The 41,534-nt window shown below is 65.9% G+C and carries 33 protein-coding genes and 1 pseudogene (1 of these 34 only partly in view); 9 read left to right on the forward strand and 25 right to left on the reverse strand.

Translation table 11 applies throughout. From position 1 onward, the window contains the following. Together FK256_RS06820 and FK256_RS06825 are read right to left on the reverse strand one after the other, a co-directional pair. Window positions 1-861 carry the beginning of a glycosyltransferase gene (locus FK256_RS06820; protein WP_141424209.1) on the reverse strand. It extends 3,273 nt beyond the left edge of the window, so only the first 861 of its 4,134 coding nucleotides appear in the window; it begins with the start codon at window positions 859-861; its stop codon lies beyond the left edge, outside the window. Next, window positions 858-1,178 carry a WhiB family transcriptional regulator gene (locus FK256_RS06825; RefSeq protein ID WP_003787027.1) on the reverse strand — a complete coding sequence of 107 codons (321 nt, stop codon included), beginning with the start codon at window positions 1,176-1,178 and terminating at the stop codon, window positions 858-860. Before FK256_RS06825 ends, FK256_RS06820 begins: the two co-directional genes overlap by 4 nt. A gap of 328 nt (window positions 1,179-1,506) precedes the next feature. Here FK256_RS06825 and FK256_RS06830 point away from each other — a divergent pair, with 328 nt between their 5' ends. Then, complete coding sequence (locus FK256_RS06830) at window positions 1,507-2,262, forward strand: TIGR03089 family protein (RefSeq protein WP_141424210.1); 756 nt, start codon at window positions 1,507-1,509, stop codon at window positions 2,260-2,262. 9 nt (window positions 2,263-2,271) lie between these two features. On the opposite strand, the gene manA is transcribed toward FK256_RS06830, so the two are convergent. The 3 genes from manA to FK256_RS06845 all read right to left on the reverse strand — a co-directional run bounded on the left by manA (window position 2,272) and on the right by FK256_RS06845 (window position 5,930). After that, on the reverse strand, window positions 2,272-3,462 hold the full coding sequence (gene manA, locus FK256_RS06835) for a mannose-6-phosphate isomerase, class I (protein WP_021606303.1): 1,191 nt from the start codon (window positions 3,460-3,462) through the stop codon (window positions 2,272-2,274). A 220-nt stretch (window positions 3,463-3,682) separates the two neighbouring features. After that, window positions 3,683-4,912, reverse strand: a complete 1,230-nt coding sequence (locus FK256_RS06840) for a glycosyltransferase 87 family protein (protein ID WP_170197924.1) — start codon at window positions 4,910-4,912, stop codon at window positions 3,683-3,685. A 436-nt stretch (window positions 4,913-5,348) separates the two neighbouring features. Then, window positions 5,349-5,930, reverse strand: a complete 582-nt coding sequence (locus tag FK256_RS06845) for a dTDP-4-dehydrorhamnose 3,5-epimerase family protein (RefSeq protein WP_021607322.1) — start codon at window positions 5,928-5,930, stop codon at window positions 5,349-5,351. Window positions 5,931-6,132: 202 nt separating this feature from the next. Here FK256_RS06845 and rfbA point away from each other — a divergent pair, with 202 nt between their 5' ends. The 3 genes from rfbA to FK256_RS06860 all read left to right on the forward strand — a co-directional run bounded on the left by rfbA (window position 6,133) and on the right by FK256_RS06860 (window position 10,041). Further along, complete coding sequence (rfbA, locus tag FK256_RS06850) at window positions 6,133-7,005, forward strand: glucose-1-phosphate thymidylyltransferase RfbA (protein WP_141424212.1); 873 nt, start codon at window positions 6,133-6,135, stop codon at window positions 7,003-7,005. A gap of 197 nt (window positions 7,006-7,202) precedes the next feature. Next, the gene (locus tag FK256_RS06855) at window positions 7,203-9,020 is read left to right on the forward strand and encodes a phosphotransferase (RefSeq protein WP_231681201.1); all 1,818 of its coding nucleotides are present in this window, start codon (window positions 7,203-7,205) and stop codon (window positions 9,018-9,020) included. A gap of 139 nt (window positions 9,021-9,159) precedes the next feature. Further along, window positions 9,160-10,041: a glycosyltransferase family 2 protein gene (locus FK256_RS06860; RefSeq protein WP_141424213.1), complete on the forward strand. Its 882-nt coding sequence runs from the start codon at window positions 9,160-9,162 to the stop codon at window positions 10,039-10,041. A gap of 28 nt (window positions 10,042-10,069) precedes the next feature. Here the strand turns inward: FK256_RS06860 and FK256_RS06865 are convergent, their stop codons facing one another. The 11 genes from FK256_RS06865 to FK256_RS06915 all read right to left on the reverse strand — a co-directional run bounded on the left by FK256_RS06865 (window position 10,070) and on the right by FK256_RS06915 (window position 22,456). Next, complete coding sequence (locus FK256_RS06865; protein WP_141424214.1) at window positions 10,070-11,167, reverse strand: acyltransferase family protein; 1,098 nt, start codon at window positions 11,165-11,167, stop codon at window positions 10,070-10,072. Window positions 11,168-11,208: 41 nt separating this feature from the next. Then, entirely contained in the window at window positions 11,209-12,474 is a 1,266-nt protein-coding gene (locus FK256_RS06870) for a lipopolysaccharide biosynthesis protein (RefSeq protein WP_039894725.1), read from the reverse strand. 12 nt (window positions 12,475-12,486) lie between these two features. Then, window positions 12,487-13,404 carry a LicD family protein gene (locus tag FK256_RS06875; protein WP_244936248.1) on the reverse strand — a complete coding sequence of 306 codons (918 nt, stop codon included), beginning with the start codon at window positions 13,402-13,404 and terminating at the stop codon, window positions 12,487-12,489. An 87-nt stretch (window positions 13,405-13,491) separates the two neighbouring features. Then, window positions 13,492-15,375: a DUF2142 domain-containing protein gene (locus tag FK256_RS06880; protein ID WP_141424215.1), complete on the reverse strand. Its 1,884-nt coding sequence runs from the start codon at window positions 15,373-15,375 to the stop codon at window positions 13,492-13,494. Between the two features lie 4 nt (window positions 15,376-15,379). Continuing rightward, window positions 15,380-16,261, reverse strand: a complete 882-nt coding sequence (locus FK256_RS06885; RefSeq protein WP_141424216.1) for a glycosyltransferase family 2 protein — start codon at window positions 16,259-16,261, stop codon at window positions 15,380-15,382. 126 nt (window positions 16,262-16,387) lie between these two features. Further along, window positions 16,388-17,548: a UDP-galactopyranose mutase gene (gene glf, locus FK256_RS06890; protein WP_141424217.1), complete on the reverse strand. Its 1,161-nt coding sequence runs from the start codon at window positions 17,546-17,548 to the stop codon at window positions 16,388-16,390. Window positions 17,549-17,558: 10 nt separating this feature from the next. Then, entirely contained in the window at window positions 17,559-17,948 is a 390-nt protein-coding gene (locus tag FK256_RS06895; RefSeq protein ID WP_141424218.1) for a DUF2304 domain-containing protein, read from the reverse strand. Next, window positions 17,945-18,700: a glycosyltransferase family 2 protein gene (locus FK256_RS06900; protein WP_021607333.1), complete on the reverse strand. Its 756-nt coding sequence runs from the start codon at window positions 18,698-18,700 to the stop codon at window positions 17,945-17,947. The genes FK256_RS06895 and FK256_RS06900 overlap by 4 nt, the downstream gene beginning before the upstream one ends. Window positions 18,701-18,789: 89 nt before the next feature. Beyond that, window positions 18,790-19,722 (reverse strand): SDR family oxidoreductase, encoded by a 933-nt coding sequence (locus FK256_RS06905; protein ID WP_141424219.1) that lies wholly within the window; start codon window positions 19,720-19,722, stop codon window positions 18,790-18,792. Window positions 19,723-19,810: 88 nt separating this feature from the next. Beyond that, window positions 19,811-21,199: a glycosyltransferase family 39 protein gene (locus FK256_RS06910; RefSeq protein WP_244936250.1), complete on the reverse strand. Its 1,389-nt coding sequence runs from the start codon at window positions 21,197-21,199 to the stop codon at window positions 19,811-19,813. Window positions 21,200-21,334: 135 nt separating this feature from the next. Then, complete coding sequence (locus tag FK256_RS06915; RefSeq protein ID WP_141424221.1) at window positions 21,335-22,456, reverse strand: glycosyltransferase family 4 protein; 1,122 nt, start codon at window positions 22,454-22,456, stop codon at window positions 21,335-21,337. A 167-nt stretch (window positions 22,457-22,623) separates the two neighbouring features. Here FK256_RS06915 and FK256_RS06920 point away from each other — a divergent pair, with 167 nt between their 5' ends. From FK256_RS06920 to FK256_RS06930, 3 genes are all read left to right on the forward strand, one after another. Then, the gene (locus FK256_RS06920) at window positions 22,624-23,736 is read left to right on the forward strand and encodes a glycosyltransferase family 4 protein (protein ID WP_141424237.1); all 1,113 of its coding nucleotides are present in this window, start codon (window positions 22,624-22,626) and stop codon (window positions 23,734-23,736) included. A gap of 77 nt (window positions 23,737-23,813) precedes the next feature. Continuing rightward, window positions 23,814-24,857, forward strand: coding sequence for a glycosyltransferase family 2 protein (locus tag FK256_RS06925; RefSeq protein WP_141424238.1), 1,044 nt, complete (start codon window positions 23,814-23,816; stop codon window positions 24,855-24,857). A gap of 136 nt (window positions 24,858-24,993) precedes the next feature. Beyond that, window positions 24,994-26,103, forward strand: coding sequence for a glycosyltransferase family 2 protein (locus FK256_RS06930; protein ID WP_141424222.1), 1,110 nt, complete (start codon window positions 24,994-24,996; stop codon window positions 26,101-26,103). Between the two features lie 23 nt (window positions 26,104-26,126). Here the strand turns inward: FK256_RS06930 and FK256_RS06935 are convergent, their stop codons facing one another. From FK256_RS06935 to FK256_RS06970, 9 genes are all read right to left on the reverse strand, one after another. Continuing rightward, window positions 26,127-27,428: an ABC transporter ATP-binding protein gene (locus FK256_RS06935; protein ID WP_141424223.1), complete on the reverse strand. Its 1,302-nt coding sequence runs from the start codon at window positions 27,426-27,428 to the stop codon at window positions 26,127-26,129. A gap of 8 nt (window positions 27,429-27,436) precedes the next feature. Further along, window positions 27,437-28,303, reverse strand: a complete 867-nt coding sequence (locus tag FK256_RS06940) for an ABC transporter permease (RefSeq protein WP_021607341.1) — start codon at window positions 28,301-28,303, stop codon at window positions 27,437-27,439. A 4-nt stretch (window positions 28,304-28,307) separates the two neighbouring features. Beyond that, on the reverse strand, window positions 28,308-29,414 hold the full coding sequence (locus FK256_RS06945) for an NAD-dependent epimerase/dehydratase family protein (RefSeq protein WP_141424224.1): 1,107 nt from the start codon (window positions 29,412-29,414) through the stop codon (window positions 28,308-28,310). Window positions 29,415-29,579: 165 nt separating this feature from the next. Beyond that, entirely contained in the window at window positions 29,580-30,689 is a 1,110-nt protein-coding gene (locus FK256_RS06950) for an acyltransferase family protein (protein WP_141424225.1), read from the reverse strand. After that, the gene (locus FK256_RS06955) at window positions 30,686-32,596 is read right to left on the reverse strand and encodes a rhamnan synthesis F family protein (RefSeq protein WP_141424226.1); all 1,911 of its coding nucleotides are present in this window, start codon (window positions 32,594-32,596) and stop codon (window positions 30,686-30,688) included. The genes FK256_RS06950 and FK256_RS06955 overlap by 4 nt, the downstream gene beginning before the upstream one ends. 80 nt (window positions 32,597-32,676) lie before the next feature. Continuing rightward, a complete protein-coding gene (locus tag FK256_RS06960; protein WP_141424227.1) occupies window positions 32,677-33,519 on the reverse strand; it encodes an NAD-dependent epimerase/dehydratase family protein in 843 nt (280 codons plus the stop codon). Between the two features lie 11 nt (window positions 33,520-33,530). After that, window positions 33,531-33,677, reverse strand: a complete 147-nt coding sequence (locus tag FK256_RS14265) for a hypothetical protein (RefSeq protein WP_170197925.1) — start codon at window positions 33,675-33,677, stop codon at window positions 33,531-33,533. Between the two features lie 169 nt (window positions 33,678-33,846). Then, window positions 33,847-35,889, reverse strand: coding sequence for a rhamnan synthesis F family protein (locus FK256_RS06965; RefSeq protein WP_141424228.1), 2,043 nt, complete (start codon window positions 35,887-35,889; stop codon window positions 33,847-33,849). 255 nt (window positions 35,890-36,144) lie between these two features. Then, window positions 36,145-39,120: an N-acetylmuramoyl-L-alanine amidase gene (locus FK256_RS06970; RefSeq protein ID WP_141424229.1), complete on the reverse strand. Its 2,976-nt coding sequence runs from the start codon at window positions 39,118-39,120 to the stop codon at window positions 36,145-36,147. 420 nt (window positions 39,121-39,540) lie between these two features. Between FK256_RS06970 and rfbB the strand changes: the two genes are divergently transcribed. Together rfbB and FK256_RS06980 are read left to right on the forward strand one after the other, a co-directional pair. Beyond that, on the forward strand, window positions 39,541-40,536 hold the full coding sequence (gene rfbB / locus FK256_RS06975) for a dTDP-glucose 4,6-dehydratase (protein ID WP_141424230.1): 996 nt from the start codon (window positions 39,541-39,543) through the stop codon (window positions 40,534-40,536). A 132-nt stretch (window positions 40,537-40,668) separates the two neighbouring features. Next, window positions 40,669-41,534 (forward strand): annotated as a pseudogene (locus tag FK256_RS06980) (NlpC/P60 family protein); the annotation flags it as partial.

Here is a 41,534-nt window from a genome sequence, read left to right on the forward strand (position 1 = left end):
GGGCCCGAGCCACGGGGCGATGCCGCCGATCTCCTCCCACACGGCGCGGTCGACGAGGGCGCCGGCTGTTCCTACGGCCAGGACGTCGCTGCGGTCGTCGTGCTGGCCCTGGTCGACCTCACCGGGGACGATGTCGTTGGCGCGCCGGGCCGAGGCCGTGGCCCGCAGTCCGACCTCCAGAAGCAGCTCCGGATTGTCCCACCCCACCTGCTTGGGGCCAACGATCCCCACGGAGCGGGCGTTAGTCGCAGCGGTGAGAAGCTGCTCGAGACAGCCCTCCTGGGGCGCGGAGTCGTCATGGAGCAGCCAGAGCCACACCTGATGCTCTGGTGCATCCTGGGGGGCATCGGCCGGAGCCACGAGCCGCTGCTCGTAGGAGGTGATCGGCGAGAGCGCGCCTGTGGGACCGGTGATGGGACCGGAGCCGGTCAGCAGCAGGTCGCGCACAGAGGTTCGCGAACCGCCCGAGGTAGCAGAGGCACCGTCGGTTTCCGAGCCTTCCGCGCCGTCGACGGCTCCCGTGCCGCGGCGCCAGCGGTTGCCGGCGGCGACCAGTTCGGCGTAGGCGGCCAGTCCCCGGGAGACCGCGTCCCCGAAGCTCTTGGCTTCCTTGACCCGTACGACGCGTACCGCCGTGACGGTGCCGAGTCCCGAGCTCTCGACGAGCTCCTCGATAGGGGTCCCATCCCCCAGCCCGTTTGCTCGCGAGGCGACGTCGACGACGAGGACGACGTCGGGCGCGCAGGTCTGGGAGGCGATTGCGGTCAGTGTCTGCGCCAGGAACGGGCTCGCCCCGGCCGACACGACGACGGCCAGGGCTCCTACCCGACTGGCTCCCTGTGCGGAGCCGGTGCGGGTCATACTGCGCGACGCTTGAGCTTGCGCCGTTCGCGCTCCGACATACCGCCCCAGATACCGAAGCGCTCGTCGTTGGCGAGGGCGTACTCGAGGCACTCCTCACGAACCTCGCAAGTCGCACAGACTCGCTTGGCCTCGCGTGTGGAACCGCCCTTCTCGGGGAAGAACGCCTCAGGGTCCGTCTGGGCGCACAGTGCGCGCTCCTGCCACGCCAGAGGACCTTCATCGACGTCGTCACCGCCACCGAAGAGGAGCGACAGGACCTCTGCGTCAGGCTCCTCCGGGTGCTTCAGTGGGCCGTCGCCGAGGATGTTCCACATGCCGGCCTCCCTTCAATCCGAGCTTCTTGCCAGTAAGAATTACATGCGTGTGAGACAAGGCCAGTCAAGCCAGGGAGGGAAACTTCACCCTCTCGTTACCGTCGACACCATTCCTTGATATCTCAAGGAATAACCCCATCTGGCTAACACCATATGTTGACTTCCTACAAATCTCCTGAGAGGTGCCCGCGGCCTGCCTGACAGGAGAAAATACACGATTTTCCTGGAGGTTCAGCGGACGGCATCCCTCGTGCACACACTCGTCCAACCGGCTGGACATTACCGTAAAGGAACCTGAATGTCAGTAGATCTGCTTCAATCTGGAGGCATGCAAGACCCTCTGCTGACACTGCTCCCCGGCCCCCATGACGCCGACAAACCGTGGCTGAATTGTTATGGAAACGACGAGCGCGTCGAGTTGACCGGACGAGTGCTGTCCATGTGGCTGGCCAAGATCGCGGGATTGATCACAGCGGAATCCGCACCGGGCGACGGGGTTCACCTGGGGCTCCCACCGCACTGGCGGACAGCGGCCTGGGCCTGCGGAGCGTGGCTGGCGGGACGGGCCGTGCTCCTGGGGAGCGGCGAGGAGATCGATGCCGCCGGTCTCGTCCCCGAGCTGAGCGTGGCATTCGCACCGGAGGACCTGTGCACTGGGGCGGAGGTGCAGGTTTTGGTCCCCGTCGCCTCCCTGGCGCTGCGCTGGTCGGGCGAGCTGCCCGCCCTCGTACTCGACGGCGCCGCCGACCTCATGTCCTACCCCGATCACTTCGCGCCGGTCGATGTCAGCACCGATCATCCCTGTCTCACCGACCTCGCTGCGGCCGGCTGCCGAGACGGGGCGCAACCCGTCACCCTGACGCGCGCCGACTTGGTCGCCCGGGTCGAAGCCGCCGGCAGTACCGGCCCGGGCAGTTCACGCGCCGCCCTGGTCCGCTCCCCCGGAACCGCCCAGGCGCTCCAGGAGGTCCTGGCCGCCTGGTACACCGGGCGCACAGCGGTTGTCCTCACCCCCGAGGCGGGCGACGACGTCGTTGCGGCTGCAATCCGTCAGGAGGGCATCGCCGGGGCGCAGGTCGACTGAGCCATGCCGTCAGGGGACATCGGCCTGAACGAGCGTCCCCTCTCCCTCGACGGACAGGCGGTGTTCGTCGGCGCCGACGAACACGGCCTCACCCTGGGCAAGTGTCTGCGTGTCGGCCTGAGTCACCAGCGTCATGGCCCCTTCGACGGCCAGCAGGATGCGCGGTCCCCGCCCGGGAACTGGCAGACGGCCGTCGGCGGCCACCACGGTGGTAACCATGAGCTCGAAATCGTCCACCGGCGCGTAGTAAGCGCGGGTGGCGCGCGAGAGGTATTCGGGGGCCGGACGCACCGGGGGCGCCGCCACGTAATCGACGCAGGCCAGCATCTCGGGGACGTCGATGTGCTTGGCCGTCAGTCCGGCGCGCAGCACGTTGTCCGAGGAGGCCATGACCTCGACCCCGAGACCGGAGATATAGGCGTGGACGCTGCCCGCGGGCACGAACAGCGCCTCCCCGGGCTGGAGGGTGACGGGGTTGAGCAGGAGTGCGGCGGCGATGCCGGGGTCGCCGGGGAAGGTGACCGCCATCTTCAGGACATTGGAGTCCACGCGCAGGGAGGGGGAGGTCCCGGCCTCGAAGCGGGCCGCGATCTCGGCGACCAGATCACTGATCTCCTCGGGAGTCGGGCGGGTGGAGGCAGAGACGACATCGGAGAAAACCTGCCGGATACCGTACCGGGTGGGATTCAGGCGCAGGGTGCGGCGCATCCGCCGGGCCAGGACGCTGTCCAGGCCGGCGAGGACCTCGACGGCCCGACGCGGAGCGCGGAATCCGGCGACCGCCTGGAAACGGGTAAGGGCCAGGACCATCTCCGGCTTGTGGTTGGTGTCCTTGTAGTTGCGGGAGGGGTGGTCCAGGGCGATGCCCGCCTCTTCCTCCAGGGCGTAGCCCTCGGCCGCCTGGGCCTGGCTGGGGTGAACCTGGAGGGACAGCGGCTGCTCGGGGGCGATGAGCTTGAGGAGGAACGGTAACCGGCGCCCGAAGCGCCAGATGATGTCCTCGCCCAGGAGGCGCTCTGGCTCGGCCTCGATGAGGGTGGACAGGACATCTCCGCCGGCGACCCGGGCCGGTCCGGCCGGGTGGGATCCGTACCAGGCCTCGGCCCAGGGGGCGCCGTCATCGGCCACACCCAGGAGCGCGGGAATGGCAGCGGTCGACCCCCAGGCGTACTGCTGGCGGGCGGGCTCAAGTCGTTTCATAGCGCCTCACCGTACCGGCACTGGAACTCGCCTGCGTACGCAGCGGCATACCCGGGGACTTCTCCTTGACTGAGGACCAACGCAGCCCACCTCTGCGCAGTGACGCCAAGCGCGTCTAACAGCAGCAGCTGCGGACCGGCGGACGGGCGACTGTTCCGGCCGGGGCGAACAGCTCGAAACCAGCTGCGATGATCCACCATTGTCGGTGGCAGATCGCTCCTCACCCGGTTGCGAGTGGCCCCCTGTTGCTCTGACTGCCGCGCAGGCGGGCTGTCACGACCAAGAGGCCGACGGCCCAGTAGACGTAGGCTCCGGAGGCCAGGACCGCGAGCAGATTCCACCGGGGCGAATCATAGCGCACAAGGTCGTCGGAGAAGTGCGTGGGGGCAATGAGCATAACGACGACACTGCCCACTGCCGCCAGACACTCGAGGTCCCAGCCCGACCTGCGCATACCAGATGCGAGCCCGGTGGCCGCCCGCCACACGAGGGTCATGATGAGCGGGAGGGCGAAGACCCAGTGGTGCACCCATGCCACAGGCGAAACGATGGGGGCGATGAGGCCGACGAGTCCGAAGGCGAGCAGATCGTCGCCGCCACGCGTCAGGCGCGCGGCCTGCCCGGCAATGACGATGACAACGCCGACGGCCAGCACCAGCCAGGCGACTGAGGACAGGGGCGCCGGCAGTACCCGGGATAGCAGTCCGCGCAATGACTGGTTCTCGGTGTCCCACCAGCTGGAGGCCACCCGGGTGGAGTCCCACACGGCCGAGCCCCAGAATGTCAGGGACTCTCTGGGAGCGGTGAGGAATCCGATGCCGGTGCAGGCAGCGGCGCTCGCCAGGGAGGCGAGCAGGGCCCGCCGGTCCCTCCGGAGCAGCGGCAGCAGCAGGAAGACGGCGGGGGTGAGCTTGATGGCAATGGCAATGCCGGTGAGTATCCCGCGCGGCCAGAGGGTCCGGCGGGGAAGCCAGTCTGCGGCCAGCAGGACGATGAGGAAGAGCCCGACCTGTCCCCAGGTCAGGTGCGAGACCACGGGCATAAGCAGACTCATGGCGTTGGCTCCAGCCAGAGCGGCCCAGGCCCCGCCACCGCAGCGTGAGACGACGATCCACGACAGGCCGAGGAGCGCCGTCAGGGAGGCCACGGTATGGCCGGCGGCGGCCAGGGCCGGAGTGCCGATGGCGGAGCCGGAGAGTAGGAGCGCCCCGAAGGGCGGGTAGGTGAAGTACATGAGAAAACCGGGAACCCCAGGGTCGAGAGCCTCGGCGTAGAGAGGCCGACCGGTAAGGAGATGCTGGGCGCCGGTTCGATAGACAAGGAAGTCGATGTGCAGCTCCGGTTGGAGGGCGGCGTCGAAGAGCGCACCCACCACCGTCACCACCGACCATAGGACGATGAGCGCACGGGCAGCCCGGGCCGTGCTCCAGCGCAATCGTGCAGTGTCCATGTGAAGGGAGTTCCTTCCAACCGCAGAGAAGGCGTCGGCCAAACGACCGGAGCCCGAACGGGCACCGGGGAGGGCGCACAGAGGGCCACCGCACACACCGGACCAGAACTTGAGCGGACCCCGGAGAAGGACTCGACGAATCCAGGTTCCAGGCAGGATGGCAGTGATTATTCCATCGATCATGGCCACTTATTGACCGCAACGCCGCATCGTTATTCATTCGCAGTCCTTTACTCGTCGGATAATCGTCGAAGTTACGGCTTCGGCACGTTCTCCTGGAGAGCAACGCGGCTGACCGCCCCAGACCACAGGATGTCCAATGAGGCGGAGTCGGGTCGGCCCCGCCGCTGGGGACGACGGCAGACGACGGCGCCGCGAGCCTCGTGGGGCTCGCGGCGCCGTCGGGATCAGTACTCGGGCTTATCTCGGACCTGTCCTAGCTGCCCGCCGTAGGAGACGGGAAGGGGGTGACGTCGGCCAGGCGCGGGTGGGCCCGGTCCTTGTCGGACAGGATCGCCTCGGTCAACGGGATCGGCCAGGGGACGTTCGCCGTCTCATCGGCCAAGTTGAGGAAGGTGTACCGGGCCTCAGCGGACCAGTGGTCGTTGACCAGGTAGGTGTAGGCGGTGCCCGGCTCCAGTGTCTGGTAGGCGTTGCCCACGCCCCGGGGCACGAACACGGCCACCGACGGGTCGATCTCGCAGGTGTACACGGCCCCAAAGGACGGCCCCTCGCGCAGGTCCACCCAGGCGCCGAAGACGCGGCCGGTGGCCACCGAGACAAACTTGTCCCAGGGCTCGGCGTGGATACCACGGGTCACTCCCACCTCGTTGTTGAAGGAGATGTTGTTCTGGACCGGCCCGAAGTCGGGCAGCCCCAGGGCCAGCATCTTCTCGCGCTGCCAGTTCTCCTTGAACCAGCCGCGGTTGTCCCCGTGAACGGTCAGGTCGATGCGCAAGAACCCCGGAATCGGCGTGGCCTCGACGGCGAGCGGCTTACCCAGCTCGATCTGCCCCATGGATAGCTCCTTCTGCGTACGTAATCGTCGATCTCGGCGTCGCCTCACCGGCGACGCTCCGCCGGGAAGTCTATCGGCGCCGCCCTGCAGGCACCTCGGAGACGGAACCTCACGAGCCGAAAGTGCCGCGCACCACGCACGAGCACCCCCGAATCACCCGCTCCAGACGCCATTCGGGGCTCGCATAGGTCATGCTTGGAGCATGCGAGGAATCATTCTGGCCGGAGGCTCCGGCACGCGACTCAATCCGATCACCCTGGGAACCTCCAAGCAGCTGGTGCCCGTCTACGACAAGCCGATGATCTACTACCCGCTGAGCACCCTCATGCTCGCCGGGATCCGGGACGTTCTCATCATCACCACCCCCCACGACGCCCCCGCCTTCCACCGCCTCCTGGGCGACGGCAGCCGGCTCGGCGTCAACCTGTCCTACACCGTCCAGCAGGAGCCCAACGGCCTTGCCCAGGCCTTCGTCCTGGGCGCCGACTTCATCGGCGACGACAGCGCCGCCCTGGTCCTGGGCGACAACATCTTCTACGGTCCCGGCATGGGCACCCAGCTGCGCCGTCACACCAGCCCCGACGGCGGCGTCGTCTACGCCTACCAGGTCGCCGACCCCACGGCCTACGGCGTCGTCGAGTTCGACGAGGACTTCAAGGCCATCTCCATCGAGGAGAAGCCCACCCGTCCCCGCTCCACCTACGCCGTGCCCGGCCTGTACTTCTATGACAACGACGTCGTCGAGATCGCGAAGAACCTCAAGCCCTCCGCCCGCGGCGAGTACGAGATCACCGACGTCAACCGCACCTACTTGGAGGCCGGCAGGCTCACCGTCGAGGTCCTCCCCCGCGGCACCGCCTGGCTCGACACCGGAACCTTCGACTCGCTGGCCGACGCCACCGGCTTCATCCGCACCGTCCAGCACCGACAGGGCCTCAACATCGGCGCCCCCGAGGAGGTCGCCTGGCGCATGGGCTTCATCGACGACGAAGGCCTGCGCCAGCGCGCCGAGCCCCTGGTGAAGTCCGGCTACGGGGCCTACCTCCTGGGCCTGCTGGAGCACAAACAGGCCTGAGACGGCGCATCTGATCGCCCGCAACTCTTACGCCCGTGGGTGGGACGGCACGAACCGGCGCCGTCCCACCCACGGAGCATCTCTCATCACCTCTGCACGTCCCTCCGAGCCCACCTCAGCAGTTCAGTTTTCCCTCTCAGCATGCTATCTTCGAACAACATAGATTTTGCTGCTTTACTGAACGGATGGTGGAGGCGATGGCAGGCACCCTGTCGCAGTCGCAGTTCGATGTGCTCTACGCCCTTCTGCGGGCCGATGACGCCCTCACCCAGCGCCGGATCCAGGAATCCACAAGCATGTCCCTGGGGCGGGTCAACGCCGTCGTCCGCGAGTGCGAGGCGGCCGGTTACATCCTGGAGCGCCACCTGACCGAGGCGGGCCGAGCCGCCCTGGAGCCCTACCGGGTGAACAACGCCGTCATCATGGCTGCGGGGCTGTCCCAGCGCTTCGCCCCGATTTCCTACGAGCGCCCCAAGGGCATGCTGCGCGTGCGCGACGAGGTCCTGGTCGAGCGGCAGATCCGCCAACTGCACGAGGCCGGCATCAAGGACGTGACGATCGTCGTGGGCTACAAGAAGGAGTACTTCTTCTACCTGGCCGAGCAGTTCGGCGTGAAGATCGTCGTCAACGACGACTACGTCTCGCGCAACAACAACGGCTCCCTGTGGCTGGTGCGCGACATCCTGGCCAACACCTTCATCTGTTCCTCGGACGACTACTTCACGGACAACCCTTTCGAGTCCCACGTCTACAAGGCCTACTACTCAGCCCAGTACATCGAGGGACCCACCGAGGAGTGGTGCATCACCACAGGCCCGGGCGAGCGGATCACAGACATCGAGGTCGGAGGCGCTGACGCCTGGATTATGCTCGGCCACGTCTACTTCGACCGGGTCTTCTCCGCCACCTTCCGGCGCATCCTGGAAACGGTTTACCACCTACCCGAAACGGCGCCCAAGCTGTGGGAGGCGATCTACATCGAGCACGTCAAGGAGCTCGATATGGTCATGCGCCGCTACCCCGAGGGCATGATCAACGAGTTCGACTCGGTCGACGAGATCCGCTCCTTCGATCCCAAGTTCATCGAGAACGTGGACTCCGAGGTCTTCGACCACATCTCCGAGGCCCTGGGCTGCCGCAAGACGGACATCTCGGGCTTCTACCCCCTCAAGCAGGGGCTGACCAACCTGTCATGCCATTTCGCCGTGGACGGCGAGGAGTACGTCTACCGCCATCCCGGCATCGGCACCGAGGAGATCGTCGACCGCCATGCCGAGGCGGCCGGCCTGCGCCTGGCCTGCGAGCTCGGCCTGGACACGACCTTCGTGGCCGACGACGACGTCAAGGGGTGGAAAATCTCCCGGTTCGTGCCCGAGGCTCGCAACCTTGAGACCACCAATGTCGACGAGCTCAGGCAGGCCATGCGCATGGCCCGCAGGCTGCACACCTCCGGCAAGACGCTCGAGCGGGACTTCGACTACATCCGGGAGGCCCTGCGCTACGAGCAGCTGGTCGAGCGTCACCATCCCATCGACGTCCCCGACTACGTGGAGCTGCGCGCCAAGGTGATGCGACTCAAGGTCGCCGCCGACGCCGATGGTTTCGAGCGGACGCCCAGTCACAACGATTTCTACCCACCGAACTTTCTGGTGGCCGCCGACGGCCACATCGATCTCATCGACTGGGAGTACGCCGGCATGTCCGACATCGCCAGCGATTTCGGGACCCTGGTGGTGTGTACGCAGATGAGCGTTGAGCGCGCCGACGAGGCGATCGGCTACTACTTCGATCGCACCCCCACCACTCTGGAGCGCCGCCACTTCTGGTCCTATGTGGTCTTCGCGGGCTGGTGCTGGTACGTGTGGGCACTGGCCAAGGAGGCCGAGGGCGACGACGCCGGTCAGGATATCTTCACCTATTACCGCCACGTCACCGACTACGTCGACGCCCTGCTGTCCTGGTACGAAGGCGGGGAGGAGGCGGTCCCGGAGGTCTTCGCCGGCGGCGCAGACTGACCAGCCCGAACCCTGAGGAAAGACCGGAGCCAGTCGGATGATTCACACCGTGCGTCCCGGCGGCCCGTGTCCAGCCTGGCTAGACTGCTGACTCATCGCGAAGACGTGCGGTCGGCGACCATCAGTGACCAGGAGACTCATGCTCGACATCATGCTCCCGTTCTGGGGCGAGCCCCGGTACCTGTACGAGACGGTCGAGGCCGTTCTACGCCAGACCGATGAGCGCTGGCGGTTGACCGTCGTCGATGACTGCTACCCGGATCCCGAGGTGCCCGAGTACTTCGAGCGCCTGGGCCACCCGCAGGTCACTTACATCCGCAACGAGGAGAACCTCGGTATCACCGCGAACTACGAGCGCTGCATCGAGATGGCCTCGGCGGACCTGGTGATGCTGCTGGGCTGTGACGACATCATGCAGCCCGACTACGTGGCACGGGTGCTGACTCTTCATGAGAAGTTCCCGCAGGCGGACATCCTTCAGCCCGGGGTCCAGATCATCGATTCCCAAGGGCGCGCCGTGAGCACCCTGACCGACTCGATCAAACGCGTCGTCATGCCGCGCACGCGCCAGCCCCTCCTGCTCAGTGGCGAGGAACTGGCCGCCTCCCTGCTCAAGGCGGACTGGCTCTACTGGCCCTCGCTGACCTTCCGCCGTGAGGCGCTCGTCTCGACGCCCTTCCGCCCCGGCTTCCCCATCATCCAGGACCTGGCCCTGGTCATCGACATCATTGCGGCCGGCGGCTGCCTCCTACTCGATCCGCACATGTGCTTCTCCTACCGGCGCCATGAGGAGTCCGCCTCCTCGACGTCACTGTTCGATGGACGCCGGTTCGCTGGCGAGCGCACCTACTTCGCCCTGGCCGCCCGCATCATGCGGCGCAACGGCTGGCACCGGGCCGCACGCGCGGCGAAGCGGCACACAATCTCACGGGCTCACGCCCTGTCGCTGTTGCCGACGGCGCTGCGCCGTCAGGACTCGACGGCGGTACGCACCCTGACCACTCACATCCTGGCGCGCTGACCCCTCCATCGCCGAGCAGAGCATGAGCTTAGCGGGCCTGCTGGCGCAGGTCGCCCCAGGGACGGCGCCCCCGGGACCAGCGCATGGCAGCGCGCTCGATACCGAGCCAGCTGGCCACCGACAGAATGATGGTGACGAGACCGGCCACCAGCAGCAGGAGGGGCAGGCCGTGGCGGTGCATCCCCAGCAGAATGAGCAGCTGGAGAACCGGGAAGTGGTAGATGTAGACGCCGTAGGAGATGTCGTGGACCTTGATGATCTCCGGCGAGGGCAGGACCGCACCGAGCCACAGGACGACGTAGGCGATGAGCGGCGAGGCCAGCTGAGCGCCGAAGCTCGGTAGCACCAGGATGAGTGCCACGGCCCCGGACGTCGAGGCGAGCGCGATCCACGGCCTCATGGGGATGCGCTCGCGCAACTGGTACATGAGTGCTCCGCCCAGGAAGTAGGGCAGCATGAAGATCAGTAGGGCGAACTCACTGTTGTCGTCCACGTAGGGACCGATCCGGTTGATGCCGGCGTGCATGGCGACACTGACCAGGAACAGCAGCGCCGTGGGCCACACGTGGGAACGGATGAACTTCCAGGACAGGAAGACGCCGATGATGATGTAGCACCAGAACTCGTAGTAGAGGCTCCACAGGGATCCGTTCCAAGCCCCGGGATAGGGCACGGAGGCCAGCGTCGTGCCGATGTTGTAGGTGGAGATGTGCAGCAGGATGTTGGAGTAGACGTAGCCTCCGGGCGTGGGACTCGCACCGAAGAAGCCATCAATCGTTCCCTTCTCGATGACATGGGCGGCCGGCGCCATGACGAAGGCGACGAAGACGAGGGAGAACAAGAAGCCGGGGAAGATACGAGTGACCCGGTTGATGAGGTAGGGACCAGCGTCGGCGCGCATGCGCGAGCCCGTAATGAGGAAGCCGGAGATGGCGAAGAAGCCGACGACGCCCCAGCTGCCGAGATGCTGTCCGGCCACCTCGTACCCGTCTCCGGTTCCGGCGAGGATGTCCGCATGGGAGTAGAAGACCAGGAAGGCCAGCACCAGCCGGAGAAGGTTGAGGGCGTTGTCGCGGGACCCGAGGTCACGAGGAGCAAACAAACCGGCTGAACGGGGCAATGGCATGCGCGCCAGCCTATCGGAGCCGTTCCACCGTCACCTCTCGGTCACGAGTGTCCTTCGCCGCTATGAGTTGCGACGGCGCGATGCTGGAACAGGGCGAAGAGGAGAACCAGGACGCCCATTCCGCAGGTATAGGCGATGGAGACGCCCAGGAGACCTTGTGAGGGGACGAGGAGGACGAACATCAGCGTCATCGCCACGGCCGCGAGGGCGTATCCCACGAAGGCGAGCTTCTGAAGCCGCATCGTGGTCAGGGCGTAGTAGAGGACGACGCTGGCGGCATTCATGGCTCCGCCGAGGACCAGAACCATGAGCTCGGCGCGGAACATGGAGATGTCTGTGCCGTAGACGAGCCCCAGTATGGGAGCGCCTGCCAGGAAGGTGACCGTTCCAACGACGACGAATGCCCCGACGGTCACCAGCAGCCCGCGCCGGATGAGCCGGTTGAAACCGGGCAGGTCGGCGCCCACCCACAGACTCGCCATGGAGGTGAGCAGAGGGCGGAAGACCATGATGGAGAGCAGGTTGATCGCCATAGCAGGCATGAACAGGATCGTGAAATATCCCTGTTGGGTGGAGTCGAGATAGTGCTTGATGGAGAATCTCGGCGCACTCGCCAGGTACATGGAGATGAAGGATGCCAGGCACAGGGGCAGGCAGATGATCAGCAGCTCCTTGATCAGCCGAGATTCCCACACGGGCCGCTGTGGGAAGAGACCGCGTGCCCGAGGCACGTAGAGGAGCACCGTGGCGACCAGGGAGACGGCCAGCGTGACGACAGTCGAGCTCAGAAGCTCACCGGTGGCAATGAGCATGCCGGAGAACGCCGCTGCCGTCGTCAACGAGCGCCAGAACCAGGACTGTCCCCCGATGTCGAGACGACCCGCCCGCTGGAACTCGCAGACGTAGACATCCTCGAAAGCGTCGAAGAGGCGAAGGGAGGCGATAAGGATGATGAGCAGCATGTCCCCGGGCCCGTCGCCGAAGAGCAGCGCGTAGCCGACGATGCCCAGGATCATGAGCCCCACTGTGACGATCCTGGTGGCCAGGTAAGTGCCGAAGCTGAAACGATGCTCTAAGTCGGTGACCTGGTACGGCCTGACCTCGTACATGCCCAGGGGCTGGAACTGCTGCCCGGCCTGGTAGGCCAGTCCGAAGACTCCGCCCGCGGCGAGCCCGGCGGAGCGGGTGACGACCACCGTCAGAATGACCGTCGCCAACGACATCATGACGGAGGCGGCGGTGTTCCAGAAGTAGTCGCGGCTGACCTGCGACCTCTTACTATTCTGAGTGTCCTCCATGCGAGGCATGCGCTGCGGCCTTCAGTCGGCCGCAGTGCCGGTAGTCCCGGAGGCCGGCTCGGTGCTCGTCTCAGCAGTGTCGGCGTAGGGCCCGAAGTCGATCTCGCAGGGCTTATGGTTGCGGCGCTGTTCCAGAGGCGGCAGCTCCATGTAGTCGCCGTAGGAGCGGCGCATCATGGCGTCGTAGTTGCGGGCGACCTGGACGGTGATGTTCTCGAAGGGGAGCTCGAGGGGAGGGTAGAGGTCGTCCATGGTAACGGCCCAGTTCTCCGGGTCCCGCATGGAGAAGTCGGCCATCCGCTTGGTGGTGGCGTGCTCGTAGGTGCGCGCGGCCTTCTCCCAGCGCCCCTGGAGTGAGCGCGGGGTGGCGCGCATGAGGCGCAGGCCGACGTGGATCGCCGAGGTGATCGTGTAGATCGCCATGCGCTTGGCCCCGGTGATACCGATGAGGTAAGGGGTCGGCGTGCCCTGAAGGTAGAGGAGACGGCCCCACAGCCAGGTCTTACGGCTCATCCTGCGGAAGGCGCGAACGTCGTCAGGCACGTTGTCCACGGGCAGGATGTCCAGGGAGATCGGCATCCGGTAGGCGGAACCCTTGCCGAACTCAGGGATCAGGAGGGTGCCTTTCAGACCGAGTTTGGTGAACATGAAGGGGTACTCGGGGCGGGTCCTGGTGTTGTCGATCTGGTAGTCGTCCGGCAGGACCGAGGGCGCCTCGGCGAGGAAGCGCTCGTAGTTGGCGCGAGTCATGAGCACGTCGACGTCGTCGTCCCAGGGGATGAAGCCCTGGTGGCGAATCGCCCCGATCATGGTGCCGCCGTAGACGGAGTAGGGGATGCCGAGGCGGCGGCAGGTGTCGTCGAAGTCCTTGAGCATCTTCAGAAGCAGAGCCTGGATGCGCCTCAGCAGCTCCGGGTCGTCCAACAGCGCTTCAGACACGGTCTGACACTCCTATCGTTTCTCAGCCATGGTTGCGTCGGCCTCCCGACGAACCCGCATGCGATTGTGCCACACGGGTGAGCCGGCTCAAGCTGTCCGCAGCTCGGTCTCCGATTCGGGCAGGGACGCATTGAGCGAACCTTTGCACTCTCCCTTGTTGTCGATCTCGACACCGATGTTCGGGGTGTCCCCATCGACTGTGAGACCGTCCTGACCCAGGTCTTCGGCTGGGACCATGCGCACAAGAAGGACCACCATGCCGATGACGAAGAGAACCATGGCCACGCCAGCTCCCCACAGCGGTACCGGCGGGAGCCAGGAGTCCTTGGTGATGTAGCGCCAGGAGCCGTAGATGCCGTTGATGTAACGATGCATCGTGATGATGAGGCCAGCGACGTGGGTAACGACGAACAGCAGCACCCAGGACAGGAGCAGGCGACGGCCCATCGGGATTCGGCGGTGAGACAAGCGGGCCTGCAGTACGAAGGCTACGAGTACGGGCAGACCGATGAGGACGGGGAAGATGTACCGCCCCTGCCACATCCAGCCGATGACTCGGGCCTCCCGCCCGTGCAGCACCGCTGGGACCAGCACGCAAAAGATAAGACCAGTCCCCAGAGCCACGGTCCGTTCACGCCAGGAACCCACAGTCCACACCAGCAGCATCGAGGCGACGAAGGCCACGGAGAACATGATGACCCACCACATGGGCATGACCGTGTCCATCCATCCGAAAGTTCCGACGATCTGCTGGATGTAAGTGTCCGTTGAGTAGAGCGTCCCCTTGAAGACGCGACGGAAGAGGAGCTCCGGAGCGGCGTCAGGGCCGCCTCCCCCCTCCAGCCCGTTGGTGACCAGAACCCAGGCCGAGGCTGCTACCGTCCCCAGGAAGGCGACCAGGATGGGCAGCCATGAACGGCGGTCCTTGATAACCCGCCAGGTGAAGCGCCACGGTTGGAGCGCAATGCAGCTGATGACGATGAGCGCGAGGAAGAAGGGGGACAGTCCGCGGGAGTTGGCGAACATGACGGTGATGAAGGCCAGGAGCCACATCCGCCGTCCGAGCAGCTCGGGAGCCGGCTTCCGAATGACGAGGAGCAGTTGGCACCATAGGGCGAAGGCCGCACTGATTTCCAGGGCCTGCGGATTGATGACGCTGCACAGGAACACGGCCGACGGCGTGACAACGGCTGTCGCAGCCACCATCGATAGAGCCGGCATATCCGCCTGCCGGAGCGCACGGAACCCCACGGCGAAAAACAGCGCCGAGATCGTCACACTGATGAGACGCATGAGATAGATGTTGACGAGATTATCCGGAAGCAAGGACGGCCATCCGATAATGCCGTAGTAAAGCGGGTTGTACAACGCCGCTGGAGACACCACCTGACGGACTCCTTCAGGAGTCTCCTGGGTGAAGACTTTGGACACATCGCAGATCGACTCCGGCACGTCCGGATGGAAGGCATTGCACATGAAATCCTGCGCGTCGCGATACATCTCAGGAATAGCGACTTCCCGCGTCCCGAGGATCTCAGGGTTGACGACCTGGCCGCGAACGGTGGCGACTGCTTTCCACATGTGCGCCGGCTCATCGGCCGCAGCCATCGCCGGCACATAGAACGCCCACGCCGACATCAAGACGAACAGGGCTCCGAAAGCCAGCCAGAACACTTGACCAGGGGTGAGCCGCTCAGCCGTGACCAGCCAACGCGTCAGGCGGCCATGCGCCACCTTCCCCTCGGTAGCGCAGCGAAGGTCGGCCATCTCAGCCACAGACCCGGAGAAAACGCATTCCTGCTCGGCCGAGGAATCTGCCTCCGGCTCGGTTTCAGAGCTGCCCCCGCCATCGGCGTCGGACTGGGCGGCCTCCTCATCAAACGTTTCAGACTCGACGGTATTGCCTGTGGCATAACTTGTGTCGATCGCGGCACTAGTCTCAGGGGCCGCCGCGGCGTCAAGGTGCTTCACAGCGCTACCTTACGATGTGGTAAGCCAGATTCCGCATTCCTGTTCGGTTGTTCACACGCACCGCTCGCGGCAGTAGGGAACCCGCGTGCAGTCGCGAGGAGAGGTGGAGCCGGGAGACCCGAGCGGCCTTGCGCCAGCCGCGCGCCCGCATCTCGGAGGCCATCTGGAGGAAGAAGCGACGCTCCTCGTTGAAGCGTGTCCCCTCCAACGCACGCCAGGAGGAGTCGGAGCCCGAGTGGCGTCGATACATGAAGGCGACCGTGGGATCATAGAGCAGTCCCCGCCCGCTCATGGCCACGTCACACACGAGGGCGAGGTCCTGGACGACGTCGTAGCCCTCGCGGAATCCGATGCCCAGGATGGTTTCCGCGCGCCAGGCCAGCGATGGGAAGTACAGCCAGTCACCCCTGAGGACCGAGACCGCGAACCGCTCACCGGTCAGCAACTGAGCCGCCTTGCCGCGCGGCATGTAGAAGCGCTTGACCTTCTCCACCAGGGTATTGGACTGCGCGCCGACCTCGTCGATCACCACGACACCCGGCTGGAACACGCCTGCCCGTGGATAACGCTCGGCAGTATCGATGAGCCAGTCGACATAGTTCGGGAGCATAATGTCATCAGCTCCCATGACCTGAACTAACGAGTTCTCCACATAGGTTAAGCATTTGCGATAGTTGGCATTGGCGCCTAGATTCTTATCGTTACGCTCGTAGGTAATGCGCGAGTCTCCAAGAGCATCGAACCACCCAGGAATCGAGTCATCTGGATAACCGTCATCAACAACGATCAGCCGCCAGTGGGAGTTTTCCTGCCGAAGTACACTACGGACCGCCTCCTTCATCATGACAACATCACCGTAGAAGGGAAGCAAAATATCAACAGTCACAGGGGCCCTTCCTTGGGCATAGCGATTGGGGATGGGATGACGTTAGCACACCGCTGCAGGCCACAACAAAACGCTCCCGCCCCGCCTTAGCAGTCGGGAAATAGACCACGAGATCAACACTATATTTTAGTCACGAGACTGAAGAAATGGCACAAGACGATTATCCACCATGGACAGAGCGGATCCGATCGCCATGTGCATATCCAGGTACTGGTAGGTTCCCAAGCGCCCGCCGAAGAATACGCCTTCCTCCTGGGCGACGAGATCGCGGTAGACCAGGAGCATCTCACGGTCCTGTGGGGCATTGACCGGGTAGTAGGGGTCATCGCCCTCACCGGCGAAGCGCGAGTACTCCTTCATGATGACGGTTCGATCCCTGGGGTAGTCGCGCTCGGGGTGGAAGTGCCGGGGCTCGATGATGCGCGTGTAGGCGACATCGGCATCCGGGTAGTTCATGACACTCGTCCCCTGGAAGTCGCCGGTCTGCGGGTACTCGACCTCCAGGTCAATCGTGCGCCAGGACAGCGCCCCCTGCGAATAGTCAAAGTAGCGATCGACTGGTCCGGTGTAGACGACGGGTACCCGTCCTCTGAGGGCGTCTCGATGGTAGGGCTGGGAGGTGTCGAAGAAGTCGGTGCTGAGGTGTACGTCGATCATGGGGCTGTCCGCCATCTTCTCCAACCATGCGGTGTACCCGCCGACCGGCAGGCCCTCATAGGTATCGTTGAAGTACCTGTTGTCATAGGTGTAGCGCACCGGGAGGCGGGAGATGATCGAGGCGGGCAGGTCCTTAGGATCCGTTTGCCACTGCTTGCCGGTGTATTCCTTGATGAAGGCCTCATAGAGCGGCCGGCCGATGAGCGAAATGCCCTTGTCGTTGAGGTTCTCCGGATCTTTACCGGCCAGTTCTCCGGCCTGTTGAGCGATGAGAGCACGGGCCTCATCCGGGGAATAGGCAGCAGAGAAGAACTGGTTGATCGTTGACAGGTTGATCGGCATCGGGTAAACGACACCATCATGGTTCGTGTAGACATGGTGAACATAGGGGGTGAAGGTGGTAAAGCGGTTGACATAGCTCCACACCCGTTCATTCGAAGTGTGGAAGAGATGAGCTCCGTACTTATGGACCTCGATACCCGTGCGGGGATCCGTCTCGGAGTAGGCGTTTCCCCCGATATGGGGACGGCGTTCCAGAATCAGGACGGACAGGCCCAGCTCGTTAGCGCAGCGCTCCGCAACAGTCAGGCCGAACAGGCCTGAACCGACGACAACAATGTCGTAACTCATATGTGGTTCTCTATCGGGATGGATCGGTTGGAGAATCCTCGCGGCGGGTCCTGGGTTCGGACTTCAGCGAGTCAATCTCTGCTCGTAGGAAGGCGATCTCCTCGGCGAGACGGCGGCGCTCCTCATCAGACTGCGACAGGTCGACGCTGAACCGGAGCGATAGCAGGAGCATGATAACCCCGGCCAGGAAGAAGGCAAGATTCAGCGGGACCTTGACGCCCACGAGGTGGGCCGTACCCTCCAGGACACTGGGGAAGACCGAGATGACCGCCACCGCGATCGCGATGACCAGCCACCAGGTGGCGTAGCGCTCCTTCATCCCCTGGTTTCGCATCCTGAAGAAGATGCCGAGCAGGACGATGAAGGCGAAGATGACTCCCAGCCAGTAGGTACTCGTCATCCCTGAACCTCCCTGGGCTCTGTCGTCTTGAACTGCGAGCTCGGTCGGCTCAGCGACACCCCCAGGGCAAGGAAGGCCCTGATGAGGAACCGCGCGGCCTTGAGCGGGCCGTGGGACGGAGTCCCTCCGGCGCGCGGGCGCATGACGACGGCGGCCTGCCGGATGCGTAGCCCGGAGCGCTTGGCGATGACCAGGGCCTCGATGGTGTCGCCGAGGTACTCGGCAGGGTAGTCGTGGGCGAAGAGACGGATGGTGCGTCTGTTGGCGAGTTTGAAGCCGGAGGTGGTGTCTGTCAGCCGGGTTCCGCAGACTCGCGAGAGGATGACCGACAGGAGCTTCATTGCCCACTGGCGGGGGCCTCGCACCTTGTAATCGCCCTTGCCCGCGAAGCGGGCGCCGATGACCAGGTCGGCGTCTTCAGCCTCAGCTGCGGCGAAGAGGGTCTCGATTTCGGCGGGATCGTGCTGTCCGTCGGCGTCGAGCTGAATGGCGCGGCGGTAGCCGTGACGCTCGGCATAGAGGTAGCCAGCGCGCATCGCTCCCCCAACCCCGAGGTTCAGGGGCAGGTCGAGAACAGCCGCGCCGGCATCACGCGCGATCTGGGCGGTGGCGTCGGTGGAGCCGTCGGAGACGACGAGAACGTCGACCCTGTCCCCGGCAACGCGTCGAACCTCCTCGATGACGGAGCCGATGATGGCAGCCTCGTTCCATGCAGGCATGATCGCCAGGGAATCGTGCTGAACAGTGGCCATGAAACTTCTGACACTCCTCACGCCTACGGACTGAGGCAACTATACGCGGCCGATCCGCGACCCATTCACATCCGGGCCTGGCCAGTTACCTACGCCAGAAGCTCGCCGAGATAGTCTTCGAGCCGCTCCATGGAGTCGGCGGGAGTGAAGCCCGTGGCCTTGATCTTGGCGAGATCCAGAGCTGAGCTCAGGGGACGCGGTGCGATTCCCTCCTGCCCGGAGTAGTACTCCGCGGTGGTCACGGGTGTGACCTCGTCGGGGTTGTGGCCGGCGCGCTCGTAGACCCGCTTGGCGACGTCGGCCCAGGAGACGATCGGCCCCTCGCCGGAGAGGTTGTAGGTACCGAACTCGGCTCCTGAGGAGAGCAGGTGGATGATGCCCGCCGCCAGGTCGGAGGCGAAGGTGAGGCGGCCGGTCTGGTCGGCCACGACGCTCGGGGTGATGCCGCGCCCGGCCAAGGAGAGCATCGTCTTGACGAAGTTCTTGCCGTCACCCACCACCCAGGATGTGCGCACCAGGTAGTGGCGCGGGCAGACGCTGACGGCGGCGTCGCCTGCGGCCTTGGACTGACCGTAGACACCCAGTGGCGAAGGAGTCTCCGCCTCGGTGTGGACCGGCGTGGCGCCGTCGAAGGTGTACTCGGTGGACAGGTGCACCAGGGTCAGACCGTGCTGAGTGGCGGCGCGGGCCAGGTTGACCGGCCCGACCGTGTTGGCCCGCCAGGACAGGCGGCGCCCCTCCGGAGTCTCGGCGCCGTCCACGTTGGTCCAGGCGGCGGCGTTGATGACGACGTCGTAATTCGACCAGTCCCAGGTGGACATGGCGGCCGTGTCCGAGATGTCCACCTCCGGCAGGTCGACGCCGGTGGGCGCGAACCCGGCCTGCGGCAACAGGGCCATGAGTGCGCGCCCCAGCTGGCCATTCGCACCGGTGACAAGAACGCGGCTGCGCTGCTCACCATTTGCGCTCCCAGTTCCCGGAAGGGAGGTCTCCTCGTTCCCCAGAGTCATGGTCTCGTTCACTGGCCGATTCTTCCTTCCCGCCGAGCGTCATCCTGCCGAAGTCTCGCTGTGTTCCGACTGTGAAGCCTACACGAGCGCGCTGACAGCCTCAGTTGATGTAGGTGAAGTGTGCCGCGTAGTAGAGGGCACCAACGGCGAAGACCATGAGGAGTCCCTGAGCCGCCTTCCCGGTGAGTCGGCCGCACAGGGGTACCGCGAGTACCGGGATGAGCACCATGACGTAGCGGTTGAGGACCCCGGTGCGGGCGCCGAAGACAATGGCGAAGAACAGGATCGTCATCGGGCCCACGGCGGTGCAAGACAGCAACGCCGAGCGTGCGAAGGCCCGCTCGATGACAGTCGTCTTGACGTCGAACATGGCGCTGGCCACTGCGCCGGCTATGAGGAGGGCAACGAGTACATTAGGGAAGATGGACCAGGGCGAGGTCAGCCCCGACCACCCGGTGCCGGCGAAGACCAGCTGGTAGGCATCGTCCAGGGAGGAGAAGACCGTCAGTCCGTCGAGGTTCGCCGGTGGGTCCAGCGGCGGCCGGTCGACGACCGCGGCGACCGTATGAGCGCGGATCACCATCCAGATCGTCGATCCCGCCAGCGGCAGAACCACCAATGCGATCGCCTCCCACAGACGCGGCAGGCGCAGACGGCTTTCACTATCGGTCGCTTCACCATCGCGCCTCAGCCGGCGCCGCACGAGGACGGTGATCGTGTACCAGGCGAGGAACACCAGCGCCGCCACTACGCAGAACACGTTCTGGAACTTCACGAAGGAGAAGACGATCGATATCCCGATGAAGGGCCAGATACTCCACTCCCCCCGCACGTAGAGCACCATGGAGGCGATGATGAGAGTCCCCGCTAGGAGATTGAGGGCGTCAGGGGTGACGTAGGCGTTCGTCAGACGGAACCCGGGCATGGAGGCAACGGCGATTGGCAGCGCCACCGCCACGCCCCATCGGGCTCCGAGCCGGCGCAGCATCCAAGCCAGGGCCACCATCCCCAGCCACAGCCACACGGCGCCAGTGAGCCGGGCGGCCGTGATGAGCTCCATGTGGAGGAAGCGTTGTAGCGGCCAGGACATCCACCCGGTAAGGAAGAAATAGGCCGGTGAGTGGATGTCGGCCGAGGTGTAGCCGTGGATGAAGGTGTCGGAGTCGGGTACGTACGGTGTGCAGGCTCCCTGGTAAATGAGCGTGCTGGGGTCGCCGAAGCCCACACCGCGACAGGCCGCCAGGACCCGGGCGTACTGGTCCGTCTTGTCGCCGGTGAAGACCACGTCCCAGCGCTGGGCCTTGTTGACGGCGTCGATGTACTGGAACTCATCGACGACGGACAGCGGCAGGTGACGCGCCATAAAACGGTAAGTGAGTACCCCCGAGATGAGCGCGAACAGCCCACTCAGGGCAGTCCATCGCAGCTGGGAGGACAGTGAAGCCAGGGCCGGACGCAAGAGGCGAGGCCGACTTCCCTCTGCTCCCATCTCCTCCCGACGACCTTCTTCAGAGTTCTTCTCACGTGATGGTTCAAGGTCACGTGACGAATCCATATGCTTCCCCGTTCGGTGGCGGCGACAACGCCGAGTGTAACCGACTGGCCGGACAAGGAGCGTGAGGCGCTACCGCGCCATAGCGGCTCGGTAGGCCTCGACATGCGCCTGGGCGGAGGCCCTCCAGGTGAATTCGTCGGCCCGCTTGGCTGCGGCGGCGCCCAGGGCGCGGCGACGCTCGGGGTCGGCGTCCAGGAGCACCAGGGCGCGGGCGATGGACTGGGCGTCAGAGCCGCAGTAGGCCACGGCGTCTCCCCCGACCTCCGGCAGGCTCAGCTCGCGGGTGGTGAGCACTGCCGCCCCGCAGGCCATGGCCTCGAGCACCGGCAGCCCGAAGCCCTCACCGATGGAGGGGTAGGCCAGGATCTCGCAGCCGGACAGGAACCCGGGCAGATCCTCCAGGGGCAGGTAGCCGGGCCGCAGGACGCTCAGATGCGGGGGCACCTGGGCTAGGGCGGGTTCGATGTCGGCGTCCCAGCCGGGGCCACCGGCCAGGACCAAGGCCGGGGCTTCGTCGGAGTCGCGGAAGACGTCGGCCCAGGCGCGCACCAGGTTGGGGACGTTCTTGCGGGGCTCCAGGGTCCCCAGGAAGCCGATGTAGCGCTTCCCCTTCAACCCGAGAGTGGCGGCCACGCGCGCCCTCTCTGCGTCGTCGACCGGGTGGAACACCGAGGTGTCCACGCCGTGGTAGGCGACGTGGAATCGCTCGGGGCTGCCGCCGACATAGGTGATGGTCTCATCGCGGGTGGCCAGGGAGGGGACGACGAGCGCATCGGCCCCGTGCACGGCCCGGCGGATGGCGCGGGTAAAGAACTTCTGCTTGAAGGGCGAGTGAGCCTGCGGGTGGGAGAAGAAGGTGGCGTCGTGCAGGGTGACGACCACAGGTACCTGGTGCAGGGCCGGGAAGGTGTAGTGGGGCGAGTGCAGGACGTCGGGACGGATCCGGTGGATGAGGGCTGGCAGCCCCGTCTGCTCCCAGGCCAGGCGGACACCGCGCGACTCCATGGACGCAGGCACTGGGAAGAGATGGGCGCGGGGCGCCTTGGCGGAGAAGTGCGCCACGTCCCGCTGTTGGACGGCCATGGCCAGGTTGACGCCGGAGGCGATGAGCTCGGGGACGAGGTCGTCGACATAGCGCCCCACACCTCCGAGATCAGCCGGGATCGCCGTCGCATCGAGAAGAACCTTCATGGGGGCAGGCTACCGCGCCGCGCGCGGCCACCCCGTACTCTGAGCGCATGAGCGCAGACCACTCCCGCCCGGCGCACTCCCCGGCCCCTTCCTTCTCCCCCGTTTCCCATCCCACAGCCCCCAATGCCGACCGGCCCCGACGCCCCACCCGCCCCCGAGGCCCACGGGTGGGCATGACCGTCGAGCAGCTGTGGCAGCCTGTCCCGGGGGGCTCAGGTACCTACATCGTCGAACTGGCCAAGGCCCTGCGCACCAGGCAGGTGCCCGTGGCTGGGATCGCCGCCCGCCGCCAAGCGGCCCTCTCACCGCAGGAGGTGGGCCTGCCCCCGATGCCGATGCGCTACTCCCACCTGCCGCGCACCGCCCTGTACGAATCCTGGAACCGCTTGGGACTGCCGCGGGCCGAGTCCATCCTGCCCGGAGCCCAGCTCATCCACGCCACCACTTGGGCCCTGCCCGCCACCTCACTGCCGTTGGCCGTCACCGTGCACGATCTGGCGTTCCTGCGCGCCCCCGAGCACTTCACGCCCCGCGGCAACGCCTACTTCAGTCGTTCCCTGGAGCGCGTCATCGCCGAGGCGAGCGCTATCATCGTCCCCTCCCAGGCCACCGCCGACGACTGCATCGCGGCAGGAATCGACGCCGCCCGCCTCTACGTCATCCCGCACGGGGTGCGTACCCGCACCGTCACCGACGAGCAGATCGAGAGTTTCCGCACTGCCCGCGGATTGAGGCGCGACTACATCCTGTGGACGGGCACTCGCGAGCCGCGCAAGAACCTGCTGGGGCTGCTGCGGGCTTTTGCGATCCTGACCGAGGAGCATGACGACGCCGGCGACCTCGATCTGGTCCTCGTCGGTCCGGCCGGATGGGGCGACGACGCGGCCGAGCGAGAGTTGCTGGCCCGCTTGGGCGATCGGGTCCACGTCACCGGCAGGCTCGACGACGACGAGCTGGCGGCCGCTTACAGCGGCGCGCGGGCCTTCGTCTTCCCCTCTATCTGGGAGGGCTTCGGTCTGCCGGTCCTGGAGGCTATGGCCTACGGCGCCCCGGTGGTCACCAGCTCCGGGACCTGCATGGCCGAAGTGACTGGGGATGTCGGTTTGCTGGCCGACCCCGCCTCGCCCCGTGAGATCGCGGACCGTCTCGCTGAAGCGGTCGGCCCGGCCCACGATGAGCTGGCCCTGGCGGGCCGCGAGCGTGCCCGAACCTTCACCTGGAGTGCCTGCGCCGCCGCGCACACGGAGGTCTACCACGCCCTCATCGGGGGTGCGGTGTGACGGAGGATTCCCCCACTGACTCCGGTGCCCGCGGCAACCGCAGCGACCCCGGTGGCGGTGGCGACCACGCGGGGCTCGTGCGCCGTCCCTCGGCGCGCGTCGTCATCGTCAACTGGCGCCGACCCGAACTGACGATCCGGGCGGCCCGCTCGATCACCGGTCAACTGGGGGGTGGCGACACGCTCGTCGTTGTCGACAACGCCTCCGGCGACGACTCGATCGAACGCATGACCCGGGCGGGTCTGACGGTGGTCCATTCGAGTAGGAACCTGGGATTCGGGGCGGGGGTCAATCTCGGAGCCCGTGGCATGTGCGAGGACGTCCTCGTCCTGCTCAACAACGACGCGATGGTCGAGCCCGGCTTCCTCGAGGCGATCCTGGCGCCCCTGAGCGATCCGCCGGCCACCCCGGCGCCCACTCAGCCGGGATCACCTCGGACGACATCGAACTCGGCTCCGGCCGCGGCGACGGCGCGGATCCTGCTGGCCGGCCGCTGGAAGCCGGCCGGCCCCGGCCAGGAGGCACTGGTCTCGCCGCGCACCGGCAGGTGGGTTCGGGTGAGCAACGAGGCGGCCGCCCGGGGCGAGGGCGAGGTCCTGGTCAATTCCACGGGCAACCTCGTGGATGCCTCCGGCAACGGCTACGACCGCGACTGGCTGGTACCCGCAGAGCGGGAGCACTCCCCCAGTGAGGTCTTCGGCTTGTGCGGGGGTGCCTGCGCGATCCGGCGCGAGGTGTGGCGGGCCCTGGGCGGCTTCCGCGAGGACCTGTTCATGTACTACGAGGATACGGATCTCTCCTGGCGCCTGCGCGAGCACGGGTGGAGGGTCGTCTACGTACGCGAGGCGGTGGTGCGCCACGAGCACGCCTCCTCCTCGGGCACCGACTCCCCGATGTTCATCCGGGTCAATGCCCGCAACCGGATTCTGGTGGCCGCCGCCCATAGCCCGGCACCCGTGGTGCTTCAGGCACTGGCCCGTACGCTGGTGCGTGGCTTGCGCGGTCCACGGCGCGGCCCGGTGATGACAGGATTCGCCCAGGCAGTCGCCCGCCTGCCACGCGAGCTGCATCGACGCTCGGGGGCTTCATCAAAACGCTCGGAGCCATCAAGACGCTGCTGAGTCGGCGCCCGACTGCGCCGATCGCGCCCCACCCGCTAGAGTTACGGAACCGAGACGTTGCTGGAGGTCCGAGCCCTTCAGCAGCGTCATCAGATACGTCATGTGCCTATGACCGGATCGAGGAGGACCCCAGAAGATGGCTGGAAAGGCCGCACAAGCCCCGAGAGTCACCGTGGTGACCCGCACCCGCAACCGTCCCCTGATGCTCAAACGAGCAGTCCAGTCGGTCGGGGCGCAGTCCTTTCAGGACCTCGAACTCGTCATCGTCAACGACGCGGGGAGCACCGAGCCGGTGGAGAGCGCCCTGAAGAGCGCCCCCGAGTGGCTGCGGGAGCGCACCAGGGTGGTTACCAACGAGACCTCTCATGGGCGTGAGGCCGCCCTGGAGGACGGCCTGGCCGTCTCCTCCTGCGAGTTCTTCGCCATTCATGACGACGACGACTCCTGGGAACCCGGATTCCTGGCCGCCTGCGTCGCCCACCTCGACGAGCACCCCGGCCACGGGGCTGTGGCGACGCGCTGCGACCTGATCTCCGAAACGGTCACCGAGGAGGGCCTGAGCGAGGTCAACCGGGGAGTGCTGGCAGCAGACAAGGAGAGCTGGACCCTCATCGACACGATGGTGGCCAACTACGTGCCGCCGATCTCCCAACTCATCCGCCGCGAAGTGGCCGACCGCATCGGCCATTGGGACGGCAACCTGCTGACCCAGGCCGACTGGGACTTCAACCTCCGTCTGCTGGCAACTTCCCCGGTCGGCTTCATCACCGGCGAGCCGCTGGCGCACTGGCACCACCGCGACTCCACTGACGAGTCGGTGGGCAATTCCGTCGTCGTCGATGCCGTCAACCACCGCATCGACAATCTCGCCATCCGGGACCGCTACACGCGCCTGTCCCTGGATGATGCCGACGCGAAGGCCTCCGCCTCGAAAGGCCACCCCGCCGAGCCGGAGAACCTGGGTCTCATGCTCGTCTCGGCCGAGTACTACCACCGACTCGAGGAGCGCCTGCGCCTGCACGAGGAGAAGCTGGACCAGCAGAACGCGTACCTGACCCAGTCCATCGCGCAGCTCAATGACGCCGTGCATTCCCTGCGCTTCACCATTGGCGACCTGCACGAATCGATCCGTCACATCCTGCTTCAGATCCATGAGACCAAGGCGAAGATCGACCACCTCGAGGCCACGGTCAAGCCTTTCTTCCGCACCGTGGCCCAGGGGGTCAAGAAGATTCGGCGGGGCTGAGCAGCGGCCCACCCCGCCGGACCTCAGTCCGTCTTAGTGACCTCGACCATGGGTCGCGGCGGGGTGATGCGCTCGTAGTGGGCGCCCAGGGCCACCAGGCCCCCGGACTCCATGCGCGGCCCCGGGGTGATGTCGAAGGCGGTGGCTTTCTGGTAGGCGTCGATGACGCTGGAGAGTTGCCAGGGCTGGATGGACCCGGAGATGAGGTAGGCGCCTGGACGCAGCATCATGGCGGGGATGGAGATGTCCACGGCTCCTTCGCCCGGCTCGATCTTCTCGGGCTGGAACCCGTCGTCGAGGCCGTGCAGACCCCAGGCGAAGATGCCCTCGCGGGTGTCGATGGAGCAGCCGAAAACGGGCTTCTCGATCGTCTCCTCACAGCGGTAGTGCAGGCGGATGGTGGCCTCGTCCCCGGTGCGCATGGAGCTGACCGACCTGCCCGCACGGTCGAGCAGCTCGATGCGGCTGATCTGGGCCTCACCGCTGCCGAAGCGGGTACCGATGCCGTCCTTGACCTTCTTGGCGCCGTGGGTGACGTCGGAGTACTTGTCGATGACCGTGGGGGCCGGTCCGACCTCCTTGAGCCTGCCGTGGTCGAGCCAGGCGACCTCGTCGCAGAAGGTGCGCATCTGCTCCAACCCGTGGGAGACGACGACGACCGTGCGACCGCCCTCCCGGAACTCGGCGAACTTGTCCATGCAGCGCTCTTGGAACTCCATGTCACCCACGGCCAGGACCTCGTCGACTAGGAGGATCTCCGGCTCGACATGGATGGACACGGAGAAGCCCAGGCGCACGTACATGCCCGAGGAGTAGTTCTTCACCGGTTGGTCGATGAACTCGCCGACCCCGGAGAAGTCGACGATGTCGTCGAACTTAGCCTCGATCTCCTTTCGGCTCATCCCCAGGATGGCGCCGTTGAGGAAGATGTTCTCTCTCCCGGACAGTTCGGGGTGGAAGCCGGAACCGACCTCCAGCATGGCGGCCATGCGCCCGCGGGCGGTGATGGAACCGGTGTTGGGGGCCAGGATTTTGGCGATGCACTTGAGCAGGGTGGACTTGCCCGAACCGTTGTGCCCCATGAGCCCGAAGGTCTTGCCTTCCGGGATGTCGAAGGTGATGTCCTTCAGAGCCCAGAAATCCTCATAGACGCCACGACTGCGCTGGAGGACCGCGCCCTTGAGGGACTGATTACGGTGGTGGTAGATCCTGAAGCGCTTGGAGACATCCTCAATGCGTACAGCGGGTGCCGTCGAGGATGCTTCCGAGACGGCCTGCGCCGGTGAAGTGAGTGATGATGCGGACGATCCGGTTGATGCAGTCATCTTAAATGTCAGAGCTCCTCAACGATGCTCGCCGAGTGCCGGCGGAAGAAGGACAGGCCCACCCAGAGCACGACGACCGCCCACACCAGGCAAGCCAATGAGACGGGCAGCGATGGCAGGGCGAAGTCGTACAGGCAAGATCGGAAGGCCTCCAGGAAGGTCTCAGCCGGATTGAGGCGCAGGATGGTGGTGAGCGGGATCGGCCCGCCGTTGATCTGCCAGCCCTTGTCGAACAAGTCGTTCTGAACGTTGTTAACCATGGTCAGGGGGAAGACGACGCCGGAGGCGTACATCCAGATCTGGTTGAAGATCTGCCACAGGTGTCCCAGGTCCCGGAAGTAGACGGTGGCGATGGACAGGATGAGGCCCAGTCCGACGGCGAACATACCCGCCAATAATGTGACGACAACCAGCGCCGGAAGCATGAGGAGGACCCCGGGTCCCCCCATGATCATGGCGATAATGGTCAGGACGACCAGCTCGAAGGCGAAGTCTACGGCCAGCGACAGGACCGCCGAGTAGATGAGTACCTGTCGGGGGAAGTAGACCTTCGTGAGCAGCCCCGAGTTGTCCACGAGGGCGTTCATGGAGGACATGATGCCGCTGGAGAAGAAGGTCCAGCTGAGCACCCCGATGCCGATCCACAGTGCGAAGGAGTCGATGCCGGAGTTGCGGCCCGGCACAACGCCGCCTCGGAAGACGACGCCGAAGATGAGGGCGAAGATGGCGATCGTGGCCAGGGGGTTGATGAAGGACCACAGGCGTCCCAGCGTCGTGCCCTTGAACTCGGAGGAGACCGAGCGCTGAGTCAGGCGCAGGGTGAGGTCCAGCGTCTGGCGGGCTTCCTCCGAGCGGAGAAGTCGAGAGAGCTGCATGGTTTCACACCTCCGTCGCGGTGTCGGTGGACATGGCCGTGGCTGTATCAGCGGAGGCGTCCGCCTGGGCGTCGATCCAGTCGCACAGGCGATTAATGCCCTCGGTGACACCGACCAGGGGCTCCCAGTCCAGCGCCTGGCGGGCGCGAGTGGTGTCCGCCCAGGCGGCACGCACATCACCGTCGCGGAACTGTCCGGTCACGTGCGGGGCAGGGGCGCCGTAGTGCTCGGCGATCGCCTGGGCGATCTGCATGATGGTGGTGCGTTCCCCCAGGCCGATGTCATAGGGCTGCACGGCGGCAGGTGAGTGCAGGACACCGGCCACGATGGCGGAGGCGACGTCATCGATGAAGACGAAGTCGCGCACGATCTGACCGTCCTCGTAGACCGGGATGGATTTGCCGGACCTGGCCAGGCGGGCGAAGAGGGAGACGATGCCGGTGTAAGGGTTGATGAGGGACTGGCCGGGACCGTAAACGTTCTGGAGCCGGTAGAGCACCGGGGTGACGCCGAAAGAGCCGCACCAGGAGGTCACGAGGTTCTCCTGGCAGAACTTGGTGGCGGCGTAGACGTTGGCCGGGGAGGCCTTGACGGTGGTGGAGGACTGGACCGAAGGGGTCAGACCCTCGAAGTCCCACTGCCCGGCCTGAAGCATCGCGTGGGTGCGCTGGCCGGGGTAGGCGGGACGCCCCTCGTCGTCGAACCACTGTCCCTCGCCGTAGACGGCCCGAGAGGAGGCCAGGACGATCTTGTCCGGGCGGATCTCGTGGCGCACGAGGGCATCGAGCATCTGGGTGGTACCGACGACGTTGACGCTTGCGTGGCGGGAGGCCTCGGTGAGGGACTGGCCGGTGCCGGTCTCGGCGGCCAGGTGCACGATGACGTCAGGAGCGGCCTCGGCCAGAGCAAGGTCCCAGTCCTCCGCCACCGACACGTCCAGGCGGTGCAGTTCCACGCGCTCGTCGAGCTCGGCGGGACGCCCCTGGGACGGGTGGATCTGCGGGTGCATGTTGTCCAGGGCCACGACGCGGTCGAAGGCGTTCGCCAGGTCGCGCGAGATCGCGCAGCCGATAAATCCGGCACCACCTGTGACAAGGCAGGTACGGGTCACGAGGGTCTCCCTTGGGTAGTCGAGTCGGGCCAACGGGGCGCGCACGGGGCACACCGCGACCTCACCACTATTCTCAGCGCTGCCATGGCGGATCGTGCCGGCAGATGCCGTTGCCTTCGACACGCCGACGGGTTGCACGCCACTCTCAGGGGCCGTCGGCGGCTCTCAGCGCTCAGCCTCGGACACCTCGGGGCGCCAACTCATGCCCTTGAAGGCCTTAGTGACAAAGGCGACGACAATATCAGCGACCTTCACCAGCGCCACTGACAGGGCGAAGATAATGACGCACTCGGCAGCCAGCAGCATGTAGCGCTGAATGGGATAGAAGCCGTAGACGTTAACCTTCTGGATGACCAGCAGGATCACCACGTGGTGGACGAGGAAGATCGGGTAGGAGTACGTGGCGATGAGGCTGACGAGGGCCCGTACGGGCTGGATCGCCACGTAGCGGCCCGCGACCACGAGGATGAGGAAGGCCGAGATGCCCACGATTGTGGTGCCCACGTCCTCGGGGATCTCCTCGGGGAGCATCGCGGAGACCGCCAGGACCGCTGCCGCAGGAATAACGGTGGCCCAGTGCACCCGGCGGACGTAGAGGACGAAATAGCTGCCAAAGGCAAGCTCGGGAAGCCTGGTGGTGAGGATCATGGCCGAGGGGTAGCCCGGGAAGTAGCGCTGCATGATGAGCACCGTGGCGGCGTAGGCCGCCAGGATCATGACGCCGGTGATGACCGGGAATCGGTCAATGGCCCACAGCAGCAGCGGGAAGACGACGTAGTACAGGAGGATGAATCCGAGGAACCATTCGCCCAGCAGGTACATCGTGGGCCAGCCGAAGGCTGAGACAAGACCGTCGACTCCCAGCAGCGTGAAGATGAAGGACTTCGACGGGCCGGCGTTGGGCGGTCGCCCATTGAAGATGAGGAAGTAGTAGAGCGTCCCCAGCACCCAGGCGGTCCAGAACATCGGGTAGATGTTGAGGAAGCGTTTCCAGTAGAAGCGTTTGAGGTTGATCGGCCGCCGATAGGTGATGGTCAGAGCAGCACCGGAGATGATGAGGAACAGGGAGACGCCCAGGGCACCCACGTAGATGCCGAAGGGCTGGAAGGTCAGGACGTATCCGCCTCCGTGGTCCTTAAGATGAAAGTTGAAGTGGGTGAGGACGATGAGCAGGGTGGCCAGGGCCCGAATGAGGTCCAGGTAAAAGATCCTGGGTCTCTTCCTCGCGGGTGCGGCCGGTTGCGTAGCGGCCACTGGTGCTGCGGCCGCGCTCATCTCACGAGACCTCGAGCCTTGCGGTACATGGTCTTCAACGGCCCTTTTAGCGGAGCCGGCACCCACGGCCCCACTTTCATTTTGGCTTCCTTGGCCTGTTCCTTGACGCCATCCTTGATCCGTTGGCGAGTTGTCCGATTGTCCCGGATAAGCTCCACCATCCGCGCCTCCGTGCCCCTCTCCCAGTGGTCGGCGATGGCGGAGGTCAGATCGCGCACGTAGAAGGACAGGTTCGTCAGCTCGATGCGGGCGAAGGAGTCGGAGAAGAGCCAGCCGCAGTAGTAGCCAGATCCCTGGGCGACATAGCCATGGGCGCGCTCGATGGCGTGCATGAGCGTGCCGTCGATGGGGCAGGGCTCAGGCGGGAACTCCTCCCACTGCCAGTCGTGGTCGAACAGCGGTTTGAGGGCCTGGGGGCGGAACCAGAACATGGAGCCCAGCGGAGCGATGGGCTCCTTGTCCGGGTCGAGGGGAACGTTGATCCCCAGCTCGTGCAGGAGCGTCTTGGTGTGATCGAAGTTCGGTCCCCAGCCGAAGGTGTAGACCGGGAAGTAGTCGGCGTGGTTCGGCGGCGTGGGAGCCAGGAAGCCCAAACGCGGTTCGGCGTCGAAGGTGGCGATGACGTTCTTGACGAAGTCGCGCGTGGGCAGCAGGTTCTCGAAGCACTTGTAGGCGAAACCGTCACCCACGGAGTACGGGTAGAGTTGGGTGACTTTCTTGTCATGGGTGTAGCACACGACGTCGTAGTTGTGGATGACGTCCTTCCACCCCACGAGGAAGGGGCCGACGTCGCGTCCCCGGTTCTCCACGAGGCGCACCTCGATGTTGAAGGGCAGCCCCTCACAGGCGGCCTTGACCTGCTCCACCTTCTCCGGGGTGGAGGTGCTCAGGAAGATGTCGACGCCCTCGGGCATATTGCGGATGTACTTCAGCGTGGGCTCGACCAGATCCATGTAGTACAGGTGCGCGATGAGGGCGACCTTCTGCGGCTTGGACTCGCCGATGAGGGTCTGCGTGGGCAGGACGTAGGTGAGCTGGAGGTTCTTCACCAGGTCCGCCATGTTCATCGAGCGCAGGGCGTTGTCCCAGATGAGGTCCGTATCGAAGTCCGTGTGGTCGCGCAGGTAGGCGTAGAGCTCGGCGCTGGGCTGCCCCACGCACTGGCGCAGGACATCGTCGTAGGGGCGGAAGAAGGAACGGCGCTTGAAGATCGGGCAGCGCTTATCCCGAATGATCTCGACCGGGGCGAAGAGAATCGGGCAGAAGTTGAAGCCCTCCATGTCCTCGGTGTTGACGTAGACGTCGGAAGTGAAGCCGAGGCGCTCGAAGCGCTGAGTGAAGGGAACCTCGTGCATGCCCACCGATTGCTCGTAGCCGTTGATCTCCGGCATCTCGTCCCAGTAGTCCTGGAAGGCCTTGGAGGTCACCAGGGAACGGCGGTAGGCGTGGAAGTGGGACTGGAGGTGACGGGGCAGGTAGCCCTCGAGGGCGTAGCCAAAAGGATCGAAGGAGACTTCGTGGAACCAGGTGATGCCCCAGAAGTCGATGTTCCGACCGGCCATCTCGGTGAACATCTCCTCGAAGGGGTAGACCGGCCCCATGATGGTGGCGTTGAACAGCACGACCTCGTCGAACTCGGAGAGCTTCTTCCAGCCGTAGGAGTCCAGAGCCGTCTTGTAGGCCCAGACATCGAGGCCCTTGTTCTCCCGCAGGATGATGTTGTCGGTGAAGACACCCAGCTTGGCGTAGCTCTTGGCCGTGAGCTCGCCGTTGACGACGATGACCAGCTCGGAGAGGTTCTTCACCATATCGGCGAGCAGGGTCTCCACGTAGGAGTCCACGATGCCCTGGGCATCGAAGAAGAAGAAGATGCCGAGTCGCTTCGGGTCCTCGCCAAGCGTTGCCATGATGTCCCTTCTGGGCAGTGGTCCGGGCCGCTCACCGCGGCAGAAGAAAGAAGCAGAGGAATGTGGTGCCTCAGGGCACGTCAGCCCGCGCTCGAGGCGAGGATACGGCGGATCTTCGTTGGATCGCCCCACACACCGGGCGAGTCGTAGGGCCGGTCCGGGAAGGCTCCGTACTCCAGAGTGATGTTCAGGTCATTCTCCCGGATGTATGCCTCGACGCGCTCGGCCAGGGTCATTGGCTCACCGGTGCAGGCGTTGATGACGCCGTTGACCTCGGTCTGGTCGACGATCGCGGCGATCTGCTCGCCCAGGTCATCCACGGAGATGAAGTCGTAGCGGTTCTTGCCGGTGGTGAAGGGGAAGGTAGTGCGTCCCTCCTCCGCGGCGGCCAGGAGCTTGGAGAAGATCGAGTTGCCGAACTTGTCATCGCCGACGATGTAGTAGGCACGGATCCACTGGGCCACGGCATCGTGCGCCTGGGCGGACAGGAAGGTGGCCTCCCGCAAGGCGTTCTTGGCGATGCCGTACAGGGAGGCGGGGTGGCAGGGGGCGGTCTCGTCGATGGCGCCCTCCCAGTAACCGACCTCGTGCATGGTGCCCATGACGGCGAGCTGGGGCAGTCCGCCGGCGTACAGGTTCTCGATGAGGTGGAAGTGCTTGGCCAGGTCGTCCAGGTGCGCATGGGAGGCGTGCTTGAAGCCGTCGCGCCAGGCCATGTGCAGGACGACGTCGGGGCGCCCCATCTGGTCGTAGATGCCGGCGTCGCCGGAGAAGAGGTCCAGGGCGACCTTCTCCGCCCGGTCGTCGACGCCGTCGAGCCGCAGGTCGAGAGCCTTGACATCCAGCCCCCGCTCCAGCAACGCGGTGACGACGTGGCGGCCGATGTAGCCGCCGGCTCCAGTGACGAGAACTGTCTTTGCCATGGCTCCGGATACTAACAGGTGCGGTGGTGGAACGATCGCATCGTCCTACCGGTGATGGACATCAGGAGATCGCCGTTGACAACAGTTCCGTTCTCCGTGGCCGGGAACTGGTAGGCCGCGGGATGGATCTCAACGACGGCCCTGCCGTCCTCGGTCATCTCGCGGTGGTCGAGACAGCGTATTTCCCACCCCCGCGCAGAGCGAGCCCCTTGGCCGGGAAACGGCGGGCATGAAGTAGGGAGGCACGAAGTAGGGAATCGGCATGAGCGCACCGAACCCCGCCAGCGGGAGATGCGGGGCGCACCTCCCGGCATGGCGACACTTCTGTCAGCCTTCTCCGTGACGACGATGGACGTCGCGGAAGCGCCTGCCGGCGGTCGTTGCGGCACGCACCAGATCCGCGGCACCGCTGGTCACGTAGCGGTAGGCGGGTTTGAGGGCGTCGGCCACCTCCGGGTGGCGCGCATCCATGTAGGAGCGCACTCGCGGTCCGAGACCGGCCTCGGGGCCGAACCGGGCCTGGAGGAACCTGACCTGCTCGTCGGTGTAGGCCGGCAGGTCCGCGGTGACGGCCCGCTGCTTGTGGGCCAGGGAACCGTAGAGCCGTCCGGCCCAGGCGGGAGTGAGGACCTCGCGGGGGTGGAAGCCGGTGGACATGGCCGCGTAGATGGTCAGTAGCTCGAACACCTCAGCGGCCCGGGCGCGTTTCAGACGTTCCACCGACTGATCGGGATCGGTGGCGGCCTGCTCGGTCAGATGCACGAGCTCCTTGGCGCCCTCGCTCAGGACGCGCAGCGCCTCGGGGCGGGCCAGGAACATGGCCCCGACCGGCGTCGCCGGGGCCATCGGGTCGAGGACTGCCGTCAGGCCGAGCCTGCGGGACAGGGCCTCGGCGGCACCGTCCAGGCCGTCCCACTGGGGTCCGCCATGGGGCCGGCCGATATGGCAGGCGGCGGGCATGACCACGCCGAGGCTGGAGTGACGCTCGAAGAGGTCGATGAGGCCCGCCATATGGCCGGGCGAAGCGAGCAGGCAATCGAGAATCTGCCGACGGGCGACGTCGTCGGCTCTCCCGGGAGTTTTGGACAGGGGCCCGGTGTTGATCGCGAGGACCAGATCGACGCTTTTAGCGCCGTCGTCATCACTGTCACCGTCGGCATCGCTATCCGGACTGCCGTCGCGCCCGGGGTCCCACAGATCGTCGCACTCGGTGAGGAAAGCGATGGTGCCGCGCGGATCGAGATCGCGGACCCTGCGGAATGCGACCGCTCGCGCTCCGTCCTCCCTACCTGGGGCGCGCCCGGTGACTCGCTCCAGCTCCGCCGCATCCAGTTCCGTGGGCGAGGTGACCACGACCCGCCAGTGCACCGGCAGGCTCGCCAAGCGTTCCGGGAGACGGTCCGCCTCGGCGCGCTCGATCCCTTTTCTCCCTGCCGGAACGTGCACGACGACGCAGCCCGAGGGCTCCGGCGTCGACGGCTTCGCCCCGGAGTCGGTGTCGACGGGGGACTCGGCGATGACCTCGGTGAGCCCGGCGTTGACGATGAGGTCGCGGGCGGCCGCGGTGTGGACGACGTCGGACAGGATGAGATCCTCGCAGTAGCCCGCTTGTGCGGCGGCCTCCAGCAGGTCCCCGCCGACGACGGCCTGCCGGTCCTGGTGGAGCGGGTCGTGGAAGAAGGCCCGGCGTTTGAGCAGCGGGCAGCCGTTGGCCAGCAGCGCCGGGGCCTCCTCGATGGCCGGGTTATCCGAGCTGTAGCGGTCCACGGGAAAGGCAACCTCGTAGGAATGGCCGAGCTCGGTGAAGTGACCGGTGAAGCGCGACTCGTGCCACTGGATGGAGGCGCGGTAGGAGGAGACCGACGGCATCTGCTCCCAGTAGGCGCGGAAGGCGGGGTCCGTCAGGAGCCTGCGGCGCACCGCGATCCAGTGGGACTGGATATGCCGGGGCAGCTCGCGCCTGGCGAGGAAGGGATGGGGGCGCATGACATCGTGCTCGGTCATGCCCCAGAACGAGATGTCGCGCCAGTCCGCGGCGCGGGCGAGGACCTCCTCCCAGGGTCGCACGGGGGCGTAGTAGGTGTGGTTGGTCAGGATGATCTCGTCGAAGTCCGCGAGCCGGTCCCAGCCGAGGTGCTCCAGTCCCGCGCGGTAGGCGCCGACGTCGAGTCCTTCATTGGGGCGCTCGAGGACCTCGTCGCAGGAGTCCTCCAGCCGCGCCCGGTCAGTGTCGCCGATGGGCGAGTTGGAGACCACCAGGATGTGGTCGGCGTGGGGCCGCAGAGAAGCCAAGGCACGGGTGACGTAGTCGCGGACGCGATCGTGAGGATCGAAGTGGAAGTAGATGATTCCTCGGTTTCCTCGGGTCACGTGGGTCCTCCCCCGGCAGAGCTGGTCAGAGCGAGCAAGTCAGAACTAGATAGGCACTGGTATAACGATGAACGCTGGTGTAACGATTAAACGCTGGTGTTTCGAGTCAACACTGGTCAGTCTCTCACGCCCGGCACCGTACGCACCGATCTGGAAAGCAGGAAAAGCGGGGCCGAACTCCCCATGAGGAAGCCCGGCCCCGCCTGGAACGGCATCTGGATCGACGGCTGGATCCATGCCGTCGGGACGGCCCGTCTAGCCGAAGTACTGGTCAATCATGGATGCCAGGTCGTTGCCGTAGTTGCGAGCGGTAGCCCAGCCGGTGCGCTGAGGGTTCTCCTGGATGCCCAGGTGCTCCACATAGGCGGCCGATCCCTTGCGCACGTACGTGAAGCGGGGATCGACCAGCGGACGGGAAAGCGCCTGAGGCGTCGCACTCGAGTCGGCGTAAGCCCGCAGATGCTGGACCTGGGCACGCAACCCGATCTGGACACTCGAGAAGGAGGCACCCGCCGCTCCCCCGCCGGTGGCTCCCAGCCCGCCGAAGTTGAACTGCCCGATCGCGACATCGCCTCCGAACTGGAGCCAGGCGGTTTCCTTCATCACCTGGGCGAAGAGCAGCTCGGGGCTAACGCCCTCGGCCACCGCCTCGTCGTAGAGGGTGGTGAAGAAGCTCTGAGCCGTGTCGGCCCCGCCCTTGGACAGAGCCACGGACGGATAGACGTGGCCCGAGCTGTTGTAGGCAGAGACCATCGTGGCGATGACCTGCTCCCTGCTCGCGGTGGGCTCAGCCAGCACCGGGTGCAGCCCCTCGTAGCCCTGCCAGGCGCCCCCTGCGGCGAAGGTGGACCAGCGCCCATCGATCTTGACGCGGCCGGTGACCATGGCTCCGCCCTTGGAGGCGTCCAGGTAGTACCAGTTCCCGGCGTCGGCCACCCACCCGGTGGCGAGGGCGCCGTCGGAGTTCAGGTAGTACCAGGAGCGGCCGTCACTGACCCAGCCGGTCGCCATGGCACCGCCCTTGGAGGCGTCCAGGTAGTACCAGCGCCCGGCGTCGGCCACCCATCCGGTGGCGAGGGCGCCGTCGGAGTTCAGGTAGTACCAGGAGCCGCCGTCACTAACCCAGCCGGTCGCCATGGCACCACCCCTGGAGCCATCGAGGTAGAACCATCCTTCAGGGCCTCGTACCCATCCGGTGGCCATCGCGCCGTCGGCCCCCAGGTAGTACCAGCTACTGCCATCGCGGAGCCAACCGGTCGCCATGGCACCGCCCTTGGATGCGTCCAGGTAGTACCAGCGCCCGGCGTCGGCCACCCACCCGGTGGCGAGGGCGCCGTCGGAGTTCAGGTAGTACCAGGAACCGCCGTCACTGACCCAGCCGGTCGCCATGGCACCGCCCTTGGAGCCATCGAGGTAGTACCAGCTACTGCCATCGCGGAGCCAACCGGTCGCCATGGCACCGCCCTTGGAGGCGTCCAGGTAGTACCAGTTCCCGGCGTCGGTCACCCACCCGGTGGCCTTGGCGCCGTCGGACTTCAGGTAGTACCAGGCGCCAGACTCCGCTTTCCAACCGCCGGAGCCGCTGATCTGCTGCTGGGCGATGGTGCGGATGGTGCCGAGCTTGGAGTAGCCGACGTTTCCGGGGCAGGAGGTGTAACCGACATCGCGGTGCCCCAGGATGCGGGGCATCGAGATGGTGGAGCCGGCCTGGTAGCGCTCGGTGGTCCACACGTTCAGGCCCGCCCAGCCGTTGGCGTCCGTGATGCCGGCGCGCCTGAGGAACCATCCGGCCATCTTGCCCACCGAGCTCAGCTGGGCGTCCGAGGGGCTGACGCTGCTGTAGTCGCCCATCATGGACAGGCCCATGGTGCCGGTGTTGACGCCACGGGCGTGCGCCCCGACGCTCATCCTGCCGGCGGGCGCGGCCAGAGAGCCGGAACGTCCTTCGAAGACGGTGCCGTACTTGTCGATGAGGAAGTTGTAGCCGATGTCGCCCCAGTCCAGGGTGACCGCGTGGTAGTAGTAGATGCCCCGCACGATGGAGGCGGACTGCCCGGCGGAGTAGTTGTTGGTGCCGGCAGTGTGGTGGACGACGACGTGGCCGGCGCTCGCGTAGTCGGGATCCCAGCTCATGTAGGAGGCGTTGGCGCCCCACTCGGCTCTCGTGGTGACCGGCACCGGCAGGCCGTTGGCACTCGTCGCGACCGGCAGAGCGGCTGGCACAGTGCTCGCAGGCAGGGAGGACGTCTCCGCCATCGAGAAGCTCGCGGGTGTGATCGACTGCGCCGTCACTGCCGACGTTGACTGGCCGGTCGGCTCCGCGGAGCTCTCCAATGCCCCGGACCGGCCGGCCTGGGGCTGCATGGCGGCGTCCTCGATGACGGGGGTCGGCGGGGCCTCGGTGGTCTTGAGGTCGTCGGCGTCGAGGACCTCCTCCCCCTGGGGCTGGGAGGGAACGAGGGCCAGTTTGAGCCCGGCGGGCAATGAGCCGCCGACGACGGAGGCCTGGATCGCGTCGGCCCCGCCGGTGATGAACTCTCCCGTGCCGGAGGTGGTGCGGTCGTCGCGACCGGCGTCGGCCGCCTCGTTGAGGTACCAGGGCGACCAGGTGCCGTTCTCCCTCACGCGCAGGTAGATGCGCACGCCCTCGGGGAGGTCGGCGCCGCCGGTCCAGGTGAAGCCGGCCACGAGGAAGCGGTCGACCTCAAGCGGATCGGTCAAAAGGGCGGCGTCCGCCTGCGGGTCGGTAGCTGCAGGCAGGATCGAGGGGAACTGCGCGTCGGCCGCACCTGCGGCCTGAACGAATGCGTGGCGCACGGAACTGGTCGTTCCGCTCGCCGGCGCCGGGCGCACCGAAGAACCGTTGCCCGCACTACTGGCTTCCTCAGCCGACGGCGTTGACGTCTCGGCATCTGTCCCGTCGCCGGAGCCCGAGTCCGTGGAGGTCTGGGCATCGTCGAGCCCCGACTGGGCGACCTCGGTGGCCTGTCCGCTGGAGGTGGTCAGGTCGAGGATCTGGACTGGTGCAGGTCCGTCGGTCTGGTCACTGGAGTTTCCGGCGCCGGGCACGGCGCCGGCTACGGGGGCCAGGCTTGACAGGAGGAGTGGGGTCAGGGCGATGAGTCCGGCGGCCCGATACGCGAGTGCGCGAGCACTGCGACCACCGACATGACCACTGAGGCGATGGCCGCCGCGTGGGGCGATGCGGCCAAGAGCGCGAGGGACGTTCATAGGAGTCCTTTTGGAGGTGATGCCGACTGGCGTCAATCAGGCCTCACTATCGGAACCGACGACGCCGCTCCCTCGAGAGGCACGAAATTTAATTCCTGAGCGGTTTCCGAGAGATTAATGATAGTTTACTGATAATTTTGGGATGCATCTGACGTCTACAGGACGCATTTCCACCCGCCAACCCGCCCGCCTACCGCCCACTCCTCACCTTTTCTTGAGAGATCAAGGCTTTACCGCGTCATCACTCGACCATTGCAATCTGGTCTCGCCACCGCAGGCGACATCAGCCCAGGAGATTCGAGCAGCAGGACGGCGGTGTCCCATAGGCGCCCGTGGGTTCCCGTGGACTCCTGTGGCATGATGGCGTCGGCCATGACGGGCGCCCACCGCCCACAGTTCCCATGTATCGGAGCGAGTTCTATGCACGTCCTCATCACCGGAGGCGCCGGCTTCATCGGCGCCAACTTCGTCCGCCAGACCCTGGTGCGCCACCCCGATGCCACCGTCACCGTCCTGGACAAGCTCACCTACGCCGGTAACAAGGGCTCACTGGCGGACCTCGACGACCGCGTCAACCTCGTCGTCGGGGACATCGCCGACGCCGACGTCGTCGACCCGCTCGTGGCACAGTCCGACGTCGTCGTCCACTTCGCAGCCGAGTCCCACAACGACAACTCGCTGCGAGACCCCTCCCCCTTCATCCAGACCAACCTCGTGGGCACCTTCACCCTCCTGGAGGCGGCGCGCCGCCACAAGACGCGCTTCCACCACATCTCCACCGACGAGGTCTACGGCGACCTGGAGCTGGACGACCCGGCGAAGTTCGAGCCGACGACGCCCTACAACCCCTCCTCCCCCTACTCCTCGTCCAAGGCCGGAAGCGACCTGCTCGTGCGCGCCTGGGTGCGCTCCTTCGGCGTGGAGGCCACGATCTCCAACTGTTCGAACAACTACGGGCCCTACCAGCACATCGAGAAATTCATCCCGCGCCAGATCACGAACCTCATCGACGGCGTGCGCCCCAAGCTCTACGGCGCCGGTGAGAACGTGCGCGACTGGATCCACGTCCTGGACCACAACGACGCCGTGTGGGACATCATCGAGAAGGGCCGCATTGGCGAGACCTACCTCATCGGAGCCGACGGCGAGAAGAACAACAAGGAGGTGGTCGAGCTGATCCTGGAGCTCATGGGCTACGCGCCCTACGACTACGAGCACGTCGCCGACCGCCCCGGCCACGACATGCGCTACGCCATCGACAACTCCAAGCTGGTCGAGGAGCTCGGCTGGGCACCGAAGTTCACCGACTTCCGCTCCGGCCTGCAGGCCACCATCGACTGGTACCGGGACAACGAGGCCTGGTGGCGCCCACTCAAGGCAGAGGTCGAGGCCAAATACGCCGCTCAGGGGCAGTAGCCACCCGACGAAGCGATCGTCCAATCAACGGAGCCGCCGGTTCATCCGGCCGTCTTCGATAGCCGCCTGAACAGCGCACAGCGATTGTTCAGGCGGTATCCTTTGTCTGTGAAAACTTCATATCGCGCAACGGTGCGCACCAGTATCCTGATACTTCTTCCCATCGCCCTGACAGGACCGGCCGTCGTCGGCCTGCCGACAATCACCTCGCCACCCGCATGGGCCGCAGAGTCTCCCGCAGCGCAGGAAACGGCTACGCCCCAGCCCCCTGCGGCTGCTGACGCCGATCCCGACGCCGCTCCCCCGGAGGCGCCTCGTGACGAGTCTTCTACTGAGTCGTCCGAGGCCGCCTCCCCCGAGGCGAAGGACCGAGCCGGCGCCGAGGACCGAGCGGCCGCCCCTCAGCCCGAGCAGGAGCCCCCCGCCACTCCAAGCGACGGTATCGCGGATCTCACCGGCACGGGCAGCTGGGTCGCCGTCGGCCAGAAGTGGCAGTGGCGAGGCAAGGACGGCAGCCTCGCCCGGTCGCGCTGGGCACGGATCAACGGCGAGGTCTACCGCTTCGACGACGACGGGAACATGCTGACCGGCTGGTGGAAGGACGGGCAGTCCTGGTACCACCTGGCCGCATCCGGGGTCCGATCGACCGGGTGGATTCAGGACGCAGGCAGCTGGTTCTACCTCAACCCCACCACCGGCATCATGGCCACCGGCGAGCTCGTCGTTGGCGGCTCCACCTACTTCCTCAACGGCAATGGAGCCATGGTCACCGGCTGGCTCCAGCACGCCGACGGCTGGCGTTTCTACCACCCCGGCGGTGCGCGCGCCCACGGCTGGGTCCAGGACGCAGGCAGCTGGTTCTACCTCAACCCCACCACCGGCATCATGACCACCGGCGAGCTCGTCGTTGGCGGCTCCACCTACTTCCTCAACGGCAATGGAGCCATGGTCACCGGCTGGCTCCAGCACGCCGACGGCTGGCGTTTCTACCACCCCGG

Origin of the sequence: Actinomyces johnsonii, assembly GCF_006546835.1 — a bacterium.
GTDB lineage: Bacteria > Actinomycetota > Actinomycetes > Actinomycetales > Actinomycetaceae > Actinomyces > Actinomyces johnsonii.

Coding starts and splice junctions, on each gene's coding strand:
- FK256_RS06825 (WP_003787027.1), bottom strand. CDS start 1,178: ATGTGGAACATCCTCGGCGACGGCCCACTGAAGCACCCGGAGGAGCCT.
- FK256_RS06830 (WP_141424210.1), top strand. CDS start 1,507: ATGCAAGACCCTCTGCTGACACTGCTCCCCGGCCCCCATGACGCCGAC.
- manA (WP_021606303.1), bottom strand. CDS start 3,462: ATGAAACGACTTGAGCCCGCCCGCCAGCAGTACGCCTGGGGGTCGACC.
- FK256_RS06840 (WP_170197924.1), bottom strand. CDS start 4,912: ATGGACACTGCACGATTGCGCTGGAGCACGGCCCGGGCTGCCCGTGCG.
- FK256_RS06845 (WP_021607322.1), bottom strand. CDS start 5,930: ATGGGGCAGATCGAGCTGGGTAAGCCGCTCGCCGTCGAGGCCACGCCG.
- rfbA (WP_141424212.1), top strand. CDS start 6,133: ATGCGAGGAATCATTCTGGCCGGAGGCTCCGGCACGCGACTCAATCCG.
- FK256_RS06855 (WP_231681201.1), top strand. CDS start 7,203: ATGGCAGGCACCCTGTCGCAGTCGCAGTTCGATGTGCTCTACGCCCTT.
- FK256_RS06860 (WP_141424213.1), top strand. CDS start 9,160: ATGCTCGACATCATGCTCCCGTTCTGGGGCGAGCCCCGGTACCTGTAC.
- FK256_RS06865 (WP_141424214.1), bottom strand. CDS start 11,167: ATGCCATTGCCCCGTTCAGCCGGTTTGTTTGCTCCTCGTGACCTCGGG.
- FK256_RS06870 (WP_039894725.1), bottom strand. CDS start 12,474: ATGCCTCGCATGGAGGACACTCAGAATAGTAAGAGGTCGCAGGTCAGC.
- glf (WP_141424217.1), bottom strand. CDS start 17,548: ATGAGTTACGACATTGTTGTCGTCGGTTCAGGCCTGTTCGGCCTGACT.
- FK256_RS06895 (WP_141424218.1), bottom strand. CDS start 17,948: ATGACGAGTACCTACTGGCTGGGAGTCATCTTCGCCTTCATCGTCCTG.
- FK256_RS06900 (WP_021607333.1), bottom strand. CDS start 18,700: ATGGCCACTGTTCAGCACGATTCCCTGGCGATCATGCCTGCATGGAAC.
- FK256_RS06910 (WP_244936250.1), bottom strand. CDS start 21,199: ATGGGAGCAGAGGGAAGTCGGCCTCGCCTCTTGCGTCCGGCCCTGGCT.
- FK256_RS06915 (WP_141424221.1), bottom strand. CDS start 22,456: ATGAAGGTTCTTCTCGATGCGACGGCGATCCCGGCTGATCTCGGAGGT.
- FK256_RS06930 (WP_141424222.1), top strand. CDS start 24,994: ATGGCTGGAAAGGCCGCACAAGCCCCGAGAGTCACCGTGGTGACCCGC.
- FK256_RS06935 (WP_141424223.1), bottom strand. CDS start 27,428: ATGACTGCATCAACCGGATCGTCCGCATCATCACTCACTTCACCGGCG.
- FK256_RS06940 (WP_021607341.1), bottom strand. CDS start 28,303: ATGCAGCTCTCTCGACTTCTCCGCTCGGAGGAAGCCCGCCAGACGCTG.
- FK256_RS06950 (WP_141424225.1), bottom strand. CDS start 30,689: ATGAGCGCGGCCGCAGCACCAGTGGCCGCTACGCAACCGGCCGCACCC.
- FK256_RS06955 (WP_141424226.1), bottom strand. CDS start 32,596: ATGGCAACGCTTGGCGAGGACCCGAAGCGACTCGGCATCTTCTTCTTC.
- FK256_RS06960 (WP_141424227.1), bottom strand. CDS start 33,519: ATGGCAAAGACAGTTCTCGTCACTGGAGCCGGCGGCTACATCGGCCGC.
- FK256_RS14265 (WP_170197925.1), bottom strand. CDS start 33,677: ATGACCGAGGACGGCAGGGCCGTCGTTGAGATCCATCCCGCGGCCTAC.
- FK256_RS06970 (WP_141424229.1), bottom strand. CDS start 39,120: ATGAACGTCCCTCGCGCTCTTGGCCGCATCGCCCCACGCGGCGGCCAT.
- rfbB (WP_141424230.1), top strand. CDS start 39,541: ATGCACGTCCTCATCACCGGAGGCGCCGGCTTCATCGGCGCCAACTTC.